This is a genomic window from Nostoc sp. NMS7, from assembly GCF_017115085.1.
In the GTDB taxonomy this organism is placed as follows: domain Bacteria; phylum Cyanobacteriota; class Cyanobacteriia; order Cyanobacteriales; family Nostocaceae; genus Nostoc.
Map to the genome: position 1 here is coordinate 57,672 of NZ_JABXKJ010000246.1, position 50,107 is coordinate 107,778.

A 50,107-nucleotide genomic window follows, 5' to 3' on the forward strand; every position below is an offset into this window, starting at 1 on the left:
GGCTGCTCTCACTTCATTAGGCAATGCTTACCACTCCCTGGGACAGTACCAACGGGCGATTGAGTTCTTGCAGCAATCTTTGGAAATCAAAAGGGAGATAGGCGATCGCAATGGCGAAGGTAAATCCTTAAACAATTTGGGCAATGCTTACGACTCCCTGGGACAGTACCAACGGGCGATTGAGTTCTTCGAGCAGTCTTTGGGAATATCTAGGCAGATAGGTGATCGCAATAACGAAGGTAATTCCTTAAACAATTTTGGCAATGCTTACAACTCCCTGGGACAGTACCAACGGGCGATTGAGTTCCACCAGCAGTCTTTGGAAATATCTAGGGAGATAGGCGATCGCAATGGCGAAGGTAATTCCTTAAACAATTTAGGCAATGCTTACAACTCCCTGGGACAGTACCAACGGGGGATTGAGTTCCACCAGCAGTCTTTGGAAATATCTAGGGAGATAGGCGATCGCAATGGCGAAGGTAGTTCCTTAAACAATTTGGGCAATGCTTACGACTCCCTGGGACAGTACCAACGGGCGATTGAGTTCTTCGAGCAGTCTTTGGGAATATCTAGGCAGATAGGTGATCGCAATAACGAAGGTAATTCCTTAAACAATTTTGGCAATGCTTACAACTCCCTGGGACAGTACCAACGGGCGATTGAGTTCCACCAGCAGTCTTTGGAAATATCTAGGGAGATAGGCGATCGCAATGGCGAAGGTAATTCCTTGGGCAATTTAGGCAATGCTTACGACTCCCTGGGACAGTACCAACGGGCGATTGAGTTCCACCAGCAGTCTTTGGAAATATCTAGGGAGATAGGCGATCGCAATGGCGAAGGTAATTCCTTGGGCAATTTAGGCAATGCTTACGACTCCCTGGGACAGTACCAACGGGCGATTGAGTTCTACCAGCAGTCTTTGGAAATCAAAAGGGAGATAGGTGATCGCAATGGCGAAGGTGCTTCCTTAAACAATTTGGGCAATGCTTACAACTCCGTGGGACAGTACCAACGGGCGATTGAGTTCCACCAGCAGTCTTTGGAAATATCTAGGGAGATAGGCGATCGCAATGGCGAAGGTAATTCCTTAAACAATTTGGGTAATGTTTACAACTCCCTGGGACAGTACCAACGGGCGATTGAGTTCTACCAGCAGTCTTTGGAAATCAAAAGGGAGATAGGCGATATTCGAGGGGAAGCGATCGTATGGTTTAATTTAGGTCTGTCATTAGAAAACGTTAACCGAGAATCAGACGCGCTGGGTGCTTATCGCAATGCCCGTGAACTATATCAAGCGATGGGACTCGATGCTAAAGTGCAAGATTGCAACAATGCAATTGAACGTCTTTCTCAACCACAAACACTTGTAGTTTCCCGTCGTGGGTTTTGGGTGTGGTTGCATCGGTTGTGGCGTTGGGTACGCAGTTGGTTTCGGCAGTAAAATAAGGTGTAGGAATAGTGATGAACATAATTTAAGATAGAAGAATATTTGACACTATGTTACAAAATATCTATCAACTCCCGTTGACATTTGAACAAATTATTACCCTAGTTAAACAACTTTCTGATTCAGAAAAGTTATTACTTAGCAAAGAGCTAGAAAAAGAAACCTTGAATAAAAAGTTAACGCAATTAATAGAAGTATTTCAAACTGATGAATTATCTCTAGAGCAAATTACACAGGAAGTAGAATTAGTCCGTTCTCAAATTTATGCCAGAAAATAAAATATACTTGAGCGAGCGACACAACTTGAGCGTGTTTTGTTTTACCAAGATGACGATTTTCTTGCTGAAGCCAACCATCGTCAAGACAAACAAATAAAGTTTTCTGGTGTTATTTATGCCCATAAACTCAGAATTTCTGTTGGCAATTGTGTTCGTGATTTAGAAATTATTGCTAAAACAGCCGATGCTGAAGAATTAAGCGATCGCGTTCAATACTTACCTTTGTAATGCTCGTGGAGAACATAAGATGGAAACTAAAAGTGCAAATAAACTAGAAAAATCTGGAAGACCGCTCTTATGGGTTCCTATCAATGATAATTTTAAACATTGGGAACCCCTAAAAATCAAAGTTTATGAACGTAGCCGACGATAAAACGATTGTTCGTGAGTATTTCAATTCCACAGGGTTTGACCGTTGGAAGCGAATCTACGGCGATGGCGAAGTCAACAAAATCCAACTAGACATCCGCAATGGACACCAGCAAACCGTGGATACAGTTCTCGCGTGGCTGAAGGCTGATAACAATTTACCAGAGTTATCAATCTGTGATGCTGGGTGTGGTGTCGGTAGTCTCAGCATCCCCCTAGCGGTAGATGGTGCCAAAGTCTATGCCACCGATATTTCTGAAAAAATGGTGGAAGAAGGGAAGGATAGAGCCAAGCAAACCTTGCCAAATGCCGAAAATCCCACTTTTGCGGTGCAGGATTTGGAATCGTTGAGTGGTAGTTACCATACGGTTATTTGCTTGGATGTTCTCATCCACTACCCCCAAGAAAAAGCTGATGAGATGATTTCTCACCTCTGTTCTTTGGCACAGTCGCGGATAATTCTCAGTTTTGCCCCAAAGACCTGCGCCTTAAGTATACTCAAGAAAATTGGTAGTTTCTTTCCTGGGCCAAGTAAAGCCACTCGTGCATATTTGCATCGTGAGGCTGATGTCGTGAAAATTTTAGAAAGTAATGGCTTTTCATTGCAGCGACAGTCGATGACTCGGACTCGTTTTTATTTTTCCCGCCTACTGGAAGCTACACGCAAGTAAGGTTAAAATCGCAGCAAGATAAATACTATACCTTTGCTGCGATTTGACAATCTTAAGGCTTAACACTGGTAGGTATTCCAGTTGGCGCTAAGTTCTGTTTTTGCTCTTGGCGTAGGCGTAGCCCATCGTAGACATCGCTCTGAGTGGGAGCATAAACAATTATTAGAAAGGAAGCGATCGCAGCTGCTCCCAAAAGAGTTATTCCACCAACTAACCAGATTTCACCTTTCGGCAGATGAATTTTATTCCTTAAAGCTTTGATAGAGGATATATTGTTACTCGCTGGGAGTAAATTGATATATTGGAACCTTTGCGAAAGTCAGGTTAAAATCGCTAGCAAAGTGTAAATCTAAAGTGGAACTATGAAAACTGCTGAAAAATTGGCTGCCGGTTGGCTACTGACACTCGGGTTCATGTTTTTAACCCTATCAGCAACAGCGACATGGGAAAAATTTGCTGTACGTGAGGTATACATACCAGTACAAGATGCGGATACTTTTACCGCACCAAATGCTACTTATGAAGATGATAATAGTGCTGTTGGTGGTCTAATTTTTGGCGTTCCTACCCTAACATTGGGTACATGGTTAGCATTGGGATTGTACCGTCAAAGCCGACAGGAGAAAAAGGCGCTTAATCAACAAGTTAGCGATCGCCTGCAATCAATTTTTTATGAGATGCTACAAGAGAATCAGGGGCGCGTAACTGTTTTAGGCTTTGCAATGCAGTCACAACTACCCGCAGCCAACGCCAGACAATATTTAGATGACAAAGCTAAAGAATTCAATGCAAACTTTAAGGTGAACGAAGAAGGGGCTGTATCATATCATTTTGATGTCTAATTGTCATTTGTCATTTGTCATTTGTCATTCACTAATGACCAATACTTCTCTACGAGAGGCTTCTCTTTCAGAGACGCTAACGACGTCGCTCAGTACAAGTGACCAATGACGATCTTAAACTTAGAGCTAGGTCTAATGACGCAGATTTTTTTAAGCGTAGCTGCCATTTTAGGCGGTTTGTCAGTTGCTGCTGGTGCCTTTGCTACCCATGCCTTGCGAGAACAAATTAGTAAGCGATGCCTACGGCGGGCTACGCCTACGCTAGAAATTTTTGAAACTGGCGCTCGTTACCAAATGTATCATGCTCTAGGACTTTTTCTCGTAGCATTACTAATTAGTCGCACCGAATTTCCTCAACCCCTTCTCGTAGCCAGTGGATGGCTATTTATCATTGGCATTGCTATTTTTTCAGGCAGCTTGTACGCCCTTAGCTTAACCGGTATTAAATCCTTGGGAGCGATCGCACCACTAGGCGGTGTAGCCTTTCTTGCTGGTTAGGGTGCTTTAGCTTTTGCTGCTTGGAATTTGAAGTTGTAAAAAGTTAGGAGTTAGCAGAGACGCGATTAATCGCGTCTGTACAGGAGTTAGGAGTTAAAAACTCCTAACTCAATTTGTTGGAGGCTTAATTCTCTCCTTTTTCAGGAGGGAAAGGGTAGATGAAGTATAAAAAGTAATATTTAAGCAACAAGAATATTTGACAAGAAATAGGGTTGTCAAATTCATAAAAATTATTTCCGTAATCTTATAGTTTTTTTTAATGAAGAAACTAATATATCGGTTGAGTTTGAGAAACTTTCAGACGATTTAATTGGGATTATAGGACATGCTGAAAGAGCAACTCTAGTGTGAAAGAGGCTAGTAATAGTACTTAAGCACTTACTTGCTGTCATTTGAATGGGGAAATGCCTACAAATACCACTAAAGCTTGAGCAATATTGCTCAGGCATGATTTTATTACCTATGACTATGTGTTTCACTTATTGGTGTAAAGGTCTGCCATCAAAGGTAGCCTATTACGCCAAGCAAACGGAGGTTTCATGTCGATATCTAAAGCTGTTACCAGCAAGATTACTTACCCAGATAATATTGGAGAACGCTTGCAAATAGAGCGTTTGGTAGGAGCAACTCAAATAGTTGCACTTAGTGCTGGGAATGATGTGGTTAAGGGATTAACTCAAACACCTAAATCTCTACCCCCCTGTTACTTTTATGATGACCGTGGTTCTGATCTGTTTGAGCAAATTTGTGATTTATCAGAATATTACCTCACACGCACAGAAACAACGATTTTACAGCAGTTTGCTGGCGAAATTGCCAAGATAACTGGCGCTTGTGAATTGGTCGAACTTGGTAGTGGCAGTTCTAGCAAAACCCGCATTTTACTAGATGCCTACCAGCAGCTAGGCTATCCCTTGCACTACCTACCAATTGATGTATCTGCGGGTATGTTGGAAAGTAGCGCCAAGCACTTATTAGAAGATTATCCCTTACTGCAAGTTTATGCACTAGCGGCAACCTATGAATTAGCTCTTGCACAACTGCTACCGACGCAATTACCCAGTCGGATGATTTGTTTTATTGGTAGCTCTTTAGGTAATCTTAGAGCTGATGAGTGTGATGTGTTCTTCTCTCAAATTACAGAAGCCTTACAAGTAGGTGAGTATTTCTTGTTAGGGATAGATTTACGAAAGCCGAAACAGATTTTGGAACCAGCTTATAACGACAGCCAAGGAGTGACGGCAGCATTTAACCTCAATATGCTGGAGCATTTAAATCACCGATTTGAGGGTAATTTTGATACTACGCAGTTTGAACACTGGGCGTTTTACAATGAAAGTGAGCATCAAATAGAAATGCATTTACGCAGCGTGCGATCGCAAATTGTAGAATTACGCGCTCTTAACCTCAAGGTTAATTTTGCACTAGGTGAGACTATCCTCACTGAAATTTCTCGCAAATTTGACCTTAATACTATCAAGCAGCAACTCACCGCACAGGGTTTATTACCTCTTGATGTGTGGACAGATCAAAATCAATGGTTTGGTTTACTGCTCTGTCAGCTGCAAGCATAAAGCAAATCAGGGTATGTCTTATATAGTGGTTCTCACTTGAGTCCAATATATAGACCTAACAAAAACAGCCCCAACCTTTGTTGCGTTGGAGAGTAACACTCAAAGCCTTTCTCCTAAAAGGAGAGAGGCTTTGAGTATATTGCGTACAAACGAGAATCGCCATAGATGATATTCCTCCCACCCCAAGAAGAGAGATTCTAATTGTTCTCTCTTCTTGAGGTAGTATTTTCATCAGTTAACCTTGTATATCATCTGTTAATGCAGATTCCTATTAGCCCAAGCAGGTAAACTAAATGTTTAGCCGCTAATTATTGCTGCATCGAAGGTGTGGGAAAAATTCTGCTGGATATAGGAATCAGTGGCTGAGGCTTAGTTGCAGTTATATTAGCACCAAAATTCAAAGCATCCCTAATTCAGGTGATCATTAAAGCAGACTTTATAGACATAGGAGTGAAAATTAATTCTGCGTTGCTCGAAATCCTTGGTAGGGACAATACCCTGCGGTCAGCTAAAGCTACATGAATTGTCCCTACGTCATTTTCATTCCTATGTCTAATTACTTCTTGTGGGGTGGGCGACACGAGGTCCCGTAGCTAAAGGCGGGCAAGACTTCGGCGTGAGCGCTCAGTCGAACGCTGCCCACTTCACAAGATTGGGTAATTTATTTGTTGGAAATCCCTTAAACAAGAAGATGTGCAAGCTTTTTGGGATTGGCGTAAGGGCGTCGCAGTCTTCTCTGCCAGACGCTGCGCGTTGGCAAAGCCTCTCGTAGAGAAGGCGGTTCTCGTCGATTGCGTTAGCGTAGCGTTAGCGAGTCTTCTCCCTTCGCGTAGCGTCTCGTAGAGAAGGGGAGACGCTAAGGGCGAACGAGCGTCACGCCCGAACCCGTAGGGCTTGTCATCAGACATCGCTTCTTAAACCGCAGATGTTGTAATTTTGGTACATAGTATAGTCCTTGACTTTAACAGATTTCGGGTTGACACTTTATAGACTGGCTCAATATTCATAAATTTATGCGGAATTGATACCAGCGACACGGAAGTTGATAGCAGCAACATCACTTGTGAACAAAATTATGAATACAACCCAGAGATATTTTTTACCCCTTATTTTTATGACAATGATTGTCAGCCTCAGCAGTTGTAGTTCTAACCCCAGCGCTCGTAATATTGACAGCGGAACGCCATCCTCTACCACAACACCGACGAATAGCGCATCATCTCAGCCTCCTAGCCAAATTCCTAGCGTAGCTCAGTTGAGAGAAAAATCTCCTAATCAAGAATCTTCTAAAAAAAATACGCCTTCCTCATCACCTGCGAAAGCTGTCACTAGCAAAACTACCAGCGTTACACTATACACGAGTGATACTCAATGTCAAAAACTAATTCCAGAAAAGGTTTCAGTACCAGCCAAGCAACCGGTGACAAATGTAGTGAGTAAAATTTTAGAAAAACGAGATACAAGCGACTTTAGCTTGTCTGGGTATCGTGTCAATATCAAAAATGGCATTGCTACAGTTGATTTGCGAATATCTCCTGAGTCAAAGCGGCAAATAGCTTCTCTTTCTAGTTGTGAACAGTTTGCTCTGTTTGGCAGTCTCCGCAAAACTCTAACGAGTAATACCCAATGGAATATTAAAGAGGTTCGTTTCACCGAGCGAGGTGAGGACATTGTTCTTTAGAATCTGAACAGCGACAGGGTTCATGCATCAGCAGTTGCGAAAACTGTGTATATTCTAGTCATTAATCTTTCTGCCCAGAATCTCGAACTACAGGGAGGAAACGAATAAATATGCTTACCTTTGATGAACTCTGGGAACTCCTCACCACCGAAGATGAAGGCGTAGAAATAGAAGCAAAAAAATGCTCAGAGGTTGGTAAAAGTTGCTGGGAAACTATTAGCGCATTTTCTAATGAACCCAGTCTAGGAGGGGGTTATCTTCTACTCGGTATCAAATCATCAGAAGAAAGTGATACCAATAATTATGAAATTGAAGGAATAGCAGATACCGACAAAATACAACGAGATTTAGCCACCCAATGCCGAGAAGTCTTTAATATCACTATTCGTCCCCAAATAGAAACTGCTACTAAAGATGGAAAAATCGTTATTGTTGCTTTGATCCCAGAAGTCCAACCCTCAGAAAAACCTGTATATATTACTAAAAGAGGACTTCCCCAAGGTGCATTTAGACGCATTGCTTCAACTGATCAAAAATGCACTGACAGAGATATTGAACTTTTTTATCAAGAACGTAACGCCCAAACCTACGACACTACAATTTTCCCAGATGCCACCCTCGATGATTTAGACCCAGAAGCGATCGCCACTTACCGCAGAGAAAGACAAGCTCTAAACTCCAACGCCAGTGAACTTAATTTTGACGATCAGCAATTGCTCTATGCTCTAAATGCGATCGCCCGACACCCAACACAAAAAGGAGAATACTGTCCCACGATCGCCGGATTAATATTATTTGGGAAAGCAATCGCCCTGCGGCGTTATTTTCCCATGCACCGCATCGACTACATCCTTGTAGAAGGTAAGGAGTGGGTTTCAGATCCAGATAAGCGTTATCAAAGTCTCGAAATCCGTGAACCCCTACCTACTATTAGCCATTCCCAAATTAACAACCCTCATTCTTAACGATCTTCCCAAAGCCTTCAACCTTTCAGAAAATGGCATTCACCGCCGAGAAACCCCCCTTATTCCTCGTAAAGTTATCCGAAAGGCGATCGTTAATGCCTTAATGCACCGTAACTATCGAGAACGGAGTCCTGTCCAGATTATTCGCTTCTCTGACCGTCTGGAAATTCGTAATCCCGGTTATTCTCTCAAACCTACAGATGAACTTGACCAACCTGGCTCAAAAACTCGTAACGAAAAGATTGCCGCAGTTCTCCATGAAGTAGGTATTGCAGAAACGAAAGGATCTGGAGGAAAGGTGATGCTAGAGACAATGCTGGAAGCAAATTTGACCCTACCTCTGTTTGTTTCAAATCGAGATAGAGATTATTTTCACGTTACCCTTTTCACCCATCATCTGCTTGACACAGAAGATATTGAGTGGCTGAAACAATTTAAAGACTATGGATTAAGCAATGATGAAGCCAAAGCATTGGTCGTGCTGAGAAAAGCTGGAAGTATTAATAATTTGATTTACCGTGTCACCAATGATGTTGATACTCTCACCGCCAGTCAACACCTGAGACGCTTACGGGATGCTGGACTACTCGAACAACAAGGCAAAGGATCAGCCACTTGCTACACTCTCGCTTCAGGATTAGTGGACAATGACTTATCTAGGGAGTTAACCGAGCCAGAGAAATCTAATCTAGGAAGTCACTTCCTAGATAACGGCTTATCTAGGGAGTTAACCAAGCCAGAGTCATCTAATCTAGGGAGTGACTCCCTAGATAACAATCAACATCAAGAGCATAAGCAGCTAGTCATAAATCTACCGGTGGAAGAACAGGAAGACCATTCCCAGACTGATGAGCGTCAAAATTATCTCGTACAGATGCCTGAGCAGTTAAGAACTAAGATTCAAAAACTGGGTAGACGTTCAAATCATGATCAGGTAAAAACTGCCATTATAGAGCTTTGTAGCTGGAAAAGCTTATCTTCTTCTGCGATCGCCACAATTTTAGATCGCAATCAGGATTATTTACAAACTCAATATTTAACTCCACTTCTGCGATCGGGAAAACTAAAACAAGAAAAGCCCTCCAATAGTCCGCAACAAGCATATAGAGCCACCTAAACCAACGCAGATTAGGCTTTTTTATTAACTTAAACCTAAAATTTACTATCATGCCCAAACCAGGGTAACACAAAACCCTTCAAAGCCGTATTATTACTTACGCCCAAGAAATAGGCTGGAAATTTGTATCTGGTGACGAAGCCGAAACCAGAAGATGCTTTAATAACCACAGTGGCAAAATTCAAGAAAAAGCTGCCCAAGCTTCCATCTATTTTAACGATATCCTCTATCAAAAAGTCCGCGAATTTAACCCCAAGTACAGCGAAGCCCAGGAGATGGTGAAACTGCATGGCTTTGTGCTGGATTTTGTAGGCATTTTCGACAATAAATTCAAGACCATACTTTGTCGAGGCAATTGCGATCGCTTTTTCGAGGTCGGCAGGATTAACGACTCCCAATTTAATAGTATTATCAGCAGGTTTTTAACAATTTATACAGCAATGCCTAAGTACTCGCTAATTGATGGCAGCTAATGGTAAAAAACAATTAGCGATTCGCAATTAGCACTATGGCAAATTTTCTCCAACCGCCAAGGTTACGCATTGGTGAAGACACTGAAGAAGAACGACGCGCTACTTGGCTAGAACTTTTTTATGATTTGGTTTTTGTAGTTGCAGTTTCTCAACTCGCCCACAATCTCAACGAGGATATCTCTCTATCAGGATTGTTTGGGTTTGTAGTTCTATTTATACCAGTTTGGTGGTCATGGATTGGCACTACATTCTACGCCAACCGCTTTGACAGCGATGATGTCGGACATCGACTGCTGATTGGTATACAAATGCTGACAGCAGCAGCAATGGCTATTAATATCCACCACGGTTTGGGTGAGAGTTCCCCTGGTTTTGCCATTTCCTATGCTCTCGGTCGGGTTGTGCTTGTAATAGAATACGTCCGTGCTGGAATCTATATACCTTCAGCGCGTCCTTTGACTACTCGCTATGCGATTGGTTTTGCGATCGCAGCCTTCTTCTGGTTAACATCAGCATCTATACCCATTCCTTGGCGGTTCGGATTTTGGACAGTGGGAATCATTATTGACTTTGCCACACCCTTAATAGGACGTAAGTTTCAGATCGTGTTACTCCCCCACGCCTCCCACTTACCGGAACGTTTCGGGCTATTTACGATTATTGTTTTGGGGGAAGCAATCATTGCAGTGGTCAATGGTGTTTCTGAGCAGAAATGGGATACTTTAACTGTGATTTCTGGCGTGTTTGGTCTAATTATCGCTTTTAGCTGGTGGTGGGTATATTTTGATAATCTGGGTGGCACACCCATTGTGATCGCACGGACACATGGAAAAATTGGTGTTGTCAATCTCTGGCTTTACACCCATTTACCGCTAGTGATTGGGATTGCTGCTGCTGGAGTTGGTGTAGAACAAATTTTATTGAGTCAGCCAACTTTACCACTACCCGATTCCCAGCGATCGCTCATCTGTGGTTCAGTAGCATTATGCTCTCTAGCTGTCAGTATTCTCCACAGATTTGGGGTGATCCGTTATTGCAAAATTCGTTCCCAGTATCGACTTGGGGGTGCAGTTGTGCTGCTAGCGATCGCCATCTTAGGCAAAGGTTTGTTACCTGTTGCAGTCATTGCCCTTGTCGCTGTAGTTTCTGCTGGGCAAGTAGTTCAAGATTTATATCAGAGTCGTCCGACTACCCGCTTGGTTGACCCAGAAATCTAGCTCATAGCGCAGTGGCGCACAGATGTGCGCCACTGCGACCTATCCACGTAATTTCAATATGAGTCATTTTCTGAAACGCATCTATCCTATGAAGTACTTTTTATTTAAATAAATAAATATTTATATAGTTATTTAAAGATTATGTAATCTCAGCATTCAAACCCGACGCTGTAATGCTGATCACTCAACACGTTGCCGTCTATCAGAGGTGACAGAAGCAAAGCAGGAATGTCAAAATTATGAGATGTACCTTTGGTTAATGAAGTCAAGTAGCTGAAATATTTATTAATATTATTAATAGGAAGTGTAAATTCAGCGTCAGGATTAATAAAAAATTCTCAATGGCAGGTATTTCGCATCAATCACCAAATTCTTCATCAACGGAACAGAAGATCATGAAAGACCAAGAACCATCAGACTCTAAGGAATTCGTCGGAAATCTCAAGAATGGGATTTGGCTGTTTGGACTGTCATCCTGGGTATTTGGTATTACCGATCGCAGTATTGCTTCATTTGCAGATGGCTATCTATCTGCTTTGGATTTGACGCAACTATTCACAGCAGCTACGTTCTTTGTGGCGTGGCTATTTTTGAAACCGACATCTAGAGTTTAAGATCGGCGGCTGGTTGAGTATCGATTCACTCTTGACGCTAATCATGTCAAGATTCGGAAAGTGATCTTCTTGAGAACACTTTTGATCGCTAAATAGGGGTCTGCCACAGAATGCATAGATTCTTTTGCCTTGATCACAATCAGGGTAATTCGTAAAATCTCCAAATTACCCTGATTTCTAGTTTTCACGGGAGAGAATCACGAGCTATAGTTCCTTTGATTGATTTTGGTGTATCTAGAAAAAATTTTCTAATTTTCCGGAATTGATTATGCTCAGGTGGTAGTATCTATCAGACTACCGATTTATACTGAAACTCTATAACTAATCTTTGGGGAATATAACCCCATTTCGGATTAAAAGCCCGGTCATGAAGACCGGGCTTTTGACAAGGAACTTAAAAAAATGGGTAACTCTGGAAAATCCCAGAATTACCCCGAATTTTAAAAGTTAGGAGTTAGGAATTGTTTTTAACTCCTAACTATTGATTAAATTAGGCAAAGGCGGCGGTTGTCACATCGTTATTCGACAGAATTTCTTGTAACTCTTCGGCGTCTACCGTTTCTTTATCAACCAGCATTTGCGCTATCTCATCTAAAATGTGGCGGTTACGCACCAACACTTCTTTAGCGCGTGTGTAGGCTACATCCACAAGTTTGCGGACTTCTTCATCAATGGCGGCGGCAGTTTCTTCAGAGAAATCACGCTCTGACATGATATCCCGTCCCAGGAACATATTACCTTGCTGACGACCAAGGGCGACTGGGCCTAAGCGATCGCTCATCCCAAATCGGGTGATCATCTGACGGGCAACCCGTGCTACCTGTTGTAAGTCGTTAGAAGCACCAGTGGTAACTTCTTCTTCACCAAAGATTAATTCTTCAGCAATCCGACCACCCAAAGCTACAGCCATCTGATTTTCCAGATAAGCGCGGCTGTACAAACCAGTGTCCATCCGGTCTTCGCTGGGGGTAAACCAAGTTAAACCACCTGCGCGACCGCGAGGAATGATGCTAATCTTCTGCACAGGATCGTAGTCTGGCATCAAAGCACCAACTAAGGCGTGACCAGCTTCGTGATATGCAACCAAAGTTTTGCGCTTTTCGCTCATTACCCGGTCTTTCTTCTCTGGCCCAGCTAATACGCGATCAATCGCGTCGTTGATTTCATCCATCGAAATTTCAGTCAAATTCCGGCGTGCTGCCAAAATTGCGGCTTCATTCAACAGGTTGGATAAATCTGCGCCAGTAAATCCAGGGGTACGACGGGCGATTTTATCCAAGTCCACATCTTTTGCCAAGGTTTTGCCACGGGCATGTACCTTGAGAATTTCGCTGCGTCCAGCATAATCGGGACGGTCTACCACAACTTGACGGTCAAAACGACCAGGACGCAATAGTGCTGCATCTAGGACATCAGGACGGTTGGTAGCGGCAATAATGATAATGCCAGTATTACCTTCAAAGCCGTCCATTTCTGTGAGCAACTGGTTGAGAGTTTGCTCCCGCTCATCGTTACCACCGCCTAAACCTGCACCCCGTTGACGACCTACGGCGTCAATTTCATCGATGAAGACGATACAAGGAGCATTGGTCTTAGCTTGTTCAAACAAATCGCGGACGCGGGATGCACCCACACCGACGAACATTTCCACAAATTCCGAACCGGAGATCGAGAAGAAGGGTACACCTGCTTCACCAGCTACCGCACGAGCTAGGAGGGTTTTACCTGTACCAGGAGGGCCAACTAACAGCACACCTTTAGGAATTTTTGCACCAACGGCGGTAAAGCGATCGGCGTTTTTCAGAAAGTCTACGACTTCGTTTAATTCCAACTTGGCTTGGTCAATCCCGGCAACATCGCCAAATGTCACCTGAGTTTGTGGTTCCATTTGGACTCTGGCTTTGGATTTGCCAAAGTTCATCGCTTGGCTACCTGGCCCACTTTGAGCGCGACGTAGCAAGAAGAATAAGCCAACCAAAAGCAATACAGGAAAAAATAAGCTGCTCAGTGCCTTAAACCAAAATCCTTCATCGGTTTGGGGCAAAACAGAAATATCAACGCCTTTTGAAGTCAGGGTATTGATCAGGTCTGGATCGTTGACTAAGGTCACAATCCGTTTATTTGGGTCATATTTGGGTGTAACCAGTGCTGTGGAGCGATCTGCACTCAAACTGACTTTTTCTACTCTGCCTTGTTGAACTTCTTGAATAAAGCGACTGTATCGCCATATCTCTCTGCTTTGCGGTTGTTTGTCAAAAAATGCTGTTCCCAGCGCAATGACGACAATAAACAGCAGCGCGTACAGCCCCGCATTTCTCCATTTTTTATTCACTAAGGTCTATCCTCCTGTATTTTTCGCGCCATCGCCTAGCTTCTCTGCTCGGAAAGGTCATTGTTAAGAATTATGTTAACTTATCTTAAGTGTAACAACATGGCGTAGCTATCATGCTAGAAAAAGCTCCCTGATTTGCTGAAAACTAGGATGGTAGGGATTATATTGTAGCGATCCTGTGGGCTGATGAACGGTATGAATCGGAATAATTTCTACCACACTATTAGTGTAGGCGATCGCTTCAAATCTCTGGACTAATTCGAGGTTCCAAGTTTCTTCGCGCACTGGCTGCTGGTGGTTTTGTAACCAGTTTACAAGTTGCGATCGCAAAATTCCCGGTAAAATTCCTGCCTTCTTTGGCGGCGTCCACCAACTGCCATTACACCATCCCCAAAGGTTGCCTGTGCTGGTTTCTAGCCAATTTCCTTGGGCATCGACTAATATTGCTTCTTGGGCATCTAAGCTAGTTCTTGCTAACCAAGCACTTAAATAGTTTCCAGTTTTATGAGAGGGAAGAGAGCGATAAAATTCAGGACTAGCAACGGCGCATAAAATACCAGTTTTTTGTTTTTCTGTCAAATTTTGTGGTAAGAATCTGCCAGTTATCCACTCACGTCCATCGGGAAAGAGGGTAATTCTGAGAACGGGGAAGTGTGCGAGGAGAATTTCGGCACCTTGACGCAGACGATTCCAATCGGGTTGCTGCCAACCAAAAGATTGTACTGAGAAAAGTAGGCGATCGCAGTGTGAGAGCCAATTGGTTAAACTACTATCTAGGGAGTTCTCATAAACCCGCAATGTTGTAAAAATAGTTGCTCCATAAAGTAACCCTGGATCGTTAATATCTAACTCTAGGGTTTGGGAGTGAATTAATTTGCTATTATACCAAAAAATGTCATTTTTCACAACCAGATTGCTTGTCGCTACAACTCTATTGAAAAGTGATGACTTGTAATGCTCATGCGCTGCATGAGATAAAACCTGTGAGCTGCAAATCGCTGAACACCAGAATCAAGACTCAGGTATTCACAGTCATGATTTCTTGCATATTCAATTAGCCACTGAAATAACTGTTGACCATAACTATGCGATCGCTTTAACTCATCAACAACTAAGTCATCAATATATAAAAACTTTCCTGACGCTAAACACGTAGAAATGCGAAATCCAGCCACTGCCACAGCTTGCTCCTCTACTTGCAAGAATGCAAGTTGATATCCTTCTTTCATTTGATATCTAACTTGTTCTACAAACTTAGCCTGCTGAAGGTGAGGGCGCAACTGGGACATAACAGGAAAACACTTTAATATTTGAAAGTCAGATTCTCCTAATTGTATTGACACTAATATTGCTCCTGAAAATTACGAATTACGAACTTGCACTGAGCGTTCGCGAACAGCGTCTCGTAGAGAAGTCGTTGGTGCAGCCTCTCGTAGAGAAGTATTACGAATTATTTTAATCCTTTGGGGGAAATACAATTTTGTGAGTCCCTTCAGGAGTTGTAATTACTTTTCCTCCCAAAGCTTCGATTGCCCTAATTGCTCGTTTCTGAGTTCTCTCATCAACTTGATAATTTAAAACCATTGCCCAGGTTGAAATTTGAGCATATTTACTATTAGGATTTCGACTCAAAAATTCCGCAGTTTTTTGGGAACTATTAGCGATCAGCTGACTCTCTGGATCTGAAAAGTTACTAGCCCAGTTTGCCGCCGTTGCAAAAGATTGTTGGGCAGCTTTAGCATTGCCTAAAAATAATAACTCGTCAATTCCTTTAGAACGCCAGACATAATAAGACTTTTCGGGAACTGAAGGAGATAGTGATTTTAAGCCTTTCTCTGCCAATGCGATCGCCCGTTCTGGCATACCAGCATACAATGAAGTACTGACAGAAAGACTCCGATAGGCTGCTAAAAATCGCGGATCGCGTTCTAGAATGACTTCAAAATATTCTGGACTTAAACTATAACCTGTTTTATCCCGAACTTCATCATCTCCGAAATATTGTGAAAAATTCAGATATACCAAATCTGCGATGAAGTTATCATAACCAAAACTGGGCATTTTTTGGAGAAAATTAAGACGAAGCTTTTCAGATTTTATTTCTTTTTCTAGGGTTTCTAAAGAGGCAGATTTTTGGCTATTTATTAGTTTTTGCAATTGGGGGAATTGAATCAAGCCAACTCCTAAAATACACACACAAACTACAAAAGGTGTAGCAATAGATTGACGCGATAACAACATATTTTTCTTGTTTTCCCAGGTATAACCAACTTCCTGTATATAATATACCTCTCGTAAAATTACTCAGTTATATGGTAACAGTATACATCCATGACCAAATAGGTAAAAAACTTTGAATCATAGCTGATGTAGCTATTTTTAGTGTTTCAAAAATTGCCAGCATTCTTGAGCGATCGCCCAATCTTCTTGAGTATGAATAACTAATACCCGCACTGCTGAATCGGGTGTCGCAATATCCTGATCCACAGGTTGCTGCTGATTTTTCTCAAGGTCTATTTTCAGTCCGATAAATCCAAAGGCTTCACAGGCTGCTTGGCGAATTTCTGGAGAGTGTTCACCCACGCCTGCGGTAAATACCAAAGCATCTAATCCGCCCAAACTGGTAAGCATTGCACCGATCGCAGAACGTAGACGGTGTACGTAGATATCCCACGCCAGTTGAGCGCGGGAATTACCTTGAGTGACCGCTTCCTTCACTTCACGCATATCGCTAGATATACCCGAAATTCCCTTTAATCCAGAAGCTTTATTTAATACATAATCTAACCTTTCGACCGAGTAATTGCAGTATCGCAACAGATAAATCAGAATCCCTGGATCAACTGAACCAGAACGACTGCCCATCATCAATCCTTCTACAGGCGTGAATCCCATAGTGGTATCAATACTGCGACCATTTTTAATCGCTGCTAAAGAGCAACCATTGCCCAGATGACAGGTAATTAACCGCTCAGATGCAACATCTCGACCGAGAATTTGGGCAGCACGACCAGAACAGTATTGGTGACTGATGCCATGAAACCCATAGCGACGGATACCTTCTTCTACCCACTCATAGGGGCCGGGATAGATCGCTGCTGCATCGGGTAGAGTGGCATGAAATCCGGTATCAAAGACTGCTACTTGGGTGACATCTTTGAAGATTTGTTCAATTGCTTCTATGCCTTCTAAAGCGACTGGATTATGTTCGGGAGCAAGGTTAGATAGACGTGCGATCGCATTTTTGACATCCTCAGTAATTACCACACTATCTCGATAATCCTGTCCACCATGTACTATTCGATGCCCCACCACATCGATTTCTGACAACTGATCAATTACCTTGGTAGCATCATAAGTAAGTGTATGCAGCATATAGGTGAGGTGTGCCTCTGGGGAATCACCAGAGATTGATTTTTGCAGCGTTGCACCCGTAGCAGTTTTCACCTTAATTTCTGCCACACCCCGATCTTGAGTCCAGTTAATTTTCCCTTCCCAAAGGGGTTCGAGTGCTTGGGTGGGAAGAGCCTCATCTGCAATCTCATACAGACAACTCTTTTGGCTGCTCGATCCGGCATTCAGCACCAATATCTTCATATAAATATAACAACATAAAAACATGACCTCCTTTGATCATGTCACCAAGTCTAACCTTATGGTCATATACCTTGGATATGTTTCAGGTAGAGATAAATTCCTCTAAGTAAAGCTGCGTTGCCTCTCTCAAGCTAGCAATTGCCTGTTCTTGGGGTTCTTCTCCCTGACTCAACCGAGAACCGCTACATAACAAGTTTTTCTAGCCTTAATTTACGTTTGAGCAGATTTATGCCCAGAAAAAAGGAGAGTATTGCTACTCTCCTAATGTAATATGAGCGAGAATTTCTTTTGTTAATGTGAGTTCGACGAACCGCTCCCTGCCTTGAACTAAAGTTTAAGTTTGTCCCTCTGCGACTGGGAAAGTGACGGCTTTGCGTACTAAAACCTCTTAAAGGTCTTTTGATTTAGCTAATTAGGCGGACACTATATGAGCCGGCGAATTCACATTTATCTTAGCGATGAAAGCGACGATCTTGACGTTCACGTAATTCACGAGCGCGTTGTTCACGGAATTGACGTTCACGGAATTCACGAGCGCGTTGTTCACGGACTTCACGTTCGTGTTGGACTCTACCGTTATTAAAAGCTACACTATTTTGATTAAAATGATCATGCTCAAATTTAAATTCAGCAGCATTAGCATTTTGAGAAAGAGCAGCAATTGAAGTAGCTGCTAATAAGCCTCCAATAAGAATAGATTTAAAGCTGTTCATATATCCTTTATCTGCCTTGCATTACTTGGTTTGTGTACTCTCAATCTAATCGGAATAATCAGGTATATGCCTGTGATAAAAGTCATGTTTAAATAGTTATTTTTGTCACTATTATTAGGATTTATATTTGATTTTTGAAATCGAATAACGCTCGAAACCTTAGCTGAGATGGGTTATAGTCTCAGGGCAGCCTAGTAAAACTCAAGTCGGATTTCTGTATTAGAGGTGATTATTCAGCTGTCAATTCATGCGATCGCACACGATAATTTGATAATCTAGCCACAAGCCCATGAGAATCAACTGCGTCACATCCAGTCAATCTCTGGACACAAGACTCTATCAGTACTTGAGCGTTATTTATAAGTAACCGACGAACAAAAGTTTTACTCTAATAAAGGAAATAACGATTTGTTCTAAAGCTGTTCTTATACCAATACGGGAAATCCTAATGTGTTACTTTCATGTAAGGCACTTAACCTCATACTTGCACTTTTTGTAACCAAATCACAGAAATCTTAACAGCATAAACTTCAAATCCACAAGTTAAGTTACTGAAAAACTCGATTTAGGTAGGTAAAAATTATGGCATATATCACTGGAACCAACGGTAACGATTCTCTTAACGTTTCTGGTGGCTATAGCGGAACTGATTCGTGGGGTGCCCTCGATTATGGCTCAAAGAGCGATAATACCCTTAACGGTGGTGCTGGTAACGATACCTTGAGTGCTAGCGCTTCCGCGCATTCAGCAAAAAAAAACTAATCTGATGGGAAAGCTACTTAATATAGATATCCTACTCGATTAGCTGACTTCAGAGCGATGCCTAGACTGAGCTACGTTTACTTAATACCAGCACCCCCATAACCAACCTTATCGTCTTCAAAGTCTGTTATCGCACAAGCAAACTCCCTAAAAGCTGTTTTAATCAGAACCTCTTTTGTTCCCCTTTCCAGCGAAGAATTGCGGATGAGGTCTGTTAATTCTATAAACAACAGAGAAAACATAAAACGATCTTGGCGGTCAACTTGTTTCAAGCAAGACGATATAAACTGATAAAGCTCTGTTTTTCTAGGTTTAGTTTGTTCATCCCATATTTGTAACCCAAGCCGAAGAGTTCTCAAGCGAATTTCATTACTATTGAAGGACGCGTCTTTGTAGCGGACTGATACGCGTTGGGGTATTTCCATGAGTTTTAGCTATACATATTCAATGTAAAGTAATTATTCACTTATATTTTGGCTCAACCGGAAAAATCTGATATTTAGTGCCAATACCAACAACCGCTATAGGTTAGAAACCAATAGACATAGGAGTGAAAAAGAATCTAGAGACGTAGCACTGCTACGTCTCTACAAGGGTTCTGGGTAACGCATATTTAATTTCTGGAGATGTCTAATGACTTGCGTGGAATATACACAGTTAGTAGAGGCGTACATCTGTACACCCCTACCTATATATTTTTGGTCAGGTATTTCGTGAAATGGTATAAGAGGATCTGATGTCGATACCTGGGAATTAAACGATTAGACTTGTTGTATTCCTGGACGACCATCTTCAACCACAAATGAAGCCCGCTTACTAATCGTGCCAAATGGAGTTGTGACGTTTGATAAAACTAGATAGTCTGTTTTGCAGGTTGTGGGAGTCAGCGCACAGCGAACATACCCCCGTTGACTGTTGAAGAACTTAATGTGTGGGTTGTCGGGTAAGTAAGCTTCAACTGCGGGGATGGTATCTGCTCCATCTCCACCGGAGGTTATTGAAGTACAGACAAATTCACTCCCGATTGTAGTAGATTCTGGATTATTAAAGTCTGCCTTTAAATTCATTGCCCAGTTGGAATGGATATCGCCTGATAAGACTACTGGATTAGATGGTTGGCGCTGTTCTAAGAAACGCATGAGGCGATCGCGGGAAGCTACATAACCATCCCACTTATCCATGCTGTAGGTTCCGCCTTCCCCTGGTTTTGTGTCTATCTGAGCAACTACAACTTGTTGGGCTAAAACGTTCCACTTAGCCTGTGAGCTATCCAAACCATCATATAGCCAATTTTCCTGACGCTTGCCAGTAATTGTTGCATTCGGATCTAAATTTTGTGGGCAACGTTCTTTAGTGCCATCACCACAGGGCTGATCGGTGCGATATTGGCGGGTATCTAAGACATGGAAGGTTGCTAAGTTACCAAAGGAGAGCCGACGGAAAAGTTGCATATCCGGGCCAACCGGACGCGAGAAGGGACGCAATGGCATGTGTTCGTAGTAAGCTTGATAGGCAGCAGCCCGTCGTTTTAGGAAGATTGCCCGATCCTGATCTGGTTCAGTATCAATTTCTGAGATGTCGTTGGCGTAGTTATTTTCTACTTCGTGGTCATCCCAGGTGACAATCCAGGGAAAGGCTGCATGAGCTGCTTGCAAATTGGTATCGGTTTTATACAAGGCGTGACGGTTGCGATAATCTTCCAAGGTAATAATTTCTGCACTATTATGCTTTCTGGGGCGATCGCTTGAAATTCCTCCTTCATAGATGTAGTCTCCAACATGCACTACCAAGCTGAGGTCGTCCTGGGCGAGATATTTGTAGGCGGTATAGTACCCCTGCTCATAATGCTGACAGGAAACAAGGGCAAAGTTTAATTTATTTAAGTAGCCACCTGCTAAAGGGGCTGTACGAGTGCGACCAATGGGGCTAGCGTCTTGGCCGACTAGAAAGCGATACCAGTACCAAGTATCAGATTGCAGTCCCTCTACCACAACTCGAACTGAGTGAGCTAGTTCTGGAGTTGCAAGTACAGTACCTTTGGAGACAATACGCCTCATATCGGGATCGGTTGCTACTTCCCAGCGAATTGGCACATTAGCAAGTGGCATTCCACCTCCGTTTAAGGGTTCAGGAGCTAGACGAGTCCAAATCACGACGCTGCTAGGATCGGGATCACCCGATGCTACACCCAAAGTGAAAGGATAATTGGCAAATCTGCTTTTAGCAATCGCTCTTTGAGCAGAAAATTGGTTAGCGATCGCCAAACCAGACAATGCTCCTGCCCCGACAATTAAGTTGCGTCGTTTGATTCGACTATGCAGGAACTGCTCAAAATTCCGGTAATCTACCATTTTCTACTCCTAACTAACTGGTAAGTTAAAGCACAGCAACACCTAACACGTAGACGGCAGGTCTTAGGCAAACTTCGTAACTAACTCTTTTACCAAAATCAGGTTTTAATTCCCAATTTTTTATCCTGGCATCAATGTATTAGATGTTGTTTTGCCACATAAAAGCATATTAGTAAGAGATTAATCCTTGGCAAAGAAAGGGTTAATATCAACTTAACCGAGCTTAGATTTTAACCCTTTTCATTGATGCTACTTTTCTTTTCATCATCCAGCCAAGGCTACAAGCCAAGAGAGTCCCAACTAAAGGTGTAGGTTCAGGTATTTGTGTATACGAAACTTTACCTGATATGGGTTTAGCATTTGGAGATGTTCTAGAGAAAATTGTAAAATCATCACCAATGATTTCGTAACTTATAGAACTCGAAGGATTAGATTTATCATTGAACAGATAGTCCAATCCCAAAGACGTTTGTCCGGTTAAGAATGTGGTTGGAAATACCAGGGGAAATTCTGGATATTCAGTATCATCTTTTTCCGTGTAAACGGTAGAGCCACCGTCAAATTGGAAAGACAGCGAATTAATTGTCGCTGCGGGATTCTCTTCATGACTGAAAATTGAGTTATCAAAGCTAAAAAAGCCATTTCCCTTAGTTACCGGACTATCAACTGTGAAAGCGTAATTAATAATTGCAGCAGATACAGATTTTGCATCTACAGTAGCAAAACCTAAAGTAAAAGTAGCAGCAGCAAGCACTAATTTGGGAACCAATTTCATCTCAATTTTCCTCACGATAAACTTTTGTAAGTAATCTACACTGCAAAGTATGGAAATAGTTAGTTTCTAACTTACTTATTTCCTAAAGGGGTATTCATCACTGTTCTAATCAGTGATGATAATCAATGATTTTTTCCTTTTTCAGATAAAGAGATAAGTCTCCAATTCATTGGAGTCACCATATTTTAGAATCATGAGTTTAAGCAAACTTTAATTAGAGGTAAAAATAAAAAACTCCATCCCCTTGTGGGTGGAGTTTTTAGTCATTAGCCATTAGTCATTAGTCATTAGTACCAATGACCAATGACTTTTGACGGCAGGACTAAAGCGGCGGGGCGGTGGTCACTGAGCGCGGCCGTTGTGCTATCCCTCTCCACCCACGTTCGCGCAGCGTCCCGTAGGGAGGGGATGGAGTTTCCCGCCGCTTTCAATAAAATCTAATTTAAATTTCCCAACGCAAGACTTAGTAGATAACGAGATATTTCTGATAATTTATAAATAACCATTAGGTATCACAGACTCTTGAATTCACCAAAAACCTTCTGAGTTGAAAGTGCTGTTAGGGCAGCAAATATCAAAGTACAGCAGTTTTGATATATTTAAACCACATCTGTCTTAGGGAACATTGCTCATTGATGCCAACTTAAGCTAAAACTCCTTTAAAACCTCGTTTCTAGCCTCTGGCTGGAAATGCACCTGATTGCGGTGCCGCAAGTCTTGAGGCGGAGCCTCCTATATGCATTCCCAGTCAGAGACTGGGAACTAGACATTTTCTAAAAGCTGTTTCTATGGCTTTCGCCTTAAGTGGATACCTATGAGCAATGTTCCGTACTGCGTGGTCTATTTACTGGACAATCTCTTATTGTTCTAACATTTGGAAGAATCGGGTAAAATAATCTGGGAAGGTCTTTGCTGTACAACCAGGATCTTTAATTACAATTCCTGGAACCTTCAAACCAGTGACAGCAAAAGCCATCGCCATTCGATGATCGTGATAGGTTTCAATTGCTGCCGGGGTAATCGGGCTAGGCTCAATTTTCAAACTATCGGCAAATTCTTCAACCTGAACTCCCAGCCGACGCAATTCTGTGACAACAGATCGAATCCGATCGGTTTCTTTATATCGAATATGTTCCACATTACGAATGGTAATCGGTGAACTGGCAAAGGGCGCGATCGCTGCTAATGTTTGCACTAAATCCGATATATCATTCATATCAATGTCGATGCCTTGCAATTGCTTGGGCCCGATCACTTCGGTATAATCAGCAGAGTCATTAATTTGGCAACCCATCTGTTCTAAAACATTCAGCCAGAGAATATCACCCTGACAGGATTGTTTAGTCAAATGTTTGACGCGCACCCGTCCACCTGTGACGGCGGCGGCGGCAAAAAAGTAAGAAGCATTTGACGCATCGGGTTCTACTATATAATGTCGAGCTTGGTAACGTTGACCCGCTTTAATCTGAAATTGATTATCGCCGATTTGAATCACCTGCACGCCAAAATCTGCCATCAGACGACAGGTCATTTTGATGTAAGACTGAGAAACGAATGTCCCCTCAACCTCAAAAATCGTATCCTGTTGAGCATAAGGCGCAATCATCAGCAATGCCGAAAGTTGCTGACTTGTTTGATTTGCTTTCAACCGAAAATTTCCGCCAGCAAATCCCTGGCTATAGAGGGTGTAGGGCATAAACCCGGAGTTTCCCTCAAAATTAACGGTTGCTCCACCCGTTTGCAGCACCGTCAGCATGTCGCCCATCGGACGTTCTCGCATCCGGGAAACGCCATCTAGGCGATATTCGCCGTTACCCAGTGCCACCAACGCCGAAATAAACCGTGCTGTAGTACCTGATAAACCCACAAATAAATCTGCCTGTTTAGCCGGGATATCGCCTCCCCTTCCCGACACTTGAATCTGTGCTAGATGAGGATTCAGAGTGATGAGAATGCCCAATTGCTCTAAACATTTGCCAAAATACTCGCTGTCTTCACTAAATAAGGCATTTTCTAAAATGGAGTCACCTTGCGCCAAAGCAGCGACAAGCAACGCCCGATTGGTAAGACTTTTAGAACCGGGAATTTCTACCGTGGCATCCACTGGCCGATTTAGAGCAGGAATTGCAATGGTATCCACGTTAAACCTCTACATGAGCGGTCAGCTACAACTTTATATATTGCCATATTGTGACCAAAAGAGGCAGGGGAAGAAGAACTATTAACCAATTCTGGGGGTTTAAATTGCTTGACTTAGTTGAGTGCAAAAGCTGACACTGCTTTAGGAAATACTTGATTTATTCACCTGACTAATCTAGAACCCAGGCATTATGAATATTAAATAGATTAAGTAAGTCGGTGTTAAAAAATCAGCCCATCTGACGAAATGTAAAATCAGCAAACAGCTTATAACTCATTGATTATAGAGTTTTACAAAACTAAACATACATGATTTTTATCGTGCCGACCTCTTTAATTCAACCAAAACTGGTAACAGAAGAAGAACATATATATGCCCAGGTGATCCCACAATCTCATATTGACGAGCATCTTTTTCTGCTTCAATTTACAGATGTTTTCCCAAAAGTGATGTCAGACGACAAGCCGCTAGGCGTCTACGCAATTCTAAATGCACTCTCTCAGCCTGGGTGAGATTAGAACATCAATATTGGAATTGTAACAAAGACAGGTGTATGTAAATATAGTCAAGCGAAAAAGTAGCTAGTTCAGCTTTTTTTTTAAAAAGTAGCAATTGTTGCTGATCGAACCAAGCGATCGCGGTAAGATTTTGGACTTAAGCCTGATTCAACTCCAATAACTCCTCAGACAGAACAAATAATTAATAATTCGTAATTTATGCTATAGAGCAACTAACTTGAGTTTTGGAGGTCAAAGTATGATTTCTTCTCAAAGTGAGATTAAATTACATCCAAAGGACAAATGACCAACTTAAACAACTTTCAAAGACTAGTAGAACTTGCAAATGATTATGGAATTATTTGCCAGCCAACACCAGAAGAATGCTTGATTGCATCCTTGCCTGGAGACGATGATTTCTTATTAGCTTTTACTTGGTCTGGTACACTTGAGGGAGAGCCGCCAGAGCATGAATTAATCGCAATTAGTGTACAGGATCTAGTCAAAGAAGTTACTGTTGCAGCTTGGCAGATTCCTATTTATTTATTCGGAAACGTTTTAAGGCAGGCTCAGATGCTTGTCACTGCCCACAAAGATTTTGTTAGCAGTTAGCAGACAAGTCATAGCTAAAAATTACTATCCCTGTCCACTGTGGCAGGGATTTTTACACCAGTTTTCATCTATTTGAACCACATCTCTGGTAGGGGCACAGCATTGCTGTGCCCTTACTGCGTAGTCTATTTACCTGAAAATAGCTGTAAAGTCCTAATAACTATTTTTAATGTAATGAGTAGTTAATATAACTTAATTTTACGTAGCTATTTGTTGGTGATCCCTGCGGTCTGCGTAGCTACCGCCCTTCAGAAAAAACTTTTTGGTTTAGTTAATAATACTGGAGCATAATTATTTAAGTCTTAAGTATAATTAGTTACTCTATCTCTCGGTTTACTCTTGATGCTGGAATTTGGGACAATCCTTCTTGCTTATAAACAGTTTATACCCCACGGTCATTGCTATCTTTGGAAATCAGACTTAGTGGGGCTGCATATTTTATCCGATAGTTTAATTGCACTTGCTTATTATTCAATTACCGTCACCTTAATTTATTTTGTCCGCAAGCGTCAGGATTTGCCGTTCAACTGGATATTTCTGCTATTCGCTACATTTATTATTAGTTGTGGTACCACCCACCTAATGGAGATTTGGACGTTATGGTATCCTACCTATTGGCTAAGTGGTTGCATCAAAGCCATCACGGCTTTAATATCAGTGTATACAAGTATTGTGTTGATAGAGTTGATACCAAAGGCACTTGCTTTCTCCAGTTCTACACAAGTGGAGGCAGCCAACCGAGAGCTGGAGCGGGAAATCAGCAATCGCAAACAAGCAGAACTCGCACTACAAGAGCGTGAAGCGATGTTGCGGCGAATTGGCGATAATCTTCCCAATGGGGCAATTTATAAGCTAATCCGCGAATTCGATGGCAGCGATCGCTTTGCTTATATCAGCGCGGGGATTGAAAAACTGATGGAAGTCAGGGCAGAAGATGCACTGACAGATTCAAGTTTGCTCTATCGCCAGTTCATCCCAGAAGATGTACCACTCCTGTTGGCAGCAGTCGATGAATCCCTGCGGAATCTCTCGGTGTTTGATATACAACTGCGAATCCAAACGCCCAGCGCTCGGCTTAAATGTTTACATTTTCGTTCGATGCCACGCCAGTTGCCGGATGGCCGCATGGTTTGGGATGGGCTGGTAGTGGATGCCACCGACCTCAAATGTGCTGAAGAAACACAACGCAAGAGTGAAGCCTTATTAGAAGAATCTCAGCAAGTTGCTCGTCTCGGTAATTGGGAGTTTGATATTGTCACTGGCAAAATTACCTGGTCAAAGCAACTATTCGACCTCTTAAATCGAGATCCCGCACTTCTTGAGCCGAACTACCAAGAAAATCTGCAACTGTACTGGCCAGAAGATGCAGGAAAATTAGCCCAAGCAATTGAGCGGGCAATGTTAACTGGCGAATACTACAAACTCATTCTGCGTGCGTCTCAAACTGACGGGTCTACTATTTATATTGAGGGAATTGGACATGCAGAATTCAACGCGGATGGAAAAGTAATTCGCCTCTATGGAACTGCCCAAGATGTTACAGAACGGCAAGTCGCAATCAACGAACGCAAACAAGCCGAGCAAGAACTCCAACGCAGTGAAACGCTGCTAGCTACTGCTCAAAAGATTGCCCAGATGGGCAGTTGGGAATGGTATTTAGAGTCTCAAAAACAAATTTGGTCAGCCGAAACCTTCCGCATCTTTGGCCTAAATCTTACTCAATCAGTACCGACACAGGCTGCATTTCTCCAGATGGTTCACCTAGAAGACCAACCAGTGTTCCAGAGGCACTTACTACAGGCGATCGCCAACGGAAAGCCTTTCAATCTTGAATATCGCATTATCCGACCTGATGGCTCATTGCGCTACCTGGAGTCGAGAGCAGAGGTAGCTTATGATACTCCAGGTAAGACTATTAGACTGTATGGAGCTATTCTAGATATTACAGAACGCAAGCAAGTAGAAATTGCTCTCAAACAAAGCGAGATTCGCTACCGTGCCATTGTCGAAGATCAGACTGAACTCATTGCTCGATATTTACCAGACGGCACACTCACCTTTGTCAACCAAGCTTTTGCACTTTATTTTCGGCGATCGCCAGAGGAACTGATCGGCAGCAACTATCAACCTATTATCTTTGAGGCAGATCGGGAGCGAGTTGCTCAATTAATAGCTTCAACAAGTGCTGATAATCCTGTTGTGATCATTGAGAATCGCGTGCTTGTCGCTTCGGGGGTGCGTTGGACTCAGTGGCATAACCGGATGCTGTTTGACGAGCAAGGATGCTTTATAGAATTTCAAACGGTGGGACGCGATATCACAGCCCTCAAGCAAATCGAAGAAACACTTTTTCAAGAAAAAGAATTAGCTCAGGTGACGTTGGAATCGATCGGAGATGCAGTTATTACCACAGATGCGTTTGGCAGGATTCAATACCTCAATCCGGTTGCAGAATCTCTGATCGGATGTAGTAAAGCATCTGCACAAGGGTTGCCGTTATTAGAAGTCTTGAGAATTGTGGATGAAACTACACGGGAGCCAGTTCAGAACCCAATTGAGCAAGCGTTACAGTCAAATCGAATTGTGGGTTTAGCAAACCATACCCTCTTAATTAATCAGAATAATCAAGAGATTACGATTGAAGATTCAGCCGCACCCATTCGCAATCGTGAGGGACAAATAATTGGCGCGGTTATGGTGTTTCACGACGTGACTCAGAACCGCAAGCTTTCGTCTCAGCTATCCTGGCAGGCAACCCATGATGCTTTAACCGGATTGGTGAATCGCCAGGAGTTTGAGCGGCGGGTTGAGCAAGCATTGCGCCTTGCTTCTTTAGACTACCAAGTTCATGCATTGTGCTATTTGGATCTCGATCACTTCAAAATTGTAAATGATACCTGTGGTCATCTAGCTGGAGACGAATTACTGCGTCAAATTACTGCCCTATTGCAGGAGAAGATTCGGAAAACTGACACACTCGCACGGTTAGGCGGCGATGAATTTGGTGTATTGCTCATTCAGTGTACGATAGAGCAAGCTTTACGAGTTGCCAATGAGCTGCTTTCGTGTGTTCAAAAGTTCCGGTTTGTTTGGCAAGAGCAGGTATTCTCAATTGGAGTAAGTATCGGCTTAGTCGGTATCGACACGAATAGCGAGAGCCTTACAGAGATTATCAGGACAGCTGACGCAGCTTGCTATACCGCGAAGAACCGGGGGCGCAATCGCGTGTACCTTGCTCAGACTCACGATCAGGAGCACCTGCAACGGCGTGGGGAGATGCAGTGGGTCAGCCGCATTTCTCAAGCCTTGGAAAATGATTCGTTCTGTCTCTATGTTCAACCCATAGCCGCCGCCATCACCCTGGCGGCTCAAAACGGCGACCATTATGAAGTGCTGCTGCGGCTCCGGGATGAGCAGGGAAATTTAGTGCTGCCGATGACGTTTATTCCCGCAGCAGAACGGTACAACTTGATGCATCTGATTGATCGGTGGGTGATTCGGACTCTGTTTAGCAATTGGTCAACGTTCGTTGACGATGAACAAAGTATCTATGCGATTAACCTTTCTGGCTCTAGCATCAACGATGATCAGTTCATTGACTTCCTGCATGAGCAGTTTATCCTACACCCCATCTCACCCCAGCGCATTTGCTTTGAGATTACCGAGACTGTGGCGATCGCCAACCTGATCAAAGCCAGAAAGTTCATTCAATCACTTCAACGGATGGGCTGTAGCTTCGCGTTGGACGATTTTGGGGTGGGGATGTCGTCGTTTGCCTATCTCAAGTCTCTGCCTGTGGATTACCTCAAAATTGACGGAAGCTTTATTCGTAACATTGTCGAGAATCCTGTGGATAATGCGATCGTGGCAGCAATCATTCACATTGCCACCGTTATGGGTATTCAGACAATTGCTGAGTTTGTGGAAAATGACGCAATTTTAGAGCGGATTACAGCACTAGGAATTAATTACGCACAGGGATATGGCATCGCAGTACCTCGCCCATTGGGGTAGATATAGCCTGTTCCCGTAGCTGGGTCTTTCAGAATGTCACACAAGACAAGCAGACGACTTGTTAACTGCTTGCGCTCATTGTATATCAGCAGCGATTTTGATGTGAGAGCCATGTGGAATACTATAAAAGCACATTGGTTATACATTGGTCAGCATTCATTTTGATGTAAAAGCCGTGTGAAACGTTGTAAAGACACATTCAGTAGACATAAATTAATTTTCCCAGTAGACATCTTTTATATCTAGATTTTTAACTGTCTGCTACTCAAATGCTACTCAAAACGGTAGCCTGGAATAATTCAGCAACTCACACATATTGCATCATGTTACCTAAACCCAAAAAGCACTGGACACCGCAGTATTGGGCAAGTTGGAAGCCTTTCGGGATTGGCGAACAGTACCCGAACAACTACTGGGAAGTCTTTCGAGCAATCTGGCTGTCTCGTGACAAACTACCCTATGCGTGGAATATTCTCGATAAAGGTGTCTGTGATGGTTGCGCTCTCGGAACAACTGGGATGAAAGATTGGACTTTAGATGGCATCCATCTCTGCAATGTCCGGTTGCGGCTGTTGCGGATGAATACTATGCCAGCTTTTGACCCTGTGCTATTAGAAGATGTTTCGCAGTTACAAAAGCAAAAAAGCGCCCAATTACGCGACTTGGGACGGCTTCCTTATCCGATGATTCGTCAACGAGGGGAAAAAGGCTTTCGTCGGGTGAGCTGGGATGAAGCTTTAGGGATAATTAGCGATCGCATCCACGCTACTACACCAGACCGCCTCAGTTTCTATGTTACCAGTCGCGGCACTGTCAACGAAACTTATTATGCTACCCAAAAAGCTGTGCGGGCAATGGGAAGCAATAATATTGATAACGCTGCCCGCATCTGCCATTCTCCTAGCACGGCGGGACTGAAAGCTGCTATCGGTGCAGGGGCTACTACCTGTTCTTATAAAGATTGGATTGGCACTGATTTATTAGTCTTCATTGGTTCCAATGTTGCCAATAATCAGCCTGTTACTGTTAAATATCTTCATTACGCCAAGAAAGCTGGCACTAAGATTGTAGTTATTAATACTTACCGTGAGCCAGGAATGGAGCGCTACTGGGTGCCCTCAATTGTGGAAAGTGCCGTTTTCGGTACAAAGTTTGCCGAAGACTTCTTCTTAATCAACATGGGCGGGGATATAGCATTTTTGAATGGCACAATTAAACATATAATTGCTAACAATTGGGTAGACCAGTCATTTATAGATTTACATACAGTTGGCTTTGTTGAACTCAAAGCATCGTTAGAAAGCCAATCTTGGGAAGAATTAGAGCGGCTTTCTGGGACATCCCGCGAAGAAATGTACGCCTTTGCCAAAATGGTCAAAGAAGCTAATAAAGCCGTATTTGTTTGGAGTATGGGTATTACTCAGCATGAATGCGGCGAAGATAACGTGCGAAGTATCATCAACTTAGCTCTCACCAAAGGTTTTGTCGGTCGGGAAGGCTGCGGTTTAATGCCAATTCGCGGTCACTCTGGGGTGCAGGGTGGTGCAGAGATGGGATGTTACGCGACAGTATTTCCTGGTGGTAAACCCATTACCCCAGAAAATGCTGCCCAATTGAGTCAGCATTGGGGTTTTGAAGTCCCAGCAAGTAAAGGTTTAATTGCTCCAGAAATGATTAACGCCGCATATCAGGGACAGTTAGATGTGTTGTTTTCCGTGGGCGGGAATTTTTTAGAAGTGCTGCCAGAACCGGATTATGTAGAAGCGGCGTTGAAGCAAATATCGTTGCGGGTACATATGGATATTGTTCTCTCCAGCCAGATGTTAGTCGAACCCGCCGATACTGTGATGCTTTTACCTGCGACGACTCGCTACGAAATACCAGGGGGAGTCACAGAAACTAACACCGAACGCCGGGTAATTTTCAGTCCAGAAATTCCGGGGCCGCGAATTGGAGAAACGCGTCCAGAGTGGGAAATATTTTTAGAATTAGCAAGGCGAGTAAAACCAGATTTGGCAGATAAGCTGGCTTTTGCTGACACAGCTGCTATCCGTCAAGAAATTGCTCAAGTCGTTCCACAATATGCTGGTATTCAACACTTACAGCAAGCTGGTGATCAGTTTCAATATGGCGGCTCACATTTATGCTTTGGCTGGAATTTCCCGACAGCCGATGGCAAGGCACACTTTGGCATATTATTGCCACGCCAAAGAGAATTACCAGAAGGTTATTTCTTATTAGCAACGCGGCGAGGCAAACAATTTAATAGTATGGTGCAGGAACGCAAGGATGCAATTACTGGGGCAGTGCGAGAGGCGGTGCTAATGAATGCTGCTGATGCGGCACAGTTGGGTTTAAAAGATAGCGATCGCGTCATTCTCAAGAATGATTTAGGCGAGTTATTCTGTCAAGTATATATTGCACCAATTCAGTCAGGAAACTTGCAAGTACATTGGCCAGAAGGGAATGTGCTACTAGATAAAAGTAAGCGATCGCTCGAAGGTGTTCCTGATTATAATGCGATCGTGCGGTTGGAAAAAATTTAAATCAAGTCTCATTTTTCCAGCTTTCACATTTACAACAGCATATCCATTAACTTGCATGAAGACTACCGCAAAGATCAGCATCTCTGCGGTAGTTTTAAATTAATAGACATAGGAGTGAAAAAGAATGTAGAGAGGTAGCACTGCTAGCTCTCTACAAGGGTTCTGGGTAACGCATATTTACAGCAGTTTTCATGTATTTGAACCACATCTGTCGTAGGGGCACAGCATGCTGTGCCCCTACCGCGTGGTCTATTTACCTGAAAATAGCTGTAATTAAGCTGCTAGTTTTGATCTAGTTGGAACGAAAAAGCGTCGTTTGAGGCACTTGAAATTTTCTTAACGTACAAAAAACCTTTTTTGGCACGGTGATGCCGTATTCAAGCTAGGGGAGAAAGAGGAAACTACAGTACGGAACCGGAACGTGTCAAATTTAACTCTAATCCTTCTGATTAAATTTTCGCTACATAACTTATAATTTTTCCCATGTACTTACTTAATTTTGTATAAAGTAAGAATAAAATCTGCGCTTTTTAAGTAAAAATACTTAAAAGCTCCTTTCGCAATATTTCAGTTAAAACACCAATGACAAATTATGTAGCTGTTTTCTATTCTGAAGTTGTAATCGAACAAAAGTTTACACACTTGTTGCAGATACCAATTTGTCTTTTGTATCCGGTTTTTCCAATTGCTAATTCGCTCATGTCTTAAGGGTAACGCCCAACTACCCGTTATAAATTTTCCCGCCCACCTACCTTATGGAGTATGAAGTATGAAAGTCAAAAGTTTGAGCGATGTCAAAATAGAGATTACAGGTAAAGGAAGAGGAGTCTTTGCCAACCGGAATTTCCGTAAAGGTGAGAAGGTAGTGATTGGACACCGAGTCCAATCACTACCAGAAAGAACTAATCACTCCTTCCAAATAGACATTGATTTACATATAGAACTAGATGAACCAGGACGATTAATCAATCACTCTTGTAATCCAAACACAGGAATTCAGAATAATGAATTTGGAGCATATGATTTTGTCGCCTTGATAGATATAAATGAAGGAAGTGAAATTACATGGGATTATGAAACAACAGAATACATTTCTATTGCTATTCCAGAATGTTGTTGTGGCGCTTATAACTGTAGAATTAAAACCTTAGGATTTAAGTTTCGTTCTACTCAACTCAGGAAAAAGTATGGTATTTTTATTGCTGATTACTTAAAAGACGTCAGCATTTAGAGATAATTTGAGTTAATGATTTTTAAGGTGATATTAAGTAGGTAGGCGTAATTAAACATAAGATCAAACCTCACCCTCAATCCCTCTCCGTAAGTTCGGAGAGGGAAGCCGGGGGATGAGTTAAGTCACCGTCGCCGCCCCATCAAGCCAAGAGATAGAATCGCGGCTGTTTGAGTTAATCAGTCCGGGTACATTTGCCAATCTCAAAGGGGTAAAAGACTTTAAACGTAGTTTGCGCTCCGGCATAGCCCGCCTTCTCTAGGAGACGCTCCGCGAACGGCATCGTGTACTAACCCTAGCAGTGATGGTGCTGTCCTCAATGATTTGTCTGCTGATGTCGCTGTCGCTTTGCAACAACCCTTAGAACGTATTTCTGTGGAGATGGTTTTCCGCAGTTTATATTTTTTCAATCGACCACTCTTGCAAAACCCACAACTACAACTCATTCCTTGGTTGGTTGAGCATCAGCGTTCTATGGGCTTGGTCAAAGCCATTGGTCAACGGCATCGACGCAACGCCTCAAAGTCCCTTGACATCTGGGCTGAAGCTTTAACTTGACACCAATGGCATCTTGCCCTCCCTAATTATGCAAGCTAAATGGGGAACAGCTTATCTTACCTACTATTAATAAAGCAATATTCTTCATTTCTTCGCCTGTATCACTTGCAAACTACCGCCAGCATATAAAGTTAGCTTACTCGCTTCAAATCCAGTCTCAGTTAACAACTTAGCCAAATCAGTTTTCAACAGTTCCCAAGCTGTTTCCGTCTCAAACAACAGCAAAAACACTGACACCCCAGGCCAAAATATCGGATTCGTCGGAGCGTGAAAATCCACCAGCGTAAACACCCCTCCTGGCTTCAGCACCCGATAAACTTCATTAATAATTTTTCGTAATTGCTGAGGCTGCATCTCGTGTAGTGCGACGCTAGTATGCACCACATCAAACAGATTATCTGTAAATGGCATTTCCTCAGCAAAAGCTTCCACATAAGAAGCTAATGGTACATTTAGCCGCGCCCGTTGCAAAGACTTGGGTGAAGCGTCCAATCCTGTTACATTTTGTGAAAACTTTACCAAAAATTGCGTCGTTTGACCACTGCCGCAACATAAATCTAAGACCTGAGTATCTGAGTGAATTGTTAAGCCTTGCAAAGCAAGTTGCCGAAAACGGGCTTCACCACCTACACTTAAGGCTGCTAAATGAGAGATGCCATCATACAGCCACTGATAGCGGTAACTCCAATCTCTTAAAATTGTTGCCATTGCATATTTCCTTGCTATTAAGCTTTATATTTAATAAAGATATATTGTTAACATTAGTAAAAAACCTGAAAAGATTGGGGGAAAGTAACTGCTATGGGTCGTGTAGGCGTCTTATTACTCAATCTCGGTGGCCCCGATAAGCTAGAGGATGTCGGGCCGTTTTTGTACAACCTGTTTTCCGATCCGGAAATTATTCGCCTACCGTTTCGCTGGTTGCAAAAGCCCTTAGCCTGGTTTATTGCCTCAAGGCGAACCAGAACATCTCAAGCAAATTATAAGCAAATCGGTGGTGGTTCTCCGCTGCGGCGGATCACAGAAGCGCAAGGGCAAGCTCTCAAAGAACAGTTGGGTTATTTGGGACAAGAAGTTAAAATTTACGTAGGAATGCGTTATTGGCATCCCTATACAGAAGAGGCGATCGCACAGATCACCCAAGATAATATAGAACATCTGGTAATTTTACCACTCTATCCCCAGTTTTCTATCAGTACCAGTGGTTCCAGCTTCCGGCTTTTAGAAAAGCTTTGGCAAGAAGATCCAAAACTTCAGCCCATTGATTACACCGTCATTCCTTCCTGGTACAAACAACCAGGCTACCTGCAAGCAATAGCGGAACTCATAGCCCAGGAACTCGAACAGTTTCCTAATCCAGATGAAGTTCATATATTCTTCAGCGCTCACGGCGTTCCTAAAAGTTACGTTGAAGAGGCTGGCGACCCCTACCAGCAAGAAATTGAAGAATGTACTGCCCTGATTATGAAGACCCTGAATCGACCCAATGTCCACACCTTAGCTTACCAAAGTCGCGTCGGGCCAGTAGAATGGCTCCAACCCTATACTGAAGATGCCCTGAAAAAACTAGGCGCAGAAGGTGTGAAAGATTTAGTTGTCGTGCCTATCAGTTTTGTCTCAGAGCATATTGAAACACTACAAGAAATTGATATTGAGTATCGGGAAGTAGCAGAAGAATCAGGAATTCACAACTTCCGTCGCGTTCCGGCTCCCAATACCCATCCGGTATTTATTAATGCACTGGCAGACTTAGTAATTGATGCGCTGAAAAAGCCCAGTTTCAAGCTTTCGCAAGCTGCTCAAATGAAAAAAATGGTAAAAATGTACCCCCAAGAGCGTTGGGAATGGGGCCTGACTACTAGCGCTGAAGTATGGAATGGTCGGATTGCCATGCTGGGCTTCATTGCCTTAATCATCGAGCTGATTACCGGTCACGGCTTCTTGCACATGATTGGACTTTTGCAGTAAAGGGCATTGGGCATTGGGCACTTGTACTGACTTGTACTGAGCGACGTCGAAGTAATGTTGCCGTTGGCGCAGCCTCTCGTAGAGAAGTATTGGGCATTGTAAAACTCTTCCTTTGTTCCCCAAAGTTTTATACTCTGTTGGAGATAGCTACGCCATCTAAGGAAGCCTGAACTTTAGACTTCTCTCCTTGTCCCTAGTTTCTGATGCGCCATGCCCCATGCCCTATGCCCTATGCCCTATGCCCTATGCCCTATGCCCTATGCCCTATGCCCTTTGTCATACCAGTCATACCACTGCTTGGCGCTACGAAGTGCAAACCAGAGCAGTATTAAAGCAATTAATCCTCCTTGCCAGGGAGCATTAAAGGCGAAAAGTACTAAAGCAATACATAAGGTATCTTGAAGAAAGACTGCCCACAACGGTAAGCCACGTAAGCGATAGAACCAACCAACTTGAACTAGCTGGAGTACTAAAGCTAACAAACCCCCAATTATGGCAATCAGCCAGTTTGGGGTTGCTGTTGCGGTAGCTACTGCTAACCCCATAATTGCGCCCACGACGGGAGACATGAATAACTGAATCAGTTGGAGCAATCTTTGCCCCCATACCTTTTTTGAGACTAACAATTCAATTAATGACCAACTGGTGAGGCAGCCTAATAAGATTGGTGGAGAAATGTGAGATAAAATTGGAACTTGTGACCACAAGTTACTACCCTGCAATAGTCCAATAATTAGCAAAGGTATACCTATTCTCATTCCTGCTGCCGCAGAGGCTGAAAGTGTGGCTAGGATTTCAATCATTAAGGCACTCGAAACACTAATAAATAAGTAGATATTTGTTATTTATACTACCCATATATGACAAAAAATCCAGCACCAAACTGACAATTTTCAGCAATAGAATACTTAAGATTTTTGGTATTTTAACGTGAGTTCGACGGAACTAAAAAACGGCAGGAGGCAGTACAGGCAAATCTTTTGGGTAAATGTGAATTTTTAGAGCAGGACTTACGCAAAAAGGCAGTGAAAGCCTTGATTTACCTCACAGACCACACCCGGAAAAAGAACAAAGGTGCTGTTAAGTCGATGCGTCGGTTCTTGACAGAAGCGGGAATTAAAGAAGCAGGGACTCAAAATGATGAAATATAAAGGATATGAGGCAATTGTAGAATTTGATGCTGAGGCAGAAATTTTGCACGGTGAAGTAATTAATATTCGGGACGTGATTACTTTTCAAGGTATAGCAACGGACAGGGAGCTTAGGACAGCAATAAAATCACAAAATACGCTCTTGAAGGCGCGTTTCCCGCGAACTGTCCTAACGGCTTTGGCGACTGCTATAGTAGCGTAGCTGAACTAAAGCAAGCTTTTTCTGATTCAGTGGAGGATTATTTAGATTTTTGTAGAGAACGTGGGGAAGAGCCTGATAAGCCATTCTCAGGTAAATTCATGGTAAGAATCGACCCTGATTTACACAAAAAAATTGTATTTATTGCAAAGAAAGAGGGACAAAGCCTTAATTCGTTGGTTGAAAAAAGCTTGTGCTTGTATGCTAGTTAAATTAACGTCAAAGCGTTTGCGTATTTTTTGGATAACAAATTAGTAGTAAGCGCTTAAGCGCTCACTACCAGCAAATTAACCGTTAAATACCCAACCTTTGATAAACTTCTTCTAAATGCCTCAGATGCTGCTGGGGGTCGAAACAGACCTCTAGTTCTGCTGGAGACAACTTTTGGGTAACGCGAGGGTCTTTGCTAATTAAGTCCTGGAAATTACTTTCTGGTTTGTTCCAAGCGGCGTGAGCGCTTTCTTGAACGATCGCATAAGCTTCTTCTCGGTTGCTTCCCTTGTCTATTAAAGCCAGCAGCACTTGTTGGCTGAACACAACACCGCCATAACAGTTGAGATTTCGTTTCATGTTCTCAGGATAGACCAACAGGTTTTTCACCAAGTCGGTTATTTCTACCAACATAAAATGCATCAAAGTGCAAGCATCTGGCAATATCACCCGTTCTACAGAACTATGGGAAATATCCCTTTCATGCCAGAGAGCAACATTTTCCAAAGCTGCACCCGCATAACTTCTGACGAGTCGCGCCATTCCCGTCAGCCGTTCAGAACGGATGGGATTGCGCTTGTGTGGCATTGCTGAGGAACCTTTTTGACCTTTGGCGAAGAATTCTTCTACTTCCAAAACGTCTGTTTTTTGCAGGTTGCGAATTTCTACAGCAAAACGTTCGATGGATGCCGCTACCAAAGCTAATTGTTGCACGTAATCGGCGTGGCGATCGCGGGAAATAACTTGTGTTGAGGCTGTATCAGGTTTGAGTCCGAGTTTTTCGCAAGCGATCGCTTCTATACGCGGTTCAACATTGGCATAGGTTCCCACCGCACCAGAAATCTTACCCACAGCGATCGTTTGGCGGAGTATATTTAGACGTTCTTGGTGTCGCAACACTTCTGCTAACCAACCAGCTAGTTTGAAACCAAAAGTAATCGGTTCAGCGTGAATACCATGCGATCGGCCAGCCATCACTGTATGACGATGTTCCCCTGCTTTTTGGCGAATTACCTGAATCAAATCTTCCAGACGTTGCAATAATATATCCAGGCTGGCAACCAATTGCAATGCTAAAGCTGTATCCAAAACATCCGAACTAGTTAAACCCAGATGAATATAGCGTCCGGCATCACCTACATATTCGTTGACATTTGTCAAGAAAGCGATCACATCGTGGCGGACTACAGCCTCAATTTCTAGCACCCTATTGGTGTCAAAATCTGCCTTGGCCTTAATTTCCTCAACCGCCTGAGATGGAATGTAACCCAGTTCAGCTTGAGCCTCACAAACAGCAATTTCGACTTCCAGCCAAGTTTTTAGTTTATAGGTTTCACTCCACAGATTAGCCATTTCCGGCAAAGTATAACGCTTAATCACAGTTCGGCACAGAATACAACCGTCATATTTTACAGTCTAATTAATGTAGATCACTTTTTAGTGCTACTTTTTGCTCAGGAACAGAACTAGTTTTTGCATCCGAGGTGATGATACTAATCCTACCGTCAGCCTCCATATATGCAAACTTCACATCTGCTAAAAATTCCACACCTTGCTGACGTAACTTGCTCATCAACTCATCGTCTGTAATTAACTCTCGTTGTAAATGGCGCTGAATCATCCGACCATTTTTTACCAATAGCAGTGGCGGCTGATTCAGAAAACGTTGAAACTGGGGTATTTTGTAACCTAACCAGTTCAGCAAATAGCTCCAAAAAATCACAGTTCCTACCAGGATAGCGCCCTCAGTAATCGATGTATAATTACTCGCCATAGCATTTTGGGCAGCTTCCGCAAATAGCACAACTACGAGTAAATCAGTAATTCCTAATGTTCCTAGTTGTCGGCTAGGAAGCAGGCGTAGTACTGAAAACAGCGCTAAATAGACCAGCGATCCCCGGATAATCAACTCAAAGATGCTGATGCTAGGAATAAAGATTGCCTGCCAATCGATAAAAAACCATTTTTCCATTAGCACTGATTTTCTTCCTTTTTAAATATATTTCTGGAAAAAATCCAGGATAAGGTTATTTATAAACACAGATTAATTATCTATGATTATATATGGTTTTTTTGAGCAAACTGAATTTTGTTAGAGTTTAAACACTTTCATCTGGATCAGATTTAAAAATATAAACCTCCACCAATTATGGATTGAAATTACTGATTTTTTCTTCTCTTTTTTGATCGCTTGGGCTTTTTAAAATACTGGAATAAGCGATTAATAAAGCTAGAAGATGGCTTTTTCTTAGGGGGCGATTGCTCCGTTGGATTCGTGCCATTATCTTTGGTTTTATCAGACAGAGGTATGGCATCCTTCGTTGGGACTATGCCGCTTCCGTACCTTCTGGCATAAACTTGGGTAAACTCTGCACCGAAGAAAAGAATCTGTGCGGCATAGTTAACCCAAGCTAAAACGACTACCAGTGAACCAGCAGCACCGTAGGTTGAACCAAAACTGCCATTACCTAGATATTGTCCTAATAAAAACCTACCGATAGAGAACAAAAATGAGGTAATAATAGATCCAATAAAAACATCATTCCAAGTAATTTTGACATCTGGCAGAACTTTGAAAATTAGCCCAAATAGCGCTGTAGTGATCGAAAAAGATAGAACAAAGTTAACTATTGGCCAGAGGAAATCAACACCGGGTAGGATGTTGCTAAAGTATGTTACCAGTGCTGTCAATGCGGTACTAATTACTAGAGAAACTAAAAGTAAAAAGCCAATGCCGATCACCATCGCAAAGGATAAAAAACGTAGGCGAATCATATTGATTATGCCGCGTCCGGGTTTCGCTTTCACTTCCCAAATCGTGTTGAGAGAATCTTGCAACTCGGTAAATAAACCAGTAGCACCTAATACCAAAACTGCAATACTAATAATGGAAGCGATCGCTCCTGTTTTTGGTTTGTTAGCATTCTGAATGGCTGTTTGGATAAGTGCTGCGCCATCTGGGCCGACTAAACCTTGAATTTGTCCTACGATTTGACCCCTTGCCGCCTCTTCTCCAAATACTGCTCCTGCGATCGCAATTACAATAATCAGCAACGGTGCAATCGAAAAAATCGTGTAATAAGCTAACGCCGCCGCTAATCGTGAGGCTTTATCCTCACTCCATTCTTTGAATGTCTCTTGTAACAACTTCCAAATCGCCTGCAAATTCATCCAATCAGTCTCCTTGGGGGATGTCACTTAGTTCCTGATATATTGGATACTTATTTCTTAAGTAAGGGCATCCACCCAAGGGTCTTAGTGTAGCGTCCTGGAGGAGGAATTTATAATTTTATAGTCACAACGTTTTAGTGCTATAAGAGCAGTTGTCAGTCCTACTCCCAATTTCTACATAAAACTTAACATTTTCTGATTTTAGCCAAATATCCTCTCAGGTATTCCTCTGGGAGGGTTTGTGCTTCGTTTTAAAAATCTAATCAATGGAGGATGCTTGATTATTATTAACAAAACCTATGAATCGCCTCTACCTTTTGGTAGATTTAATATTGACAATAAATTGTTTTATACAACACGTAAATTATACGGACAATGCCTCAGGTAGTTTTAGTTAACCCCCAAATCCCGCCTAATACAGGTAATATTGCTCGAACTTGTGCCGCTACGGGTACAGAGTTACATTTGGTGGGGCCTTTGGGATTTGAAATTAGCGATCGCTACCTCAAAAGAGCTGGTTTGGATTACTGGCCTTATGTCAAACTACACTATCACGAATCGCTAGAAGCCTTTAAGAGCGTACATCAGGAGCGTGGAGGCAGATGGTTAGGTTATACAGTTGGGGGAAATTGTAATTATGTCAGCTTTCAGTTTCAACCTGATGATTGGCTGCTGTTTGGTAGTGAAACCACGGGCTTACCACCAGCAATTCTCTCAGATTGCGATACTACCCTGTATATTCCTATGAGCCAACCGGGGGTTCGCAGCTTGAATCTGTCAGTCAGTGTAGCAATTGGCTTATTTGAAACTCGTCGTCAGTTAGGCTATTTACAATAGTTATTTACCCCAAAAAGTATAAGTAATTATACTTAAATTATCTCCAGAAATCTATTGTAGGAGGTATTTGTAGCGAGAAAAATTTTCTTGTTTACTGGAATAATTTGTAAACAAAGATACTTAAAATAGAATTTTTCCGCAAATTGTAGTGGAAGATACTTACAAGCACCGGAAGGTTATTATAAGAAATTTGTATATAAAACTTCGGACATTGCCAAATTTGAATGATAGATTTTGATGAATTTGAAACATCCTCAATTGGGGAACCAAAAGACTAAAACCCAGTCAGGTTTTACATTTGAGCTATCTTGGCTTGATGAAGGCTAGAAAGCAGCCCAAAAGTAGCCGCTAGTTAATACGGTTCTTTTTTAGGGAATAATCAAGGTAAAGTCTGGTGTTGAGAAGACGGATTCGGTAGAAATATCTTGAATATATCTACAGTAGGGAGCATAACTTTTCCAGAAGTCCTAGCAATTTAATTCTCAACAGTGACTATGGACTGAGGAAATAGTTTTCCGGTCCCCGTGATTGAGGCAAGACAAGCGCCGACAATGGTAAAGAGTAAAAAATCCTAAGTGGTGTTAGGAGTGGTTCGGACAAGTAAACACAGCAAACTTTAAGTTTTGCTAATATGTGCCAACTTGTCTAAATCAGAGAAGCAGGTTAATCTTGCGTAAGCATCTCTGGTGAGTGTGATCTTGATCTATCGTTAGTTGTGATCTAGATCATTGACTAGTATCCAACTGAAAAATCGAGATCAGTTAAGCGCTAGTGATCATAGGAGGTCGTCTTTGAAACGAGCATTGAAAAAGAGAGTAAAAGCTGTGTTGAAAAATAACTCCAGTAGCGACGATGCCCCGGTAGAACTGCTTAATGTGATGAATCCCAAAGTTAACCGCCGGGTGCGGACAAAAGCCGCCATGATTGGCTTGGCAATCTCTATGGGAGCAACCAGCCTTTTGGTGACTCGACAAAGCGATCAAGCCCAAGCAGCAGTGCCTGTAGGTAGCCAAAAGGCTTCTTCTTCGATTCCTGCTGTTTCTGACACTGAGGTGAAATTCGCCTCCACAAGGCTGGAGTCCCAAGCAGTCTCATCAGCGAGCGTGCCGGAAAATCCTGTGATCGTGGAACCAACCGCAGTTTCACAAGTGCCTGGGCTTGAAGCTAAATGGCAAGTTGCGGCAAGTGGAATGTCTTTGCAAATTCCGGCATCAAACACATTTTCCCAAGCAACAACGGGTTATAAAAATTCCACCTACCCAAAGCCCCAAGTGGCAGAGGGATTGAAGAATACCTTAGCCGAGACTATCCCAACAGTCAATAATCTGTCGAATTCTAGTACTGATGGTGTTGGTAGTATAAATGCATCACTAACTGCCCAGCCACAAACAGTGGCAACATCTGGTGCAGCCGACAGTGAAATAAATGCACAACTTAAGGCGCAACAAGAGTTCGCACTGAATCGCTTACAAGAAAAATCGAACCGTTTAAGAAAAAGTCTGGCACAGTTGCGGTCTGGGGAGACCAAAACTTTATCACAAGCTGATATGGGGTTGGTGCAGCCGACGACTGTGGTTGAGAAGACTATATTAGCCCAATCAGGCACTTCTGGCGATGCAAGCAAAGCCAACCTGATATCGCGGTTAAAACAGAAGACACAGACAAGTGCGTTTCTACCAGCCAAACCCACAGTTATTGCGTCTTCGACTCATATAGCCTACGCAGTTAAGCCTGGAGATACATTAGCAGCGATCGCCAGCAGATACAAGACTTCAGTATCACAACTAGTTAAGGCAAATAACCTCAATAATCCAAATGAACTGCAAATTAGTCAAAAACTGATTATTCCTGCTGTTCAAGTTGAGGCAACTGTAGCGAGTAACCCCACTTTTGTAGAGTCTAGAAATACTCCTCATGTTGCCACCTCCCATGATGTGAACATTGGTAATGCCAACTCATATCTACCTACTTCCCAATCACCAACTATTGCCGACAACAGTAGTGTTGCCGCCCCTACACCGGTAATTCTTCAGATTCAGGCAAATAGTGCCACCCACGACCAAACAGCCGCCACTCCTGTTACTTCTTATGGTGTCGGTGGTGACATTCCAGTGCCACAAGCTTTTGTCGAAATGCAACAGCCTAAAACACCAACAAATAGGGTAGCAAGTGTAAACAATAACAATAATGACCGTTTGCAGGGCTTACAAGCGGAAATCCAGAGATTACAGCAGAAATATCGCGCTCAACAGTCTGGAAACTTAATTGTGCCAGCAGCTAGCGAAACTAATAATGCTGCGATGCTCACTCCTGTTTCTAGCCCCAATAATTTCACTGTACCCAAGTCCGTAGTTCGACCAAATAGTGTAGCGATACAAATTCCAGTTCCTACACCTATTAGAGCTAACTATAGCTTTCAACCAATTAAGTCCCAATACCGTGCTACTATGCCGGCTAACGAGCCAATAAATCCAGATTTCTTACCCAATTTAGGCTCTGCTAGTCAGTGGACTCCCTCTGACAATCCATCTGGCACAAGGGTTAAAACCCCTACTGGAAAAGTAAATGCCTCAGACTCCTTAGGAAAGATGCGGGGAACTACAGTTTCTCCACAGATGCGAATACCACCTTTGGCAGCAGTGGATCAATATCTGCCCAGACAAATTGACGAAACTATACCCCCTCCATCTAGCTCATCCATCGCTTACACATGGCCGGCGAAGGGTACTCTCACCTCTGGTTATGGTTGGCGCTGGGGTAGATTGCACAAGGGAATTGACGTTGCTAACTCCACTGGCACGCCAGTTGTCGCCTCGGCTGACGGTACGATCGAAAAAGCTGGCTGGAATAATGGTGGTTACGGCAACCTCATCGATATTCGTCATCCCGATGGCAGCATGACTCGCTATGGTCATAACAGCAAGATTCTGGTGCAACCTGGTCAGCTGGTTCATCAAGGAGAAACAATTGCTTTAATGGGTAGCACTGGTCACAGCACTGGGCCACACAGCCACTTTGAAATTCATCCATCAGGCAAGGGTGCTGTTAACCCAATAGCCTTCCTACCAAATCGCCTGTAATTCTTGACTGTCTGTAACTAAATCATTGGCTTGTTAGTTGAGGGAGTTCACCTCCCTCTTTTGCTTTCTATGACCTTAACAGGGATGGAAGTTTTAATAAAATTCCCAAAGGGGCTAGTCTTGAGCAAGTTTGTATGGTATATTAGTTAATGATTTGAATAATTCTGGCTCAGTAGCTCAGTTGGTTAGAGCACGGGACTCATAAGCCTGGGGTCGTTGGTTCAACTCCGACCTGAGCCATTTAAATTTTATCAGTAGTGAGCGATAAATGGAGTTAAGATAAAGTAACTTTGACTGCTCTGTAAGAGACAATTTTGGCCTCTAATACTCAGGACTCAGCGCTAACTGTTTGATGAGTTTGTAGCCAGTTGAGCAAATCAGCGACCGCACTAAAATCTAACAAAGCCTCACCCAGTGCTTCCAATTGTTCTAGAGAAAGACCCTGAATCTGTTCTCGAACCTGTTGTGGTAACTCTCCTACCCGTTTTTGCAGCTGTCGTAATACAAGTGTTTGTGCTTGTTCCTGTTGTCCTTCCTCCTTCCCTCGCTCGTAGCCAATGCGCTCGCCTGTGGTAATGTAACTCATGCTACGCTCCTGCTCGAATTGTTTAAACTCCTGCCAAAATTCTGCTTCTAATCCTTTTGGTAAAATCATAACCCAATCGATAAAACGATAGAGGTTACGAATATCCCTTTCTTGCAGCCCTTGTTCATACAATCGCCGAATTAAACTAAATTTCCAGGTTTTCCTTTCTCCTAGCTGTTTAATAGTTTGCTGGGTTTTCAAATGTGCCATTACCACCATTGCAAAGGGATTATCGCTCTTTTCTAACTCTGTCCAGCGATTTTGATAATCGAGCAATTTGACGGTTCCAAATCTAAAATGCAGACTACAATCGGGATAATTATAACTGTATTGATTTGGTCTCTAAGTCGGGTCAGCATCGCACAAAATTGCTAGGCTAATAGCTGGTTTAGCAAATTTGTCAAAAATTCGCAAGTTGTAGGAAAACATCCTTTGAGCAAAATTATCTTCCGATTTTGCCTGAATTTCGACATGAATCAACAGCCAAATTTCCTCTCCTTGAATTTGCCAGACTTTGACCAATTTATCTGCATATCTTCTACCAAGTTCTGCTTCGCGGACTATTTGTTGAAATTCCTTATCAAGAAACTCGTGGGGACGTTCCTAATTAATTAGTGCTGCTGTTTGCGGAAAGAAAAATTGCATTGCTTGGGGGAAGTAAGCTTCTAGGATTTCTTTCCACGGGGAATCATTATCGGCTCTTTCTCGTTTCTCGCTCATGAGTTGATTGGTAGATTCAGCACTATTGAATGTGGCGGATGACTTCAGCGACTGACCAAGCTTGAGCGATCGCACCTCTGGGTGTATGAGGTAAATCACCATCAAAAATCTCAGAAATAGAACCAAGACAAGCGTCAGATAGGAAGTGATCTAGCAGGGGTTGCCAATCAAAAGGCAGCGATTGTTGTGGATAAAAGCGTTGCCAAGCCCGAATATATGGGCCAATTAGCCAAGCCCAAACAGTGCCTTGATGATAAGTGCGATCGCGTTGCTCTGAGTTGCCCTCATATTTCCCTTTGTATTCGGGATCTCCTGGATCGAGACTGCGAAGACCATAGGGGGTAAGCAAGCTGGTAGTTGCCAAATCTAATATCTGACACCCTTGCTGAACAGAAAACCCACAATGTTGCAGTGACAGTGCTAAAACTGCATTGGGACGAATTTGAAAATTCCGGCGATCGTCCGGCTCAATAGTATCGTACAGATAACCCAGCTGAGGATTCCAGAACTTTTGCAGCGAGGTTTTTACGTGTTCTGCTTGTTGAGTATAACGCTGTGCTTGCTTAGTGAGACGCGCTGACGAACCATACTCAAACTGGCTCAATCGTTCTGCCCACTGACTCAGCCAACATAAAGCAGAATACCACAACGCATTGATTTCCACTGGCTTACCGTAACGAGGAGTAACGGGGTGTGACCCAATTACTACATCCATCCAGGTGAGGGCTACACCAGGAGCATCCCAACTAACTAGCCCATCAGTAGCATCGACCTGGATATTGAAATGTGTACCACCGACAAATGCTTTGTAGATTTGCTGTACTACCGGGAATTGCTCTGCCAAAAAATCCCAGTCTTGGGTAGCTTCTAGATAAAGTCCTAAAGTTTCAATCCACCACAACGCCGCATCAACACTGTTATAAATTGGTTCGCCATCAACATCAGGAAATGCATTAGGAATCAGACCCTGGCGACAGTAATACCCAAAAGTTTGCAATACTCCTTTTGCTAGGTCAAAGCGCTGGGGAACTAGTGCCAACCCCGGTAAGGCAATTAAGGTGTCGCGTCCCCAGTCATTAAACCAGTGATAACCAGCAATGACCGTGGGGCCTGCAATTGAGGCTCGATAGACGATAAACTGATCGCTTGCTTTGAGTAGTTGTTGCCAGAGTTGGGAGTGGGGAAGGTGGGGCCCCCTCTGGGGATAAGGGGTAATGGGGAGTGGCAAAGAGGAGGTAGGAGGCAGGAGTTCTTTAATTTTGAATTTTGTTAGCGCAGCGTTAGCGAGTCCGCGAGCGTCATTTTGAATTTTGAATTGATTTCTGTCCCCCTCTCTCCATCCAAAAATCTGTGAGAGCCGGTCTTGCTCTGCCTCCACTGCTTCTGCAAAGGTTTTGGGTGTGAGAACACTTAGCATTGAGTCGGGAAAACCTACTCGTGCTTCTAGAGTCACTGCATCTCCTGGTTGGAGTGTGACTATCAAGTAACCAGGACTGTAGAGGTCTTCTTTGTCGCTTAATCCCCGTTTCGTCTCCTCAGGCAATCCATAATGCCAATACCAAACTGCATCTGGTTGATAATTTCCTTCTGTCCAGCGCAAGTGCCAAGGTATACCGAAACGCCCAGAATTGATTGCTTGTAGACAGACTTGTTGTTTCCCTAGCAATTGTGAGAAGTGTAATTTGGCGCTAGCAGTCTGCTGGTGGTGAAAGTCACGTTCTGCTATCAACAGTCGCAGCCGTAAAATCGCTGGATGACTTCCCTCGTAGCGATAGTGGATTAAAATCCGATCGCAAAATTGAATTGGGGCATTGGGCATGGGGCATTGGGCATGGGGGATTGAGCATGGGGCATTACTTATCCCCTCTTCTCCACAGTCCTCAGTCCCCACGAAACCATAGGGCATCACCAATTGTCTAGTTAACTGCCAGTTATCTTGACCCCAAATCCATTTTGGAACTGGGTTAATATCAAAAGAACGTAGCAGTTGGTAGCCTGTCGGCTCAATCTGACCGTTACCCCAAAAGTTTGTCCCCAGTGCGACAACGCTGCCTAATACTTCCAAGCTAGCTTCTAGGTGCGAAAACAGCAGAGTCCGTCCAGAAGGCGGGTTTGTCGCGGTAAACAGCCAACCATGATAAGTGCGCGTGCGGACATCAGAAACTGTCCCACTAGCAAAACTTCCCAAGCCATTGGTAAGTAACCATTCTCTTGTATCTAAATCGGGCATTTGTTACTCAAAATCGTTATGAGTATGATATAGTCGTAACAGATCGTAATTAAACTGTGAGAGCGTGGATGGGTGAGTTTTACTTGACCCGAATTCTAACGCTACTAAACAAATAAAGGAGAATTAGGTTAATGTCACTTACTTACGGAACCGAAGTCAGCCTCCGCGTTGGTCAACAAGCTCCTGATTTCACAGCAACGGCTGTGGTAGATCAGGAATTTAAGACAATCAAACTTTCCGATTATCGCGGTAAGTATGTTGTCCTGTTTTTCTACCCACTAGACTTTACCTTTGTTTGTCCCACTGAGATCACAGCATTTAGCGATCGCCACGAAGAATTCAATAAAATTAATACCGAAATCCTTGGGGCTTCCGTTGATAGTGAATTCTCCCACCTCGCTTGGATTCAAAGCGATCGTAAGTCTGGTGGCGTTGGCGACTTGAATTATCCTCTAGTCTCCGACATCAAGAAAGAGATTAGTGCCGCTTACAACGTTCTTGACCCAGCAGCAGGCATTGCCTTGCGGGGTCTGTTCATCATTGATAAAGATGGTATCATACAGCACGCCACCATCAACAACCTAGCTTTTGGTCGCAGCGTTGATGAAACCCTGCGGACATTACAAGCAATTCAGTATGTTCAGTCTCACCCCGACGAAGTTTGCCCAGCTGGTTGGCAACCTGGGGACAAGACAATGAATCCTGATCCAGTGAAGTCTAAAGTCTACTTCTCTGCTGTCTAAATTTTGCTAGCTAGCAAATTCTAATCCATCCTGTTGGAGTTGAGAATAAAATTAATGAAAACCACAGATAAACAGAGATACACATTAAACAGTGTTAACCTCCGTATCTATCTGTGGTTTTCTCATAAAATGGTATTTAAATAATCAGGGCTAAAAGTATGCTGACTTCAACTGATTTTAATGGCTTATTAAATGAGCGATTCTTCCGCAACTTTTTACCAGTTCCAGCTAGCAATCAACTCCGTTTGGGAGTGGGAACACCAGAATTTCAACTGCCAGATATTACCAACGGAACTTTAGTAAAATTGTCTGATTATAAAGGCAAGCAACCAGTGTTACTCGCCTTGACTCGGATCTTTACCGAAAAACAATATTGCCCTTTTTGTTTTCCTCATATCAAGGCTTTGAATGAAAACTACGAACAATTTAAAAATCGCGGTATAGAAGTTTTAATGATTACTAGTACCGATGAACGCCAGAGTCAAATAGTTGTGAAGGATTTAGGTTTAAAAATGCCGTTGCTTAGTGATCCAAGTTGTCGAGTGTTTCGTACATATCAAGTAGGACAAGCACTGGGAGCGCCTTTGCCAGCACAGTTTGTATTAGATAAAGAAGGAAAACTCCGTTACTGGCATTCATTTTCTTTTCTGGATTACAACGCTAATGTTGAGACATTGTTAGAACAATTCAATTGAGTATTAAGGTGTAAAATTGGCAATGTCCGCCCTACTTATAAAGCTGTGAGGTTTTCTCATGCTCACCCTTTATCATGCGCCGATTTCTCCCAACTCGCGCCGCGTCTGGATTACTCTACTAGAAAAAGGACTTGAGTTTGAATTAGTAGAGATAAAAGTGGATGGGGAGCAGTTTAAACCAGAGTTTTTGGCAATTAACCCTTTCCATCACATTCCAGTGTTGGTAGATGACGGCTTTAATATAGTTGAATCTTTAGCAATTTTGGACTATTTAGAGGTAAGATATCCTACACCTGCGATGCTGCCTAAAGATGCCAAGGATTTAGCGATCGCCCGAATAGTACAACTGGTAACTGTGAATGAGCTTTTGCCAGCAGCCACTACCTTTCTACCTGAGTTTCTCGGCTTGCCTGGAGGAGATCCAGAAAAAATCGAGAAGGCACAGCAAAAAATTACCACAGTGCTGAAATTTTTTGAAAGTTTACTTGATAATCGTCCTTACTTTGGTAGTGAAAACCTAACTCTAGCCGAAGTTGTGGCTGGAACTGTAGTAGATGTGTTGCCAAGTGTAGGCATTTCCTTAAGTGACTGGAGTTTAGACTAAGCAATAAGAAACGACCCAGCAAAGCTGAGTTGAAAAAAA

48 protein-coding genes, 1 tRNA gene and 1 pseudogene (1 of these 50 running past the window's edge) are annotated in these 50,107 nt (G+C 42.9%); 29 read left to right on the forward strand and 21 right to left on the reverse strand.

Features of this window, described 5'->3' with window-relative positions; genetic code table 11:
• From HWQ38_RS33775 to bchM, 4 genes are all read left to right on the forward strand, one after another.
• Positions 1-1,441, forward strand: partial view of a tetratricopeptide repeat protein gene (locus HWQ38_RS33775; protein WP_292802683.1) — the 3' portion only. Its footprint begins 1,310 nt before the window's first position; only the last 1,441 of its 2,751 coding nucleotides appear in the window; the start codon falls outside the window, past its left edge; its stop codon occupies positions 1,439-1,441.
• A gap of 56 nt (positions 1,442-1,497) precedes the next feature.
• Positions 1,498-1,725 carry a hypothetical protein gene (locus HWQ38_RS33780; RefSeq protein WP_292802686.1) on the forward strand — a complete coding sequence of 76 codons (228 nt, stop codon included), beginning with the start codon at positions 1,498-1,500 and terminating at the stop codon, positions 1,723-1,725.
• Between the two features lie 36 nt (positions 1,726-1,761).
• Positions 1,762-1,953: a hypothetical protein gene (locus tag HWQ38_RS33785; protein ID WP_292802689.1), complete on the forward strand. Its 192-nt coding sequence runs from the start codon at positions 1,762-1,764 to the stop codon at positions 1,951-1,953.
• A 125-nt stretch (positions 1,954-2,078) separates the two neighbouring features.
• Complete coding sequence (gene bchM, locus HWQ38_RS33790) at positions 2,079-2,765, forward strand: magnesium protoporphyrin IX methyltransferase (RefSeq protein ID WP_292802692.1); 687 nt, start codon at positions 2,079-2,081, stop codon at positions 2,763-2,765.
• A gap of 52 nt (positions 2,766-2,817) precedes the next feature.
• On the opposite strand, the gene HWQ38_RS33795 is transcribed toward bchM, so the two are convergent.
• A complete protein-coding gene (locus tag HWQ38_RS33795; protein WP_292802696.1) occupies positions 2,818-2,958 on the reverse strand; it encodes a hypothetical protein in 141 nt (46 codons plus the stop codon).
• 169 nt (positions 2,959-3,127) lie between these two features.
• On the opposite strand from HWQ38_RS33795, the gene HWQ38_RS33800 reads away from it, so the two are divergent.
• From HWQ38_RS33800 to egtD, 3 genes are all read left to right on the forward strand, one after another.
• The gene (locus HWQ38_RS33800; RefSeq protein WP_292802699.1) at positions 3,128-3,607 is read left to right on the forward strand and encodes a hypothetical protein; all 480 of its coding nucleotides are present in this window, start codon (positions 3,128-3,130) and stop codon (positions 3,605-3,607) included.
• Positions 3,608-3,742: 135 nt separating this feature from the next.
• A complete protein-coding gene (locus tag HWQ38_RS33805; RefSeq protein WP_292802827.1) occupies positions 3,743-4,105 on the forward strand; it encodes a DUF423 domain-containing protein in 363 nt (120 codons plus the stop codon).
• A gap of 539 nt (positions 4,106-4,644) precedes the next feature.
• Entirely contained in the window at positions 4,645-5,679 is a 1,035-nt protein-coding gene (egtD, locus tag HWQ38_RS33810) for an L-histidine N(alpha)-methyltransferase (RefSeq protein ID WP_292802702.1), read from the forward strand.
• 644 nt (positions 5,680-6,323) lie between these two features.
• On the opposite strand, the gene HWQ38_RS33815 is transcribed toward egtD, so the two are convergent.
• Complete coding sequence (locus tag HWQ38_RS33815) at positions 6,324-6,587, reverse strand: hypothetical protein (protein WP_292802705.1); 264 nt, start codon at positions 6,585-6,587, stop codon at positions 6,324-6,326.
• Between the two features lie 155 nt (positions 6,588-6,742).
• Between HWQ38_RS33815 and HWQ38_RS33820 the strand changes: the two genes are divergently transcribed.
• The 3 genes from HWQ38_RS33820 to HWQ38_RS33830 all read left to right on the forward strand — a co-directional run bounded on the left by HWQ38_RS33820 (position 6,743) and on the right by HWQ38_RS33830 (position 9,442).
• Positions 6,743-7,360, forward strand: coding sequence for a GerMN domain-containing protein (locus HWQ38_RS33820; RefSeq protein WP_292802708.1), 618 nt, complete (start codon positions 6,743-6,745; stop codon positions 7,358-7,360).
• A gap of 110 nt (positions 7,361-7,470) precedes the next feature.
• On the forward strand, positions 7,471-8,325 hold the full coding sequence (locus HWQ38_RS33825; protein WP_292802711.1) for an RNA-binding domain-containing protein: 855 nt from the start codon (positions 7,471-7,473) through the stop codon (positions 8,323-8,325).
• The gene (locus HWQ38_RS33830) at positions 8,273-9,442 is read left to right on the forward strand and encodes an ATP-binding protein (RefSeq protein WP_292802714.1); all 1,170 of its coding nucleotides are present in this window, start codon (positions 8,273-8,275) and stop codon (positions 9,440-9,442) included. The genes HWQ38_RS33825 and HWQ38_RS33830 overlap by 53 nt, the downstream gene beginning before the upstream one ends.
• Before the next feature lie 35 nt (positions 9,443-9,477).
• Here the strand turns inward: HWQ38_RS33830 and HWQ38_RS33835 are convergent, their stop codons facing one another.
• Positions 9,478-9,840: a hypothetical protein gene (locus tag HWQ38_RS33835; RefSeq protein WP_292802717.1), complete on the reverse strand. Its 363-nt coding sequence runs from the start codon at positions 9,838-9,840 to the stop codon at positions 9,478-9,480.
• 110 nt (positions 9,841-9,950) lie between these two features.
• Here HWQ38_RS33835 and HWQ38_RS33840 point away from each other — a divergent pair, with 110 nt between their 5' ends.
• Together HWQ38_RS33840 and HWQ38_RS33845 are read left to right on the forward strand one after the other, a co-directional pair.
• On the forward strand, positions 9,951-11,132 hold the full coding sequence (locus HWQ38_RS33840) for a low temperature requirement protein A (protein ID WP_292802720.1): 1,182 nt from the start codon (positions 9,951-9,953) through the stop codon (positions 11,130-11,132).
• A 395-nt stretch (positions 11,133-11,527) separates the two neighbouring features.
• On the forward strand, positions 11,528-11,746 hold the full coding sequence (locus HWQ38_RS33845) for a hypothetical protein (protein ID WP_190729975.1): 219 nt from the start codon (positions 11,528-11,530) through the stop codon (positions 11,744-11,746).
• 490 nt (positions 11,747-12,236) lie between these two features.
• On the opposite strand, the gene ftsH3 is transcribed toward HWQ38_RS33845, so the two are convergent.
• The 6 genes from ftsH3 to HWQ38_RS33875 form a co-directional block, all read right to left on the reverse strand.
• Positions 12,237-14,078, reverse strand: coding sequence for an ATP-dependent zinc metalloprotease FtsH3 (ftsH3, locus tag HWQ38_RS33850; protein ID WP_292802723.1), 1,842 nt, complete (start codon positions 14,076-14,078; stop codon positions 12,237-12,239).
• Between the two features lie 111 nt (positions 14,079-14,189).
• The gene (locus tag HWQ38_RS33855) at positions 14,190-14,984 is read right to left on the reverse strand and encodes an aminotransferase class IV (protein ID WP_292802726.1); all 795 of its coding nucleotides are present in this window, start codon (positions 14,982-14,984) and stop codon (positions 14,190-14,192) included.
• Positions 14,985-15,001: 17 nt separating this feature from the next.
• Positions 15,002-15,421, reverse strand: coding sequence for a GNAT family N-acetyltransferase (locus HWQ38_RS33860; protein WP_292802729.1), 420 nt, complete (start codon positions 15,419-15,421; stop codon positions 15,002-15,004).
• 112 nt (positions 15,422-15,533) lie between these two features.
• Positions 15,534-16,319 (reverse strand): hypothetical protein, encoded by a 786-nt coding sequence (locus HWQ38_RS33865; protein WP_292802732.1) that lies wholly within the window; start codon positions 16,317-16,319, stop codon positions 15,534-15,536.
• A 138-nt stretch (positions 16,320-16,457) separates the two neighbouring features.
• Positions 16,458-17,675 (reverse strand): acetate kinase, encoded by a 1,218-nt coding sequence (locus tag HWQ38_RS33870; RefSeq protein WP_292802735.1) that lies wholly within the window; start codon positions 17,673-17,675, stop codon positions 16,458-16,460.
• Between the two features lie 452 nt (positions 17,676-18,127).
• A complete protein-coding gene (locus HWQ38_RS33875; RefSeq protein WP_292802738.1) occupies positions 18,128-18,388 on the reverse strand; it encodes a hypothetical protein in 261 nt (86 codons plus the stop codon).
• A gap of 582 nt (positions 18,389-18,970) precedes the next feature.
• Between HWQ38_RS33875 and HWQ38_RS33880 the strand changes: the two genes are divergently transcribed.
• On the forward strand, positions 18,971-19,150 hold the full coding sequence (locus HWQ38_RS33880) for a hypothetical protein (protein WP_292802741.1): 180 nt from the start codon (positions 18,971-18,973) through the stop codon (positions 19,148-19,150).
• A gap of 77 nt (positions 19,151-19,227) precedes the next feature.
• Here HWQ38_RS33880 and HWQ38_RS33885 read toward each other — a convergent pair whose 3' ends face one another.
• The 4 genes from HWQ38_RS33885 to aroA all read right to left on the reverse strand — a co-directional run bounded on the left by HWQ38_RS33885 (position 19,228) and on the right by aroA (position 24,416).
• Positions 19,228-19,575: a hypothetical protein gene (locus HWQ38_RS33885; RefSeq protein WP_292802744.1), complete on the reverse strand. Its 348-nt coding sequence runs from the start codon at positions 19,573-19,575 to the stop codon at positions 19,228-19,230.
• Positions 19,576-19,911: 336 nt separating this feature from the next.
• Entirely contained in the window at positions 19,912-21,501 is a 1,590-nt protein-coding gene (locus HWQ38_RS33890) for an alkaline phosphatase (protein ID WP_292802747.1), read from the reverse strand.
• 223 nt (positions 21,502-21,724) lie between these two features.
• Positions 21,725-22,276, reverse strand: coding sequence for a PEP-CTERM sorting domain-containing protein (locus HWQ38_RS33895; RefSeq protein WP_292802750.1), 552 nt, complete (start codon positions 22,274-22,276; stop codon positions 21,725-21,727).
• A gap of 859 nt (positions 22,277-23,135) precedes the next feature.
• Entirely contained in the window at positions 23,136-24,416 is a 1,281-nt protein-coding gene (aroA, locus tag HWQ38_RS33900) for a 3-phosphoshikimate 1-carboxyvinyltransferase (protein ID WP_292802753.1), read from the reverse strand.
• A 320-nt stretch (positions 24,417-24,736) separates the two neighbouring features.
• Between aroA and HWQ38_RS33905 the strand changes: the two genes are divergently transcribed.
• The 5 genes from HWQ38_RS33905 to HWQ38_RS33925 all read left to right on the forward strand — a co-directional run bounded on the left by HWQ38_RS33905 (position 24,737) and on the right by HWQ38_RS33925 (position 33,316).
• Positions 24,737-24,928 carry a hypothetical protein gene (locus tag HWQ38_RS33905; protein ID WP_292802756.1) on the forward strand — a complete coding sequence of 64 codons (192 nt, stop codon included), beginning with the start codon at positions 24,737-24,739 and terminating at the stop codon, positions 24,926-24,928.
• 288 nt (positions 24,929-25,216) lie between these two features.
• On the forward strand, positions 25,217-25,525 hold the full coding sequence (locus tag HWQ38_RS33910) for a hypothetical protein (protein ID WP_292802759.1): 309 nt from the start codon (positions 25,217-25,219) through the stop codon (positions 25,523-25,525).
• A 342-nt stretch (positions 25,526-25,867) separates the two neighbouring features.
• Positions 25,868-29,539 carry an EAL domain-containing protein gene (locus tag HWQ38_RS33915; protein ID WP_292802761.1) on the forward strand — a complete coding sequence of 1,224 codons (3,672 nt, stop codon included), beginning with the start codon at positions 25,868-25,870 and terminating at the stop codon, positions 29,537-29,539.
• Positions 29,540-29,862: 323 nt separating this feature from the next.
• Positions 29,863-32,085 (forward strand): FdhF/YdeP family oxidoreductase, encoded by a 2,223-nt coding sequence (locus HWQ38_RS33920; RefSeq protein WP_292802764.1) that lies wholly within the window; start codon positions 29,863-29,865, stop codon positions 32,083-32,085.
• 769 nt (positions 32,086-32,854) lie between these two features.
• Positions 32,855-33,316, forward strand: coding sequence for an SET domain-containing protein-lysine N-methyltransferase (locus tag HWQ38_RS33925; protein ID WP_292802767.1), 462 nt, complete (start codon positions 32,855-32,857; stop codon positions 33,314-33,316).
• 120 nt (positions 33,317-33,436) lie between these two features.
• Here the strand turns inward: HWQ38_RS33925 and HWQ38_RS33930 are convergent, their stop codons facing one another.
• Positions 33,437-33,562, reverse strand: coding sequence for a hypothetical protein (locus tag HWQ38_RS33930; protein ID WP_292802770.1), 126 nt, complete (start codon positions 33,560-33,562; stop codon positions 33,437-33,439).
• A gap of 78 nt (positions 33,563-33,640) precedes the next feature.
• Here HWQ38_RS33930 and HWQ38_RS33935 point away from each other — a divergent pair, with 78 nt between their 5' ends.
• The gene (locus HWQ38_RS33935; protein ID WP_292802773.1) at positions 33,641-33,874 is read left to right on the forward strand and encodes a hypothetical protein; all 234 of its coding nucleotides are present in this window, start codon (positions 33,641-33,643) and stop codon (positions 33,872-33,874) included.
• Between the two features lie 84 nt (positions 33,875-33,958).
• On the opposite strand, the gene HWQ38_RS33940 is transcribed toward HWQ38_RS33935, so the two are convergent.
• Positions 33,959-34,582, reverse strand: coding sequence for a class I SAM-dependent methyltransferase (locus tag HWQ38_RS33940; RefSeq protein WP_292802776.1), 624 nt, complete (start codon positions 34,580-34,582; stop codon positions 33,959-33,961).
• A gap of 93 nt (positions 34,583-34,675) precedes the next feature.
• Between HWQ38_RS33940 and hemH the strand changes: the two genes are divergently transcribed.
• On the forward strand, positions 34,676-35,842 hold the full coding sequence (gene hemH / locus HWQ38_RS33945) for a ferrochelatase (protein WP_292802779.1): 1,167 nt from the start codon (positions 34,676-34,678) through the stop codon (positions 35,840-35,842).
• A gap of 257 nt (positions 35,843-36,099) precedes the next feature.
• Here the strand turns inward: hemH and HWQ38_RS33950 are convergent, their stop codons facing one another.
• Complete coding sequence (locus HWQ38_RS33950) at positions 36,100-36,645, reverse strand: DUF4126 domain-containing protein (protein ID WP_292802782.1); 546 nt, start codon at positions 36,643-36,645, stop codon at positions 36,100-36,102.
• A gap of 177 nt (positions 36,646-36,822) precedes the next feature.
• Here HWQ38_RS33950 and HWQ38_RS33955 point away from each other — a divergent pair, with 177 nt between their 5' ends.
• The 3 genes from HWQ38_RS33955 to HWQ38_RS40675 all read left to right on the forward strand — a co-directional run bounded on the left by HWQ38_RS33955 (position 36,823) and on the right by HWQ38_RS40675 (position 37,404).
• Positions 36,823-36,993 carry a hypothetical protein gene (locus HWQ38_RS33955; RefSeq protein WP_292802785.1) on the forward strand — a complete coding sequence of 57 codons (171 nt, stop codon included), beginning with the start codon at positions 36,823-36,825 and terminating at the stop codon, positions 36,991-36,993.
• Complete coding sequence (locus HWQ38_RS40670) at positions 36,980-37,195, forward strand: hypothetical protein (RefSeq protein WP_366933371.1); 216 nt, start codon at positions 36,980-36,982, stop codon at positions 37,193-37,195. The genes HWQ38_RS33955 and HWQ38_RS40670 overlap by 14 nt, the downstream gene beginning before the upstream one ends.
• A gap of 98 nt (positions 37,196-37,293) precedes the next feature.
• Positions 37,294-37,404 (forward strand): toxin-antitoxin system HicB family antitoxin, encoded by a 111-nt coding sequence (locus HWQ38_RS40675; protein ID WP_366933372.1) that lies wholly within the window; start codon positions 37,294-37,296, stop codon positions 37,402-37,404.
• An 82-nt stretch (positions 37,405-37,486) separates the two neighbouring features.
• On the opposite strand, the gene purB is transcribed toward HWQ38_RS40675, so the two are convergent.
• The 3 genes from purB to HWQ38_RS33975 form a co-directional block, all read right to left on the reverse strand.
• Positions 37,487-38,782, reverse strand: a complete 1,296-nt coding sequence (gene purB / locus HWQ38_RS33965) for an adenylosuccinate lyase (protein WP_292802788.1) — start codon at positions 38,780-38,782, stop codon at positions 37,487-37,489.
• Positions 38,783-38,822: 40 nt separating this feature from the next.
• The gene (locus HWQ38_RS33970) at positions 38,823-39,374 is read right to left on the reverse strand and encodes a DUF421 domain-containing protein (protein WP_292802833.1); all 552 of its coding nucleotides are present in this window, start codon (positions 39,372-39,374) and stop codon (positions 38,823-38,825) included.
• A 188-nt stretch (positions 39,375-39,562) separates the two neighbouring features.
• Positions 39,563-40,573, reverse strand: a complete 1,011-nt coding sequence (locus HWQ38_RS33975; RefSeq protein WP_292802791.1) for a YihY/virulence factor BrkB family protein — start codon at positions 40,571-40,573, stop codon at positions 39,563-39,565.
• Between the two features lie 375 nt (positions 40,574-40,948).
• Between HWQ38_RS33975 and HWQ38_RS33980 the strand changes: the two genes are divergently transcribed.
• From HWQ38_RS33980 to HWQ38_RS33990, 3 genes are all read left to right on the forward strand, one after another.
• Positions 40,949-41,410: a tRNA (cytidine(34)-2'-O)-methyltransferase gene (locus HWQ38_RS33980; protein ID WP_292802794.1), complete on the forward strand. Its 462-nt coding sequence runs from the start codon at positions 40,949-40,951 to the stop codon at positions 41,408-41,410.
• Between the two features lie 791 nt (positions 41,411-42,201).
• Complete coding sequence (locus HWQ38_RS33985) at positions 42,202-44,490, forward strand: peptidoglycan DD-metalloendopeptidase family protein (protein WP_292802797.1); 2,289 nt, start codon at positions 42,202-42,204, stop codon at positions 44,488-44,490.
• A 166-nt stretch (positions 44,491-44,656) separates the two neighbouring features.
• Positions 44,657-44,730, forward strand: a tRNA-Met gene (locus HWQ38_RS33990).
• 88 nt (positions 44,731-44,818) lie between these two features.
• Here the strand turns inward: HWQ38_RS33990 and HWQ38_RS33995 are convergent.
• Together HWQ38_RS33995 and HWQ38_RS34000 are read right to left on the reverse strand one after the other, a co-directional pair.
• Positions 44,819-45,796, reverse strand: a pseudogene (locus HWQ38_RS33995) (DUF4351 domain-containing protein).
• Between the two features lie 22 nt (positions 45,797-45,818).
• The gene (locus HWQ38_RS34000; protein ID WP_292802800.1) at positions 45,819-48,026 is read right to left on the reverse strand and encodes an amylo-alpha-1,6-glucosidase; all 2,208 of its coding nucleotides are present in this window, start codon (positions 48,024-48,026) and stop codon (positions 45,819-45,821) included.
• 131 nt (positions 48,027-48,157) lie between these two features.
• Between HWQ38_RS34000 and HWQ38_RS34005 the strand changes: the two genes are divergently transcribed.
• The 3 genes from HWQ38_RS34005 to HWQ38_RS34015 all read left to right on the forward strand — a co-directional run bounded on the left by HWQ38_RS34005 (position 48,158) and on the right by HWQ38_RS34015 (position 50,068).
• Positions 48,158-48,769 carry a peroxiredoxin gene (locus tag HWQ38_RS34005; RefSeq protein WP_292802803.1) on the forward strand — a complete coding sequence of 204 codons (612 nt, stop codon included), beginning with the start codon at positions 48,158-48,160 and terminating at the stop codon, positions 48,767-48,769.
• Between the two features lie 158 nt (positions 48,770-48,927).
• Positions 48,928-49,464 (forward strand): peroxiredoxin, encoded by a 537-nt coding sequence (locus HWQ38_RS34010; protein ID WP_292802806.1) that lies wholly within the window; start codon positions 48,928-48,930, stop codon positions 49,462-49,464.
• Positions 49,465-49,522: 58 nt separating this feature from the next.
• Positions 49,523-50,068 (forward strand): glutathione S-transferase family protein, encoded by a 546-nt coding sequence (locus HWQ38_RS34015; RefSeq protein WP_292802809.1) that lies wholly within the window; start codon positions 49,523-49,525, stop codon positions 50,066-50,068.
• Positions 50,069-50,107: the final 39 nt, after the last annotated feature.

Coding starts and splice junctions, on each gene's coding strand:
- HWQ38_RS33940 (WP_292802776.1), bottom strand. CDS start 34,582: ATGGCAACAATTTTAAGAGATTGGAGTTACCGCTATCAGTGGCTGTAT.
- HWQ38_RS33915 (WP_292802761.1), top strand. CDS start 25,868: ATGCTGGAATTTGGGACAATCCTTCTTGCTTATAAACAGTTTATACCC.
- HWQ38_RS34015 (WP_292802809.1), top strand. CDS start 49,523: ATGCTCACCCTTTATCATGCGCCGATTTCTCCCAACTCGCGCCGCGTC.
- HWQ38_RS33910 (WP_292802759.1), top strand. CDS start 25,217: ATGACCAACTTAAACAACTTTCAAAGACTAGTAGAACTTGCAAATGAT.
- HWQ38_RS33885 (WP_292802744.1), bottom strand. CDS start 19,575: ATGGAAATACCCCAACGCGTATCAGTCCGCTACAAAGACGCGTCCTTC.
- HWQ38_RS40670 (WP_366933371.1), top strand. CDS start 36,980: ATGATGAAATATAAAGGATATGAGGCAATTGTAGAATTTGATGCTGAG.
- HWQ38_RS34000 (WP_292802800.1), bottom strand. CDS start 48,026: ATGCCCGATTTAGATACAAGAGAATGGTTACTTACCAATGGCTTGGGA.
- HWQ38_RS33970 (WP_292802833.1), bottom strand. CDS start 39,374: ATGGAAAAATGGTTTTTTATCGATTGGCAGGCAATCTTTATTCCTAGC.
- egtD (WP_292802702.1), top strand. CDS start 4,645: ATGTCGATATCTAAAGCTGTTACCAGCAAGATTACTTACCCAGATAAT.
- HWQ38_RS34005 (WP_292802803.1), top strand. CDS start 48,158: ATGTCACTTACTTACGGAACCGAAGTCAGCCTCCGCGTTGGTCAACAA.
- HWQ38_RS33980 (WP_292802794.1), top strand. CDS start 40,949: ATGCCTCAGGTAGTTTTAGTTAACCCCCAAATCCCGCCTAATACAGGT.
- HWQ38_RS33920 (WP_292802764.1), top strand. CDS start 29,863: ATGTTACCTAAACCCAAAAAGCACTGGACACCGCAGTATTGGGCAAGT.
- HWQ38_RS33805 (WP_292802827.1), top strand. CDS start 3,743: ATGACGCAGATTTTTTTAAGCGTAGCTGCCATTTTAGGCGGTTTGTCA.
- HWQ38_RS33890 (WP_292802747.1), bottom strand. CDS start 21,501: ATGGTAGATTACCGGAATTTTGAGCAGTTCCTGCATAGTCGAATCAAA.
- HWQ38_RS33880 (WP_292802741.1), top strand. CDS start 18,971: ATGGCATATATCACTGGAACCAACGGTAACGATTCTCTTAACGTTTCT.
- hemH (WP_292802779.1), top strand. CDS start 34,676: ATGGGTCGTGTAGGCGTCTTATTACTCAATCTCGGTGGCCCCGATAAG.
- HWQ38_RS33870 (WP_292802735.1), bottom strand. CDS start 17,675: ATGAAGATATTGGTGCTGAATGCCGGATCGAGCAGCCAAAAGAGTTGT.
- HWQ38_RS40675 (WP_366933372.1), top strand. CDS start 37,294: ATGGTAAGAATCGACCCTGATTTACACAAAAAAATTGTATTTATTGCA.
- HWQ38_RS33865 (WP_292802732.1), bottom strand. CDS start 16,319: ATGTTGTTATCGCGTCAATCTATTGCTACACCTTTTGTAGTTTGTGTG.
- HWQ38_RS33975 (WP_292802791.1), bottom strand. CDS start 40,573: ATGAATTTGCAGGCGATTTGGAAGTTGTTACAAGAGACATTCAAAGAA.
- HWQ38_RS33840 (WP_292802720.1), top strand. CDS start 9,951: ATGGCAAATTTTCTCCAACCGCCAAGGTTACGCATTGGTGAAGACACT.
- HWQ38_RS33930 (WP_292802770.1), bottom strand. CDS start 33,562: ATGCCGGAGCGCAAACTACGTTTAAAGTCTTTTACCCCTTTGAGATTG.
- HWQ38_RS33925 (WP_292802767.1), top strand. CDS start 32,855: ATGAAAGTCAAAAGTTTGAGCGATGTCAAAATAGAGATTACAGGTAAA.
- HWQ38_RS33895 (WP_292802750.1), bottom strand. CDS start 22,276: ATGAAATTGGTTCCCAAATTAGTGCTTGCTGCTGCTACTTTTACTTTA.
- HWQ38_RS33845 (WP_190729975.1), top strand. CDS start 11,528: ATGAAAGACCAAGAACCATCAGACTCTAAGGAATTCGTCGGAAATCTC.
- HWQ38_RS33825 (WP_292802711.1), top strand. CDS start 7,471: ATGCTTACCTTTGATGAACTCTGGGAACTCCTCACCACCGAAGATGAA.
- HWQ38_RS33815 (WP_292802705.1), bottom strand. CDS start 6,587: ATGTCTGATGACAAGCCCTACGGGTTCGGGCGTGACGCTCGTTCGCCC.
- HWQ38_RS33875 (WP_292802738.1), bottom strand. CDS start 18,388: ATGAACAGCTTTAAATCTATTCTTATTGGAGGCTTATTAGCAGCTACT.
- HWQ38_RS33780 (WP_292802686.1), top strand. CDS start 1,498: ATGTTACAAAATATCTATCAACTCCCGTTGACATTTGAACAAATTATT.
- HWQ38_RS33800 (WP_292802699.1), top strand. CDS start 3,128: ATGAAAACTGCTGAAAAATTGGCTGCCGGTTGGCTACTGACACTCGGG.
- bchM (WP_292802692.1), top strand. CDS start 2,079: ATGAACGTAGCCGACGATAAAACGATTGTTCGTGAGTATTTCAATTCC.
- HWQ38_RS33950 (WP_292802782.1), bottom strand. CDS start 36,645: ATGATTGAAATCCTAGCCACACTTTCAGCCTCTGCGGCAGCAGGAATG.
- HWQ38_RS34010 (WP_292802806.1), top strand. CDS start 48,928: ATGCTGACTTCAACTGATTTTAATGGCTTATTAAATGAGCGATTCTTC.